Here is a 54,396-nt window from a genome sequence, read left to right as displayed (position 1 = left end):
GGGTCCTCGGGGGTCTGGCCTGCCTGTGCTGGGTGAGCGGTGCCGGACTCCCGCGGGGATCCTAGGGAGGTGATGCCTTGGGCAGCCAGGCGCCAGAACGCGAAGGCGTAGCGGAACGCGAAGTCGTCGTACACGTCGACGATCCGGCCGCCGTCCCACTGGCCTTCCTCCTGCGGCAGCGCGTTGTGCTTCGCGACCTCGTTCAGGGCCTCGTTCACGGTGCGGTGCAACCCGGACAGGGAGGCGTGTTCCTGGCTGTTCGCGGCGGTGAGGGCGCCGTCGGCCCGCATGCCGTAGATCCCGTCGGGGACCAGGGGTGGCAGGGGTGATCCTGTGGCGCGGGCCTGGGTGACCGCCATGCGCCAGGACTCGGGCTGGATGGGTCCGTCGCGGTCCATGAAGCAGGTGAGCTGGATGCCGGGGTACTGGGCGGTGGGCAGGATCTGGTGCTGGGTGATGGGCTGCCAGCCGAAGGCACGTATGTCGGAGAGTGATCCGCCGCGGTTCTCGACGATGACCGGCTCGGGCAGTACCAGCACACCGCTCGGGATGGGTATGTCGCGGTCCCTGTCGAGGGTGGCGACATCGGCGGGCTCCAGGGTGGCGGCCGCGGCCATGACCGCGGCGTGTGCGGCGGGCGAGATGACGAGGACCTCGGCCTGGTCCAGGAGCTGGAGGATCTGCTTGCCCTGCCAGTAAGCCGCTTGGGCGGGTCCGGCCGGCCACGGGGGCTTCCAGCCCTGCTTGCCCAGCATGACGGCGAACGCCCAGTCCTCCCGGTGCTGCTCAGGTACGTCGCTGTGGCTGAGCACGGCGCGCAGCTCCGCCATGCGGTTGTTCATGTTGGAGGCCAGCATCGTCTGCACCCACACGTTGCCACCCCGCAGCAGCCGCAGGGTGTCGGCACGCACTTGATGTGCCGTCCGTGCCGCCTTGGGCGCACTCCACATGCTGCTGGCATCGCGGTCGCGCTGCTTCTTGCCGCGGCTCGCCTTACCCATGCTGGTCTCCTCCTGGACGGGTTGCCATGACGGGGCCTTCCTGGGGCGTCCTGCGCTTCGTGGCCGGCCTGGCAGGGGTCACCACTTGTCGGTGAGTGCTTCGAGAGGGTCCTCGTCGTGGGTCCGGTTGACTCGGTCGGCGGCTGCGATGGCGTCGGTGATCCAGGCACGGGCCCGCAGTCTGCTGCCCAGGTGGGTGGCCAGGACCGCCGTGATGTCCTTGAGCTGCGCGTCACGGTTGAAGACGTCCAGGACGAACTCGGCGAGCGGCTCGAAGTCGCCGTCCTGCGCCTCCTGGACGGCGGCGGACATCGTGGAGCGTATGCGGTACAGGCCGGCGGCCTCCTTGAGGTCCCGCCAGAACCATGCGCTGTCGTGGCCGGGCAGGTCGTTGAGGGGGGCGGCGAGCTGCAGTTCGTCATCAGTCACGGGTCGTTCGTCTCCTTCACATGGTGGTTCGCCGGCCGAAGCCGGTCGTCGCGGCGGGCAGCGGCACGGTGCCGTGCTTGCCGCAGGCAGGACGCAGTGCTCCGGTGCGGTGCATCGCAGTGGGGCGGAGGCAGCCACCGAATACGGCACGCGTCGGCGCCCGTCTGCTCATGAATCGCGCAGTGCCTCGAGTTCGGCCCGGGTCAGGGTGAAGGGCGGGCGGCGGTCCTTCCAGCCGTGCTCGGTGGCATGGTCCAGCCCGGCCGGCGGGCGCTCAGCCTCGTAGCCGGGGGCAGGGTGGGTGATGTCCTTGAGAAGCAGGTCGATGAGCCGTGCCAGGGCGGTCGGCCCTCCGCCGCCGTATCCGTAGGTGTAGCCACTGCCGCGCTGCGGGGCCGGGAACACGGTCCCATCGGCGGTCGTGACCCAGACCGAGGCGTTCGCGATGGTCACAGAGGCGAGCGGGGAGCGCGCCGGCAGCCGCTGCGGGGCCATGGCCTCGATCCGCCCGCCGGAGGTGGGCACGGCGGGCATGTCGGTCACGGGGTCCATGAGGATGCCCTGCTCCCGGTCGTCGCCGAGAAGGGTGGCGAACGCGGTGCGGGGGCCGGGCTGAAGACGTGAGGCCCACCGCGCGGCCTGGGCGCAGGAGGACGGGTCGACGGTCACCCTGCAGGAGCCGGGGAAGTACTCGTTTCCGCCGAGGACCTGCCCGAGTCCGGCGCATTCGGCGGCGAGGGTGTCGGTCCGGTTCAAGATGCTCCTCCAGCCGTCGCGCAGGATCTCCTTCGCGACGGCTGGAGGTTGTTCGGGTACCAGGGGGCGGGCGGCGACAGCGATGTGGGTGAGGTGCTCGCGGTCGACGTAGTCGGCAAGCTGCTTGCGGCAGCTCTCCGCGGTGGACCAGACGGTGTGCCGGGCGGTGTCGAGGGCGGCCGTCGCCGCATGGGAGCCGTCTGCTTCCTCGGCCGCCAGGCGCAGCAGCGGTGCGGGATCCGGCCGGGTGACGACGGGTACGTGGAGGCCGGTGGCGCCGGGCTCCCAAGCCGTCATCAGCTTCGGATGACGCACGCTGGCGTGCCAGTACGGGGCCGGCATCCCCAGTACGCGCTCCAGCCGCTGCCAGTCCGTTCCGTAGCGATGGCCTGCCCGGGCGTCGACAGCCTCCAGGTTCGGCCCATGCCGAAGGTCGTAGTCACCCATCACGACGACCAGGGCAGCCGCGCCCGGCGCGAGCCTGGCCAGCAGGGCCGCGTCCGGGAACACCATGCCGATGTCGTCAACCGAGTAGGCGAGCACGATCTGCCCGAACTCCGTCGCCCACTCGTACAGCACCCATCCGTTCCGGTACACCGCGCCCTGGAAGCGGGACGGCTTCGTCGAGACCAGGTCGCTCAGAATCCGAACAGGCCGATCCTCGGACGTGCCGGAACCGCGAGATCCCACCATTGCTCCCTAACTGGTCAGTGGTTCAGCTGAGGGGAGCCCAGCTGAAGAGGATGTGGCCGGTGCGGGCGTCCCCGAGGAAGTCGTGAGGGCCGGCGGCCGCGACGGGTTCGAAGCCGGTGCAGACGGTCAGCAGTACTCCGCCGTGGTCAAGGTGCCTCGTCAGAGGTCAGCGGCGTCTGCCCAGCCACCGGAACAGCCCCTTGCGCTTTGGAGGAGGCACGGGCTGCGGGGGCACTGTGGGCTTCGGAGGGATGAGCCCTTCGGCGGCTTCCCTGGCTTCCCTCCGATCCGGTGCCGGAACCGGCGCAGGGGGCCGTACCGGCGCGGGGGGCGGAGTCGGGTGCTGATCCCGCGACGGCGCAGGGCCGGGTGCCGCGTCCGCAGGAGCGGGCGCTGCCCGGACGGGCTCGATGACACGGAGGGTGTGGTCAGGGCGGGACACGGCTGGCTGTTTCGGCGGGGCAGGTGCAGCCGGCGGCTGCACCGGTGGCTGTTGCTTGGCCACCGGATTGCGGTTCACGGCCGCTGCTCGCTGGCGGGCTGTGACCGGCGGCGGGCACGTCGGCGCGGTGGGGCGGCCGGCGGGTTCGTCGTCGTTCCAGTAGGCGATCTGCCAGTGGGCTTCGGCGAAGAGGCGGAGCTGGGGGGTGTAGCTGCGGGTGAGGACGGACCAGTTGCCGAGGGCCAGGACGTGGGTGCCGGGGGTGAGCGGGGTGATGAGGGTGTCGTACATGGAGCGCAGGACGACATGGAAGCGTCCCTGCTGGGCGGGGATGTTGGTGGCGAGGTTGACGTACGGGCGGCCGCTGTCGTCGGTACGGACCGCTTGGACGGTGCCGTGGACCGCGACAGGGTAGGAGGCGGGCGCCGCACTGACCTGCCGGGCGTAGAGGGCGGCCAGGGACTCTCCGCCGGGGCCGTAGCAGAAGTCGCCCCAGGGCACCTGCGGGTGGCCCAGTGGCCGGACCTGGAACTTCTTCACAACCTTGGGATCGAAGCCGTGCATCTGCAGGAACCGGGCGATCTTCGCTGCGCTGGTGATCGCAGGAGGCAGGTGAGGGCGGACCGTGGTGATGTTCCGGGTACGGACGATGCCGTCGGCCCCGGTGCCCACCGGACCGTCCGGGCCGGCTGCGCCGGAGAGGTCTGAGGGCAGCTCCAGGCGGAGGATCCCCTCATCGACATGGGCCAGGCCGTGGGAGTCACGCGCAATGGAGTCGATGACCTCAGCCGGATTTAGGTCGCAACCAACCTCGTGCTGGAGTTTCGACCCGAGCCGGAAGAGGCTAGGCACGCTCTTGTAACCGCGGACCGGGAGCACCCCGGTCATACAGAGCGCGCAGATCAGCGGCCGCCGAAACGGCTCCGGATCGGGACCGATCTCCTGCGCGGACACGGTGCGTCCGACCGTTCCATCCGGCAGTAGCTCCCGGGCCGACCTCATGCCTTGCCCCTGCGAGCGGAGTCCGCCGGGAGGGCACCGCAGGGCTGCCATGCGTGCACGTGCCCGCTCAGCTGTCCGCCCCGTTCTCACCGGCATCCAGCGTTGCCCGCATGGCCTGTTTCACGTGCACCGCGTGTTCTGCGCACATGTCGCGCAGTTGCTGCCATCGGGGCAGGAAATCGGGGTGGTCGGCGAAACGGGAGGCGGTGTCGACGAGCCGGTTCCAGGCAGATGCGAGGTCTTGACGCAGGGTCTGCACCAGGCCGGGTTGTCCGGCCTGGCCTTCTGCCAGGGTGATCTCCCAGGCGACGAGCTGGTCGTCGAGGTCTCTGCAGGCGTCATCGGTGACGTCGGCAAGCCGCTGGGCGGCCCACCGGGCGTCGCTACCCTCCGCCTGGGCATCGGCAAGTTCCGTGAGGCGGGCCTGCAGGAAGGCGCGGAGCGGGTCGACGTCGGGGGCGCGCAGGTCGTCGGAGTACTCCAGGACGACGGCTGGGTCGAGCAGGCCGCTCATCGAGGCACCTCCGGCGCCGGCAGCTGCTGCCGATCAGCATCCAGCCCGGCTCGTCGTTTCCGCGCCGCCGCCTCCCGTGAGGCGAGTAGCTGTCGGGCGCCCTCCACCGCAGCGTCGGCATCGACGTGGTGGACCAGCCGCCACTGCCCGGCGTCGTATCCGGAGGTCCCCTCGAACGGCCAGACCAGCCACACCAACCGGTTCCACGCCCGCTTGCGGGCATCCAGCGTCTGGGGCTCCTCGTCGTCGAAGGCCGCGCTGAGCGCGTCGAGGTGGATGCCGACGGCTTCCCGCAAAGTGCGTGCCGCCCGGCCCTCGAAGCTGTCCGCCGCGTGCCTCTCAGCCAGCGTCTTCGCGACCTGCTCCAGGTACGCGTCGAGCGACTTGGCATGCTCCGGCGTCAGATCGTCGGCATTGAACGGGGCGACGCGTGGTTCGTCGCTCGCGAAGTAGTAGGCCAAGGATCGTGTCCCTCCAGTCGGACGCGCTGGGCGAAGGGTCTTCCTACCCCGCCCCCACGCGTCGGATACTCAGGGTCTATCCGACTCCAGACCGCGCGTGGGCCAGCTGCGCACGAATCAGCCATACCCGCCGTGCCCACTTGTCCAGAACACGCGATTCATGCGGTGCGGTCCAAGAGCTCGTCCGCCTCGGTTACGCGGCCAGGCGGCGGCGCTACGCCCGGGTCTGCTCGATCGGAACCGGTGCATCGTCCGTGACGACGGTCGGTCTCCGGGAACACGCGGCGGCTGAGTTCGCGCAGCGCCCGGTTCTGCCGTTCGATCCCTGGACCCAGCGCCCCGGCCGCTGACCGCCCCCGCACAGTGCCGCGGTCCAGGCCGCCGAGGCGGCCTGGACATGCCGGGCCCGCCGACCCCGCTCCGCTACTGGCGGCGGAGCCGGACGCAGTCCGCGGTGAGCTGGAGGACCAGGGCGCTGTCTTCGTCGGGGACGTCCCGTTGGAGCAGGTGGGAGACCTCGCGGTGAAGGCGCAGCGCTTCACCGGTGCCGGCAGCGGCAAGTACGGACGACAGCAGGGGGTTGTCGGGAAGGGTGTTCTTCTCGACCGTCTGCAGAAGGCTCAGTCTGTCCTTGTGGGAGAGGCGGGCCAGTTGCTGCTGGCCGGTCTTCTGCGCGATCTCCTCCCACGTTGTGGTCCGCTCCTCCCGGGCGGCCTTCTTCAGCGCCCCGGAGACGAACAGCGCCAGGTAGGCCAGCTTCTCGCCGTGCGCCTCCAGCTCTGCGGCTTCGGTCTTCCGGCGCCTCTCGGCGATGACCTCCTCAGCCTTGCGGCGGCGCTCCTCTTCCCTCCGCCGCTGCTCAGACTGCCTGTCGCGCTGCTCTTCAGCGAATCGCCGGGCCCTCGCGGCACGCTCTTCGGCCAAGGCCCGCTGACGGGACTCATGCTGCTCGTGCGCCGCGCGGACGGCCGCTCGCTCCTCAGGCGTAGCGTCCGGGTCCTGCACCAGGTCCGTGGCCTTCAGGAGGAGATCAGGCGTCGGCTGCCTCTTCAGCTGGTCGATGACCGCCCGCCGGTGCCCGGCACGCTGCTCCGCCCAGGCCTGTCCGCGGGCCAGGGCGACCCGCAGGCGGGCGATGTTCTCCGGCGTCTGGCTCCTTTCCAGCAGCCGCTTGATAGTGTTCACCGCGCTGTGGATCTGGTCCGTTTCCTCGCGCAGGGCGCGGTCGAGGTGCATCACCGCGCTCTTGACGGGGTCGTTCTGCCGGGCTGCGATGGCCGCATCGACGTGGGACCGGCTGACGGCGACGGACCGCCCCGTTGGCCTACTCGCCTTCGCGACGTCGGCCAGGGGTATGTGAACGCCGTCGGGCCTGTCCGTTGTACTCAGGCCCTGAGGAGTCAGGGTGACCTCGTCCAGGCTCTCCCAGGTGGTGCCCCGGCCCGGGAGCTCGGTGCCGAACCGCATGATGCGGCCGCCGCCGGGCCGGTCCTCGAAGCGGATGCGGTGGACATAGCCTCGCCGCTCCAGGATGTGGGCCACGGTGGGCACGCCGGGTCCCAGGATGAGCTCCCAGGCATCGTCGTCCCAGGCGACGGAGCGGTTGCGGTCGAGGTGGAGCAGGAAGGTACGGCCGTCGTCCAGCTGTGCCCGCACGGCGGAGCCCAGCGGTTCGGGGTAGGTGAACTCGGCGGTCATGTCGTGGGCGGTCAGCCATGAGGCCAGGTGGGCCTTGGCGAAGAGGTGGTCCGCGCTGTCCTTGCCCTTCGCCGTGCGGGTACACCGCTGGCCGGTACCGTCGGCGCCGTAGTGGGCGAAGTGGCAGATCTTGTCGGTGCACCGGCGCGTGGTCAGCCGGCGTCCGCAGCCGCCTTCGAACTTGGTGCCGCACCAGATGGTGGTGTTCTCGTGCTCGCGGCGGAAGGCGTCCAGCTCCTCCACGGTCTCAGGACACAGGGCCGGCTCGTCCGAGTCCGAACTCCCGAAGACCGCAGTCTGGATGAGGCGTCGATCCATCGTGCTCCCGATGCTCCTTGTGGGTGATCTCATCCGATTGTGAACCTCAGTGCCGACAACTCAGCAGGCCTCGCGGGAACTCGCTGAAGGAGAGTGCTGTCGATCGCAGCCGGCTGCGTATCGGCGCTGTCCTCGGGTTCGGGGAACGCGCGACTGCCGAGTTCCCGCATCACCCTGCTCTGACGGTCGACGGCTTTCTTGATGTGCGGGTCGACCCGGGATCGGAGCGCAGCCTGACGGTGGGCCTCGATCGCCCGGCGGTACCCCTCCGACGGCGCCCTGCGCCTCACCGGCGCAGCAGGCGGAGCCGGGTGCCGTGACGGGTCGGTGGCCGTCGAGGCGGGGCTGGCCGTCATGGCCGCGGGCGCCAGGACGTGCAGGGCGCGGACCTCAGCCTTCGGTACCGCCTTGCTGGCCGCTGCGATCAGCTTCGGCGCGCTCCAGCGCAGATGTGCGGCAACGGCCGGAGCGTCGGGGACGACGTCCAGGCGGCCGCTCTCCGCGTCGAACCCCACCGTCTTCACGCGCCCGATGAGCTGGGGCGCGGCCGCGGCGAGAACGGCGTCGAACTCGGCCAGAAGGCTGCCGCCAGCGACCGGGGCGACCATGCCGCGCTTGGTCAGCATCTGATTGATCGCGGTGCCGAGGCAGAGGGGCTCGCGCCCGTCACGCCGCAGGACAGTGCCGCTGCGCCGCTTCACCTTCGTCGTCGGAGTGGCTCCGTTCTTCCTCGCCGCCTCCCGGGCCGCGACCAGCGCTTGGCGGGCGAGGTCGACGCCGCTCAGCTCGCCGGTCATGCGATCACCGCCCCAGTGGCGTCGCCATCCAGAGGGCGCGCGGCGAGGCCGGGCAGCCGCTCAGTCCACGACGCTGGCTTCTCGGTCCGGGCGACGGGCCGCTCACGCAGCTGCTCCAGCCGCGCTGCCAGCAGGTACTCGGCTACGCGCTCCCTCGCCGTATCCGCGGCGTTCGTCGCGGCGGCGACCGCGTCGGCGCCGGCCGGGTTGTGCCGGAACCAGGGGCGGCCCTGCTCCACGCGGTATGCACGCCGGGCCTCGGCTTCGGCCTCCTCGGTGCGGCCCAGCACCGCCAGGGCGGTCTCCTGAAACTCGCCGACGACCTGCTGCGCGGTGTGGAACGCGATGAACGCGTACGCGTCCGTAACCATCTGCGGATCGGCTTCCAGGGTGGCCACGTCGGTGATCTCCAGGAACTCCTGCCACGCGGCGGCCGTGCTGTCGCCGACGGCCGTACGAGCCCCGGCGGCGGCGGCCGAGATGCTGTCCGGGTCGCTCAGGTCTGCGGACCCGGCCGCCGCCAGGAGGCCGGCCTCGTCGATCAGAGCCTCGGTCTGGCGGCGGTGGTCGCACGCCTCGCACAGCCCGGCCGCCCGCCCGCGCCCGCAGTCCTCGCAAGCCAGCGCCCGGCGGAGCACGTCAGCGGCGGCCGCGGCCTGGCGCTCTCGTTCGGCCTGCTCAGCGGCTGCCGTGCGGGCCGCATCGCGCCGAGCCTGCTCCGCGCGGGCCTGCTCCTGGCGCCACGCGAGGTCCTCCGCCTCGATGGCGGCCCGCTCGCGCAGGCGCTCTTCGAGGACCCGCCGACGCTCTGCTTCGGCCAGGCCGGGAAGCTCCCGGTCGATGTCCGCGCCGATCCGGGCACGCCAGGCACGGCGGAGGTGGAGGACGTTGTCGCAGTTCTCGCAGTCCTCGCCGGTGTCGAGCCGGACCCCGTCGTCGCACTTGCGGTGCGAGCAGGCCGACCGCTGGGGCAGGCCACAGCGGATCAGCCACCCGTACGGGCCGGTGACCATCGCCTCGCCGCCAGTCTCCGCCAGGCGGTCGGTGAGCCGGTCAGCCAACAGCCGCGGCGCACCCTCCGGCGCCACACCCAGGCCCACCAGCTGCGCCAGCTCGGTCTTCACGGCGGCCTCCACCTGGTCCTGCTGCCAGCCGCTCAGCCGCTCCCAGAGCCAGGACACCGGCCCCAGGGTCACCCGCAGACGAAGATCGGCCGGGAGGGCCACCCGCTTCTGCTGCCGCGCCAATTCCCACCCCGCGGCCTTCGGCCGGCCACCGGCGCCAGCCCCAGCAGCGCGCTGCCCATCCCGCTCAACGACCGAGGACTCCTCCGGCTTTTCCCCGCGCAGCGGGCCGTCCTCAGCCAGCGGCGACCCGGAGACGGCAACGCCGGTCTCGATGTCGACGGCCTGGTCCTCGCGCACGCACACGCGCTCCGGCCGACGGCCTTCACCCCCACGGCCTTCGCCGGAAAAGCCACAAGAGAGCTGCGGAGGAACTACGGAAGTAACCACAGAAGCGTGGTCTGCGTGGAGCTCTGCACCATCGGGACGCTCCTGCCCCGCCGCATCCTCGGCGCCCTCAGGACCGCCAATCCCAGTCGTACCAAGGGCACCAGCAGCCTCGGCCGGAGCATGATCTCCGACTGCACCAACGGGACGCTGCGAAAACACGGCACCGGACTCCGAAACCGCCTCCACCGGAATCAGGGCGCGGCCGTACGCGCGGGCGACGGGGAGCAACATCACCTTGCCCCGGCCGTTCATCCGCGTCGACGTCGCCTTGCGCTGCCGCGCCACGACACCGTCCTCCGTCAGCCGGGCCAGGACCTTGCGGGCCCCCGCGGGCGAGCAGCCCAGCAGCCGGGCCAGCGTCGTCGCCCCCCCGCCCCTCCTTCGTCTTCACCGAGCCGCCACACAGCTGCAGCCAGCCCGACGCCCTCGTGTTCAGCACCATCAGCAGCAGCCCGAGCCGGTCGGTCGCAGCACCCTTGCCCCGGCGGCCGGCCAACAGCCCCGGCGGCGTCGGCTCCTTGCCCTCCGGCGTCCAGCCGTGCCCGAACAGCGCCTCACACAGGCGCAGCAGCGTCGCCAGCTCCGTCTTCGTCAGCGCCAGCGGGTGCCCCGCTCCCCCGCTCCTACGGGCCTTCCACAGCGGCATGACCAGGCAGTCCAGCCCGGTTGGGTGCCCCTTCACGTTCCTCACCACCTGCGTGTGCAGCGCGTCCGTGCCACGCAGCGGTGGCAGCACCTTGTGGTGGACTGTGGACTCCGTCATGCCCAGCCAGCGGCCCAGCTCCGCGCCCCAGATCGAGGTCTGGTTGTCGTTCTTCTCGCCCTTGGGAGCCCGCGACTTCGCGTACAGCACCACCGCGGCCAGCTTTGGTGCGTCCTTCAGCCCGGAGATCGACGGGTCCGCTAGCAGCGCCTGGACCGCGTTGCGTAGCCGCAGCCGCATTGCGTGACCAAGACGCAGCGGGTCCTCCAGTCCCCCGTCGTCCGGCTGCCTGGAGGCCGGCACCGACTGCAGCGCGGTCCGCTGCCCGGGAAGCCGGAGCCCGCCGACCGAGTTGTCGACGTCGTCCCTGAGCCGGTTGTCCAGCACGGCGGCCGCCGCACCCGCGCTCATCGGCCCACTGGCCCGGCCGCAGCGTAGGCGAGCAGCCCAGTTTCCCGCAGCATGCGCAGGTGGTCCTGCACGGCCCGCTTCGACAAGCCGACACGGCGCATCAGGTACGTGATGCCCGGACGGCACGGCGACAGCTCCGCGAGGACCTGGGCGACGCGCACCGTTGTCAGCCCGAACGAACGCGGCCCGTGCGACCGGTGACGGCGTGGCTCGTCCAGCCCGGACCCGGCGACCCAGTGGACCGCCTGCATCCAGGAGTAGCCGTCCAGCGCGACCCGGCCCGCCGACGTCGATAGCCACTGGGACGCCTCCGGCACGTACAGCGTCGTGGGCCGCACCGAGACCGCGACGTCGTTGACCGACGGGCGCGGGGCAGGAGTCAGCACAGCGACCGCTGCCGCCGTGCCGCTCATCGGCCCACCGTCGCGGCCGGGCTGGTGGAGATCCCGTCGACGGAGTTGTGGACGACCTCCGCAAGCGGGTGCACGAGCCGGACGGCGGGCGCCACGACCGGGCCCGGCGAGACCGCTCCGAAAGCCCCGCGCTTGTAGCTTCCTACCGGAAGACCCTTTTCTTGTACGAAAAGGAAAAAGAGGGGTGAACCGTACGCCGATCCGGTCACACGGGACGACCGCCGCGCCTGAACCGGGGCGAAAAGGACACGGTCAGGCTGACAAGGGGACACCACGTCGTGCACTATGAGAAACGACCTGCTCTCCATATAGCTGGACGACCACGCCCCTCGGGGCTGGCTCACCGGATGTGTGGATGTGACGGGTACGCCCCCCTTCGTGAGAAGCGGGGCAAACACCGACCGGGTGGGGGGAGATTCCTCCGTCCGTCCCGGTACTGCTGAACCGCGAAGCCCCTGTGGTGGGGGCCCGCGGGTGACGCAACTGCTAGCTACAGCTGTGGTGGCCGTGGTTAGTGGCCTGGTGATGGCCCTGGTTAGGGGCCGATGTGAAACGAGCGGCTCGGTGAGCCGCAGCTCAGGACCAGCTAGGAACTGGGATCTGAGCGAGACGGGCCGCGCGAGGCCAGCGGGTGGTTAATCCGCTCCCGGCGCGCGCGGCCGATGGCCGTTAGGTCATCCCGACCCCCTCGATACCGAAGGTGGCGTCGGCGACCCCGAAAACGGCCTGGAACGTGAGGTCACTCCTCATTGAGAGCCCCCTCAGCGGCATCCGGATGCTTCGCGGCCAGCTTCCGAAGAAGATGGGCGTACTTCAGACGGTTGCCGCGATGGGGCTGGGTGAGTCCCGCCTCCCACCGTGCGACGGCGACTCGTTGGACGCCGATGGCGTCCGCGACCTCGGCCTGCGTAAGGCCGGCGGCAAGGCGCAGCTGCTGCCGGACCTGGGGCGCGGGGAGGGTGCCCTCGTCCACCAAGGCGTCAATTCGCCGCAGCGGATCCGACATCACAACCCCCACCCTAGGAAACGTTGCCTGAAAAGATACACATCCCCGGCGATCTTCGGTACCGAGAACGAGCGTGTTGTTGTGTGAGATGCTCACCCCTCCCCCTCCCTTCTCCGAGGACTACTCCGCTCTTGGCGTGAGAACGTGCAGGTAGAAGCGCTGGCGCCCGAAATTCGGAACGGATCCCGGGCCGTTGCCGCCATACGGGTTAGGCGAGGCGGCGACTTGTGACAGCTCCTTGACGGTGGCTACGCCTGCCACTCGCTCTCCAACACGGAGTAGAGGACGCTGTCCCGCCAGTCTCCGTTGGTGTGCACGTGGTCGCGGAGGACGCCCTCCTTCTGAAAGCCGAGGCGCTCTACGAGGGCAATCGAGGCCATGTTGGACGGTCCGATGGCGGCGCTGACACGGTGCATTCTGAGCTCGGAGAACGCGTACGACGTCAGGAGGCGCGCTGCATCCGTGGCGTATCCGCGGCCCCACTCCTGCGCAGCAATCGCATAGCCCAACTTTGCCGCCCGGGTGCCCGCGAACGCGATGCGGGCGAAGCCCACCACGCGGTCCTCGTCCTTGGGCGTCACCGCCAGGTAGTACTCGGTGCGGGGCTGCTCTTGGGCGCGTGCCACTGCGCCTTCGACCATGGCTATGGCTTCGGCCCGGGAGCGGCTGTCGAAGGAGAGCCAGTGGGTGACCTGGTCGTCGCCGATGATGGCTAGGACATCGTCGACGTCTCCGGGAGCGAATTCCCGGAGCGCGACCTGGTAGCCAACGAGGTGGATGGGGTACGTCAACGGAGGCTCCTAGCGGGGCAGCGACTTGAGCGGGGTACGAGTGAACGCCTCGATCTGCTCCTGTAGGTCGGACGCCTCCTCGGCGAGCGGGGAGTCACGCAGAGCGCGGTGGACGCGTTGGGTCGCGTTCACGATTCCGTTGATGCGCTGCTCGGGGGCGAGGTCGAGGACCGGCGAGACGGCTTCGGTGGCGCCTTCCAGCTCGCCCATCTGGATGCGCGTGATGGCAAGCGCGCTTCGTGCTCCTGCCTGGTCGCCGAATGCCCACTCCGGGGAACTGCTGTCCTCGTAGGCTGCAACGGCGCGGGTCGCGTAGTCGTTGGCGACACTGCTCTGTGAGGGCAGCCAGGACAGGGCCTCGGCCGCGTAGTAGATCTGCCGGGTCCGGCCGAAGAGACAGAGACCGCCGAGTTCGTCGACCTCGTCCTCCTGGACGAGGTCCCAGGCACGCTCCGCGCGTTCGATCGCGGCGCGGGCCGCATTCGCGTTTCCGAGCGCCGCATGGGCCCGAGCCTCGTTCATGGGCAGCCAGATGCTCGACGAGTTGACCGCCGCGAACTCAGCGCCGGACTGGGCGTAGCGGATCGACTCTCGGGTCCGTCCGGCCCAGTACGAGACCAGCGACTGGACTCCGCGGATCCAGGCCCGAAGCCCGTTGTGGTCTGCCTGGTCCGCGCACACGAAGGCGGTCCGGGCTTGGGTGAGTGCCGCGTGTGGGTCGGCCAGGTCGTGGCTTGCCTTCGCGAGCAGACCGCCCGTCACCCCAGCGAGGAAGTACAGCTGGCGGGCCTGTGCGGGACGACGCTGCTGCTCCAGCAACGTGTAGATCGTGTCCTGCGTGGTGATGAGGTCCGGCAACAGCTCCGACAGCGGGCGCTGCGGATAGTCCATCGCCAGATTCTGGACATCGGCGTGCACCTGTTCCATCACGTTTGCCGTGAGGTCGGTCTGCCCCGCCGTGAAAGCGAAGCTTTTGGCTCGCCGTGCAGCCATCTCGATCAGCTCCCTGTCCGCAGTGGGCCCTCCTGTTGCCAGGATCAGCCCGGTGGGTTCGTCGACCGCCGGGAGGGACCCCACCCATGGAGCGAGGAGTTCTTCCAGCGGCATGCCGAACATGCTTTGCAGTACACGGCGCATGACGGGGGTGGTACTGGCCCGCTCACCACTGGCCAGCCGGCGTAAGTGCCTGGTGCTGAGAGTGACGTTCTCCCCGAGCCTTGTAGCGTGTTGTCCGAAGTCCCGGACGATCTCGTCGTACGTGCGCGGCTGCTGCCGCAGCAGGTACTCCAGCCTCGTCCGTGGATCCCCCTGACTGGCGCTGCCGGCCACCGGTCCTCCCCGAGTCACGAATATCGTGCTCTGCGCCCTCAGTGTCAGTTGCAAGCGACACCGAGTCAGCAGAGCAAGGGCTCTGGTCCGCTAGCGGTCCGCTTCTTGTCCGGGACTGGTCCAGGACCGGTCCGCCGCCGGACCTCGTGTGGTCATGCTCCCTGATCCCACTCTGGTGATCGACAAGTTCGCACATTCGATTGCAGGGGGGCGGGAATCAATGCGGGCCCTCATAGATGGAAGGAGGTGCACGGCGGATCTCCTCCAGCACGTGCTCCGGGTGACCGTCGTACACGATGTGCGGCTCTGTGTCGGTCGGTGGGGCGAAGCGGGCCGCGTGGCGCAGAAGGTCTTCCTCGCTGAAGTGGATGCTGTTGGGGTCGACCAGCGACTGCTCGTTGCGTTCCCGGATTCGGCTCCAGCGCACCTCGTGCGGGGCCGGCAGGTAGACGAGTACGGGCGCGCCGCCAGCCGCCATCACGGTCGCTGCCCAGTGGGCCCGTTCTTCGTGAGTCCAGAAGCCGTGGTCGACCACGACGTCGTGCCCAGCCGCAAGGAGCTCCTGGAGCTCAAGGGCGACGTCCTTCAGGACGGGGGCCTCCCGGACCTTGAACTCGCCGCGAGGGAAGTCTCGGCCGTAGTGCCCGTACCGGCGGAACATCTCCTCATCCGGGCAGAGGCGCTGGAACCCGGCCTGCTCCAACGTGCGGGCGAGGAAGGTCTTGCCGGATCCCTGCAGACCGGACAGGAGGACTGCGCGTGGCCCCGGTCGGCCGGACAGTGCTGCGGAGATGCGCCGGATCTCGAATCGTCCTTCCAGAGGCAGGGTGTCGGTGCGCTGCGCGTGCAGGAGTACGTCCAGCCGGCGCTCAAGGCAGCCAGCGAGGGTGTCGTCCAAAACCTCGGCCTCGCGTGTAGTCACCGCAGGACCTCTGAGGTCGTCCTGCGCGTCCGGCCTGGGGCGCCAAGGTCCACGCCGTACTCCAGCACCTCGCCATCGGCATCCATGAACCGCGCGGTGAGGACCAGGATCGCCGCAGTCGTGCCGGCCTCCAGCTCCAGGAGCTCGAGGTCGTCCGCGGTGGCGATGCGTGCCGACTCCTCGTCAATCCGCATAGCAACCTGCCGTCCCGTGGCCTTAGCGATCAAGTCGAGCGACAGCCCGCCCTTAAGTCGCGCGCTGCGCGCCAGCTCCGGAAGCAGTTGGGCGAAATCGGCCAGGATCCAGGACGTGGAGTGGGAGACGATGCCGTGATCGTCTCGGTAGACACGGCTGCGGCGAATCACGTCGTCACCAGGCGTAATGCCAAGCGCGTGCGCAACATCCTCGGGAGCTTCGACTATGCCGGCCGTGTGGCCGGACGACTGTTCTCCCACGCCCCAAGAAGACTGAGTCTTGCTGCTGCGGTCGTGACGCTCCGATCCGGAGGACAGCGAGATGGGGCGAGCCATCACCTCCGTGCCCACGCCCGGGATGCCCTGCACGAGCTTCTCTTCGCGGAGCAGCCGCATCGCACGGTCCGCGGTAGCGGTGCTGACGCCCCATTCGGTGGACAGCGTCTTGATGCTGGGCAAGAGGTCGCCGGGCGCGAGGGCCCCGGAGCTGATCAGGTCGCGGTAGTGGCCCGCGATGCGCGCGTACGGCGGCCGATTGTCGGCTCGGGGTGGCCCGGACATGTGCCTTCGCCTCCTTCAGGTTCATCTGGTTGCCTCACTATACCGCTTGACACCTGAGGGTACCTGATGCAACCTGATGTATGTAGGTCGGTGGGACTCACGGAACACCGACTACCGCAAGGCCGTAGGAAGTTGTCCGCCTCGTAAGAGGGGGCCGGGTCGATGGCAACACCAAATCCCCGGGTTCCGACTTCCTGCATGCAGCGCAATGCGCTGTCCGTCCGTCAGGACGCCGGGGTTACTCGTGCGGCCTGGTGGGCGGAGAGAGCACCGCGAAGCACTTACTCCCCTCCCCTTCGCACATGAGGAGATTTGCCATGGTCATCACCGCCGCGATGCCGACAGCCAAGGAACGCCCCCGCCGGACCCGCACGAAGCGGGTCAGCGCCTTACCCGCCCTCAAGCTCTCCAAGCTTCTGCCCTCGCACATCGACCTGCGTGACCCGCTCAAGGCCGTTCTGGTCTGCGGGGACTGCGGCACGTGGGTGCCGATCACCGGCATCAACAGCCGCGTGCAGAAGTTGGTCCCGCACCACACCGGCAAGGCCGGCGTTGCCGACGCAGTCCACTGCAAGAGCAGCAACCGCCGGATCGAGTTCGACATGACGATTCCCCAGTGGCGCCAGGCCCTGACCGACGCCGCCACGGAAGCCTCCAGTCGCCAAGCCACCACGGTGCTGGCCAAGGCATTCAGCCCGGCGACCGACCGGACGTTGCGGGCTCGTGCCGAGCGCACCCCGGCCGGCCGCGTGGCCGACTGGGATGCGGTTCAGGTGCAGGTCGGCGAGGCCGACGCCGCACGGAAGGAGCTCCCGGACGGCGAGCGTCCGGCTGATGGCCCCGAGATTCCGCAGGAGCCGGAGCACCTGGAGCGTCACAACCGGCGGCAGGCGGAGCTGGGCAAGTACACCCGTGACGGTCAGCCGGCAGAGGGGGCCCCTGTGCAGCCCGAGTGCGCGCACTGCGGGACCACCGAGCTGAACTTCGTTCGCGCAGCCGCTGCCGGATGGGGTCAGGTCCTCCGCCGGACCCACTGCGGTCGGTGCGCCGGCCGATTCCCGGTCTGGATGCGCACCCAGTTCTGACTCGCACGCGGAGACGATCGCCCACGGCCCCGGCCGCCCCGTTTCAACTGGGGGCGGCCGGGGCCGTGGCTGCTCGTACGAACAGCCTGAACAGCACGACAGCCCCGGTGACTTGAGACCCTCCGGGGCTGTCCAGGACCCGCTTGGAGACCTGATGCCCACCAGCATCGCACGGAACGACAGCGACTCCGACCCGATCATGGACGAGGCCCTCCGCCGCGTTCGCGAAGGGCGGTGACTGGCATGGACTGGCGACACAACGCGGTCTGCGCCGACGAGGGCGACCCGGAGCTCTTCTTCCCCAACGGCAACACCGGTTCGGCGCTCCTGCAGATTGAGGAGGCCAAGGTCGTCTGCCGCCGCTGCCCGGTGATGGAGCAGTGCCTGCAGTGGGCGCTGGAGTCCGGGGAGGACACCGGCGTCTGGGGCGGGCTGTCCGAGGACGAGCGTCGGGCGATGAAGCGTCGGGCCGCCCGCAACAGGGCGCGGCAGGTGTCGGTATGAGCGACGAGGACCAGAAGCGCCTCGCGGAATCGCGACGCCAGACGGAGAAGGACCACGACTTCGGCCGCCGCGCACACGGCTGAGCAGTCCGTCCCGCAGGACGTCACATCAACTTCCTTCCCGCACCATGCCGCTTCACCAGGTCGGCCGCCCGCACCACGGGCGGCCGGCCTTTCGCACGCCTCCAGCCCGGGAGACTCTCGGGCCCGTACCCCCGCAGGAGAGCCCATGCGTACCAGCACCCCGCTCGACATCGCGACGACCGCCGACACCACCCTGCTGCCGGACTCGCTGTGCACGCACACCCCGGTCTGCCCGGCGGCCGACAGTCCGGACCGGGAGGCCGCTCAGGTCGTGGCCGCCTACCCCGCGCAGGGCTGGAGCCTGCTCTGCAACGCCGTCCTGGTCTTCGAGGACACCGGCGAGCTGCTCCCCGACGGCCAGATCATCGCCCCGCACCGCTCCCGCGCCGCGGCCTGACGGCCTCCTGATCCGCTGGCACCGGCCGCCGAACTCCGGCGGCCGGTGCCAGCGGTGAAGGGCAGCCGGATCCGCAACCAGAAAGGACCCGTAGTGACCACCCGACGCCCGGCCCGCCGGCCCGCCACGAAGAAGACCACCGCCGACCAGCCCGCCGAGACCGCCTCCGCCGTGGCCACCGCACAGAAGCCCACCGCCTCCGCCGGCCCGGCCGAGGACACCGAGGCCCTGGTGACCGCCGCACGCGCCGAAGCCGACCAGCTCCTCGCCGCCGCCCGCACCGAAGCCGCGTCCCTGGTGGACCAGGCCCAGCAGCAGCTCAACGACGCGGACACCGCCGCCCGCCGTGCGCAGAGCGAGGCGGAGGAGATCCTCGCGGCCGCTACCGCGCAGGCCGAAAGGATGCGCAAGCTCACCGACGAGCAGATCACCGCGGCCGAGGAGACCGTGCAGCGCGCCCGCACGATCGCCGACGGCGACCTGGCCGCCGCCGAGCAGACCCTGGCCCGCCGCCGCCAGGCCGCCGAGAAACTCCAGGCCGAAGCCGAGCTGGAGGCCGGCCGGATCGTGGACGCGGCCCGCACCCGGGCGGAGCAGGTCCGCGCCGAGGCCGAGGACGACAAGAACCGCGCCCAGACCGAGGCCGACTCCACCGCCGAGCACGCCGCGCACCTGGTGGCCGAGGCCAAGGAGCGGGCCGCGGACCTCATCGCGGCCGCCGAGGCCGACGCGGAGGCCCGGCGGGAGGCCGCGGCCCAGATGCGCGAGCAGACGGAGAAGGACGCCGAGCAGCTGCGCACGCAGGCCCGCGACGGGCTGGCCGCCGCAGAAGAGGACGCGGCCGGGATCCTGGACGCGGCCCGCGGCCAGGCCCGCGAGGTCCTGCGGGAGGCTGAGGAGGACGCCGACGACCGCCGGACCGAGGCGCAGCAGACGCTGCAGGCTGCGCGGGAGCAGGCCGAGGACGAGGTCCTGAAGGTCCGCTCGCTGGCTGAGGCGAAGGCGGCCGGTGTCATCACCGGCGCGGAGACGGCGGCCGCCGAACGGATCGCGGCCGCCGAGAAGGACGCCGCCCGCCTGGTCGCCGAGGCCCAGGAGCAGGCAGCCGCTGTCCGTACCCGGGCCCGGTCCGAGCAGCAGAGCGCGCAGCAGCAGCTGGCGGCCACCCGGGAGGAAGTCGCCCAGGCGCAGGCGCTCATCGAGCGCCAGGCCCTGCGGAAGAACTTCGTCAACACCTGGGGCCCGCGCGTGGCCCTCGGCGCGACGATCGTCCTGACCGCGTCTGGCGAGTTCGCTCTGGCCAAGCTGGCCGGGTGGCCCGCCGAGGTTGCCTGGGCGCTGCCGCTGGCGATCGACGTGTACGTGGTGCAGGCGTTCCGCCGGCACCGCGACGTGGCCGCCGCGCTGATCCTCATGGTCGCCGCGAACGCCGCCTACCACCTGGCGGCCGCCGGCCTGGTCGGCGTGGAGAGGCCCGTCGGCGACACGCTGAAGCCGCTGTGGTGGCTGATCGTGTCGGTCGCGGCCATCGCCCCGTGGGTGATGTGGCGGATCCACCAGATCACCAAGGAACCCGGTGAGACGGCGTCCGGTGAGACCGGCACGGCCACGACCGGGCAGCCGGTTGAGACCGTACGCCCCCAGCCCACGGGTGAGACCGACACCGCCCTGCCCGTCGGTCTCACCGCCCCCGGTGAGACGGTCCCCCACCCGCGCACCGCTCCGGTGCCCTCTGCTGAGACGGCAGAGGGTGAGACGCGGGGGGCCCTTGAGACGGCCTCCGATGAGACTGGAGCCCCGGTGAGCGCGGCTGAGACGACCTCTCACACGGGTGAGACCCGCAGGTCAGACCGTGAGACGACCGCCAGCCCCGGGGGCGCGGTCGCCCTCCCGCTGCGGTCGGTTGAGACGAACCGCCCCGCCCTCGCCCGGGACGCTGAGATCGAACGACAGGTCACCTCGCTGCTGAGCCTGATGTACCGGCGGCAGGGCCTCGGCACCGTCTCAGTCGACGAGGCCAAGGACGTCCTCGGTGTCTCACGGGCCACCGCCGGCCGCCGTCTTGAGATCGCACGGTCCCGCTACACGGACGTCTCGTGAGACGACGCGGCCAACGCGGCCGCGCCGGTCACCCCATCCGACCGAGAGGAGCTCCTCCTGTGAGCACGTCCCAGTTCGTGATCGGCATGGTCCTCGTCCTGGTGGCTCTGGCCACCCTCGTGGCCACGCCGTTGCTGATCGTCCACTCCCGTACGACGTACGACCACGGGCCCAGCTGCTTCTGGTGCCACCCGCGCATCCCGGGCCTGCGGCGACGCTGAGCCCGCGCCGCCCCAGCATCCGACACCAACAGTGAAGGCCAGCCCATTCGACCTGGGCTGGCCTTCGCTGCGACTGCCGGAAGCAGTCAGCAGCCCCCCGATTACACCAGACCCGACCCCCACGGAGGACCCCCGTGAGCACCGACCACAACGGTCAGCCCTTCTTCGACGACCCCAACGCGGCGCTGCGCGAGATCGCGCAGAACCCGGTTGCCTACGCGCGCTACCTCGCGGACTTCAACCGGGTCGTGCTGGACATGCAGGCCAAGCTGGAGATCCTCCAGCGCGAGGCCCGCCTGCACTGCCGCAAGACCCGCGTGGAGGGCGACAAGTGGGGCCAGGCCCGGCTGCGTTCCTTCCCGGTGGAAAAGTCCCTGAACGACGTTCTCAAGAACCTCAAGAGCGCCGGTTCGGGACTGGAGAAGAGCGCCCACAAGCGCCACGCCCATGACGAAAAGGTGAAAGAGGTCAAGAGGAACCGAAAGGAAAAGGCGCAGATCAAGGCCCGTAAGAACAATCTGCAGCTTCAGGCTGCCCCGGAGCACCCGGGACAGCAGGGTGTGCAGGGCCAGAATTCCGGCTATGGTGGTCCCACGTCGATTTACAACCTGGACCGCAGGGAGTCGGCGTGAGTGCAGGTCGCCCGCTCACGAAAGCCGAGCGGAAGGCGATGAACCGTGCGGAACACGAGCGGAAGATCGCACAGGATCTGGTCGCGCAGCACGGCAGTGACCTCGGCACCTTTTACGCCTGGCTGCGGATTGTGAATATCCGAGGCACCCAGGCGTATCGCGACGGGAACACGGACTTCATCCGTGAGGCCGCGCTCGCCCTGAAGAACGTCTACGGCCGCCACTCCGGCTAGCTCACCGCGCCCCGTGCGAAGGGCCGCCCCCGAACCGTGGGGGCGGCCCTTCGACGACCCCAACGCGTGCCGCGCGTGTCGCGTGCCGCGCGTGGCGTGCGCGCGTGTACGCGAGGCCGATGCCGACTGTCAAGCCCAGGAGGAGGGGCCGTGTCCGACGACACCGAAAGCAACGTCATCAACCTCCCCACTCGGGGTGGCGATTCCGGCGGAATTCCGGAACTCCCGGATGCAGGGAATCTGTTTTTTGCTCAACCGTCCGGCGAAAGTGCGAACAGTTCGGGTTCTCCCGAGTCTCCGGAAGGGGCGGTCAGGGAAATGCCGCCTATTCGCGGCCCTATTTCCCCGGAAGTCGCATTGCGGGAATCAGGAATGCCTGATGCTCCGGATTTCGAGGACGAAGAATGCGAGGAAGGCGAATATGGGCAGCCTCGTTCTCTCGCCGACCGTCTCGGTGACTGGCTGGAACTCCGGCTGGAAGTGGCGCGGGACCGGCACGCCGGTGAGGCGCCGTTCCGTGAAGCGGAAATAGCGCGCAAGACCGCGCTTTTGGAAGCCCGCACCGCTCAGGAAACCGCGATGATGGAGCAGAACGCCAAACTCCACGCCGCGCAGATGAAGGCGAGGGTCGACAAGACGGCGGCGCACGGCAAGGCCGACGCGTCGCGGTCCTCCGGCTCCGGCCTGGGTGCCGACAAGGGCGGCCGTTCGAAGGCCAGCGGCGGGGGCGGCTCACGCGGAGGCGGCGGCAGCTCCAACGGCTCCGGCTCCGGCGGCTCTGGTCGCGGTTCTGGGAGCGGCACCTCCCCCAAGGGCCCCGGGAAGGGCGCTGATCGCTCCGCTGGCGGCGGTAAGGGCGGTCCGAAGGGCACCGAGTCGTCCGGAGGACCGAAAGGCCGCCAGAACGGCGCTGGGGGCTCCGGGGCGGGCAAGTCCGATAAGGGCAGGGGTAGTTCGGGCGGCTCCGGCGGCAAGAACGGCTCGGGCGGCACCGGGACCGGTAAGGGCGGCACGTCGAAGGACTGGCCGGCCACCAGCCCCAGGGCGGAGCGTGCCCGAGGCCGCCAGGAGCGCGCCGCGGCCCGCCAGGCGGCGCGTCAGCAGCGGCGCAGCGCCGATCAGGCCGCGAGCCTCGCCGACCGCAGCCAGGACCGCGCCGCGGTCCTGGCGGCACGTGAGGAACGCCGCAAGGTGAAGGCCGAGCGGGCGGCCGCGGCACGGGCGAAGCGGGAGGCGGCCGAGGCCGCCAGCGGCCGTACGACCCTGGGTTCGGCTCTCGGGCAGGAGGCGAAACGCCGCTGGGACAAGCGGCGTGCGGCGGAGAAGGACAAGGCCGCGAAGGACGACAAGGCCAAGGACGACGCCGAGGACGCCACCGGTGACAAGGAGTCCGAGGCAACGAAGAAGGTGCCCAAGGACGGCCCTGAGAAGCCCTCGGACAGCCCGAAGGACGACTCCAAGGCCAAGGGGCCGGACGAGAGCGAGAAGAGCGAGAAGGCGGCCGGCGGAGCCGAGGCCGAAGACGACAAGGACGGTACCGAGAACGGCGCACCAGACGGTTCCACGGACGCTGAGCCGCAGGACACCGCCGAGTCTGAGGACGACCTGAAGGACGACCCCGACGACGGCCGCACGTTCAAGGAGCGGCTCTCGGACTGGTTCAAGAAGGTCCGCGAGGACGCCGCCCCGCCCCCGGCCGGGCCGTCGACACTGCGGCCGGAGGACCTCAACGTCACCGTGGACCGCCCCGACGGCCCGGCCCGGTCCCCGCAGCCCGAGCCGGCCGGCCAGGACATCTGGGACGCCGTCATCGTCGACGACCCCGCCGACCCCTTCGGCGCCACCCGCACTCCAGTGGCGAGCCTGCCTCGTGCCCCGGAGCCCCATACCCAGCGTCCCGGCACCAGCCGGCCCACCACACAGGAGGACCCCATGGCATCGGAGGTCAACAAGCCCACGGGCCAGACCGGCATGCCCGCCCAGCACCGCACCGACATCACCTTCGGCGAATACCTGGTGGAGATCGTGAACATCGCGATCGCCTCCACGCTCGACAAGGACCGCGCGGAAGAGCTGGCCGACGCGCTCGGCAAGGTCGCCGACGCCCTGCGGGACATGGCCGCCGACCTCGGCGCCGACCACAACATCGCCACCGCAGTCGTCGACCAGGTCACCGACCTGGCCGACGCCGCCACCCGGATGAAGACGCTCGCCGAACGGTGCGCCGGCGAGTGCCAGGTGGCCTCCGAGGCCGCTGTCCTCACCGCCACCTCGGTCAGCCGCGTCTACGGCCAGGACATCAACGCCATGCGCGACGCGGGCCTGGCCCACGCCTCCGCCGCCGCCCACCACGACTAAAGACGACAGGGGGATCCGCCATGAACGACCTCGCACCCACCACCAGCGGCACTGCCGCCCGCACCGACAGCGACAACCGCTACAAGGCCGTCCAGCACAAGCTCAAGACCTTCGCCACCGCCATGGACCTGGCCGCCACCCAACTGGAGGGGCTGCTGCTCGGCATGCGCCGCAACGCCGTTCGCACCGAACGACTGGCCGGCGACATCGCCAACGCGGAACTCGACCGCACGTTCATCGAGATGACCAACCAGGTGGCCCTCGCCCTCGGCGGCGCCGCCGTGGAGGTCCGCAAGCTCCACGAGGCAGCCCAGGAAGTGTCCCACCTGGCCAGGGACGCACGCCGTACCCACGCGCGGCTGTACGAGGGCCTGGACAACGTCCGCTCCAGCCGCAAGGAGCGCACCCCCAAGCCGGGCTTCTTCGCCCACTGACCCCTCCCCGATGGGCGGCCAGCCACCGGCGGCGGGCCGCCCATCGCCATCTCCCGAAAGGAACATCCGTGCCCGTGCCGCGCAGCGTCGTCCTGGAGCGCACCTTCTACACCCTGACCGCCCCGGTCCTCGCCGCGGCCCCGAACCTCTTCCCCGACAGCCCCGTCAACACGGTCGTGCAGCTGGCCGGCGCGGCCGGCATCGGCGGCTGGATCCTGGCCGCCAAGAGCGACGCCGCCGGTGCCGGCCGCAAGATCCTGCGCTGGTCGCCGCTCGTGGCCGCCGCCGCGATCGACATCGCCGCCAAGAACACGATCGGCTGGGGCCCCTACTGCCTGGACGGCTTCCTCGCCGCCGGATGGGCGACGGCCGGCCTGCTGGTGATGCCCTTCTCCCGGCACACCCGCCGCCACCACCGCCCCGCCCTCGCCGCCCCGGCCCCCGCCCCGCAGCTCCAGCCCGCCCCCGAACCGTCCCCCGCGCAGCCGGACGACGGCGCCGACGCCTTCACCCGCCAGGTCCGCTGGCTGTGGGAAGCCCGCGGTCTGCCCGGCCGCACCATCGTCATCACGGCCACCCCACACCCGGGCATGCCCAACGACTTGTCTCTGCTGCTGCGCTCCACCGAGGCCGGACGCCCGATCTCCAGCCTCACCGCGGAAGCCGTCGCCGCCGCGTTCGGCGTCGAGACCTACGACGTGCGGATCGAGGATGTGGTCCGCCAGTACGGCCGCGAGGGCGGCCCCGGCTGGAAGGAAGTCCACGTCACCCCTGACCTGAACGAGCGCCGCCGCAAGGCGCCCACCACCCACGAGTGGTGGGCCGACCGCATCGCCAGCGGGCCCGTGCCCGGCTCGGAGTTCATCAAGAAGATCCGCGACCACGCGCGCAAGGTCACCCACTACATCGCCCAGGTCCCCGACGAGCTGGGCGAACCGTGCGTCCACCAGCACTCGCTGGCCGCTGCGCTGAAAACCAAGTACGACGAGGGCCGGCTGTTCGTCACCGTCGACGGCAGCCAGGTCCTGGTCAGCCTGTGGGACTCCAGCCCGCTCGCCCAGATCTTCCCCGCCACCAAGGAGCTCCTGACCCCGGACAAGGACGGACGGTGGGTGACCGGCTACCTCGGCAACGGCCAGCCAGCCCGCAACCGCGTCTACACCGACCGGGGCGCCGCCCACGGCCTGTTCGTCGCCCCCTCCGGCGGCGGCAAGACCCAGCTCATGGGCCTCCACGTCGCCGCCGACGCCCTGGTCGGCGCGGTGGTCTGGCTGGCCGCGGAAGCCCCGGACGAGAAGGCCGCAAAGCTCGGCGAGTACACCGACCGCTACGGCATCGGCGCGCTCTACATGATCCGCCTCCTGCGCACCCTGGACGCCCTGATGGATATCCGCGGCCAGATGCCATGGGACGACGGACGGGTCTACGACTGGGACCCCAAACTGCCGGGCTGCCCCTACCGGATGCTGTCCGCCTACCTCGACGAGTTCCTCTCCGCCGCCCGCAACGGCGACTACGGCGCGGAGATCATGGACCTCGCAGAAAGGGTCTCGGTCAAGGGCCGCAAGTACGGCATAGGCCTCAAGGTCGCCGGCCAGTCCATCTACGTGCAGGACGGGTTCACGCAGCTGCTGTGCGAGAACCTGCGCGAGAACTGCATCCCCGTCGTGCTCAAGGTCGCGCCGAAGAAGGTCGCCGAGATGTTCAAGACCCTCGGCATCTCCTCCGACAACACCCCCGAGCCCCTCCCCCGCTCCTTCTCCCCCGCGGAGGCGGGCCGGATCGAGCGGGTGATGGCCGGCGAGCCCGAGCCGCCCGCCGACTCCAACACCGGCGGCGCCGGCTGGATCGTCGAAGCCAAGCAGCCCGAAGTCCTGCGCACGCTGTTCATGGACTTCAAGGCCGGCCTGGACGACTACTTCCCCGACACCGTCGCCAGCCTCACCGACTACGAGATCCGCGAGCTCCAGGCACGGGACCTGTGGTTCGACTGGACCGAGCCGCCCCGGCCCGGGGAATTCGGCCCCGAACCGATCGATGACGAGGACGAGGACAACCCGAAGGGCGGCGGCAAGCCCCACGGCGCGGGAAAGCCCGCCGCGCGCCGCGACGCGGTCACCTCGCCCCGCCAGGCCCTGGAGGCCATCAAGAACCTCTCCCGCGCCTGACCCCACCCCGCACATCCCCGCAGGGCCCGGCCACACCGGCCGGGCCCCGCCCACACCTGGAAGGACACACCGCTCGTGCCCATATCGATCTCCGTCATCGTCCTCCTCGCCATCGTCGTCACCGTCCTCATCCGAGGCGACTCCGTACGCCCCTGCCCCGCCCTGGCCTGCACCGCCTTCGGCTTCTTCCTCGCCTCCACCGGTGCCGCCCCCTTCATCACCGACGCGACCAGCGGCATCACCGGCTGGATCTCCACCCTCTGACACCGACCCCCTGCCGGCGTCGACGGGCCCCCGACCCCAGCACCTCCGACGCCTTCAGAGGAGCACCGATGCCCCACCCCACCCCCGCCCCACCCACCCCGGCCCCCACCAACGCACCGCCCGCCGAACCGTCGCTGGAAGCCCGCATGGCCGCCACGGAAGCAGTGATGACCGTCCGGCTGGAGGAAGCCGCCGTCGCCTACGAGGTCAACACCGCACACATCCCCACCGGTCCGCTCGACCTGGACGACGTCATCACCCTCCCGCGCACCCCGGCGCTCCAGCCCACGACTGCGCACCCGACCCCGGTCGCGGCGCTCCTCCAGCGCGCGCACCACCGGCTGCTCACCGGCGGCTGGTGCGCCGGCGTCCTGGTCGACCAGGACGGTGCCCGCTGCCTGTACGGCGCGATCCGCATCGAAGCCCGCGACGACCAGACCCTGGAGTCGCGCGGACTTCAGGTGCTGATGGACGCGATCCGCCGCCAGTTCGGCGACGTCGACTCCGTGCCGTCCTTCAACGACGCCTTCGCCAACGGCCGCATCCCGATGCGGATGCTCGACCAGGCCGCCGACCTCGCCGACGCCCGCGGCCTCTGACCGCCCCGCTCCGGACCACCTGCCTCGCACCCGCCACCGCGCCCGACGACAGTGCCCCCGACAACGTCCGCCCTTTCCAGCGCTGACACCCGGTCGCTCCGCCTGGTCCTCGCCCACCCCGCAGCCGCGGGGCAGGGCGAGGGCCGGACAGGCCGACGCCGTTCTGAACGACCTCCGACCCGGCCACGCAGGCCGGGGCGGAGTCCGCTCACGGGTCGGCCGCAACATCGGCAAGAGGCCGGCCGCCCCGCTCCCTTCACCCGAAAACGAGATCAGGAGAACCCCAGCATGCCCCGTCTGCCCCTGACCACCGAGCGCCTGGCCCTCTTCGGCACCCTGCTCGCCACCTTCGGCGAGCTCCATCCTGCCTGCGACCCACTGGGTCCAGGGATCGAAGACCGCTTCGCGCAAGCGTCTGTACGGCCAGGACCTGGTCCACGCCGACGGCTCCCCCGCCGCGCCGGACTCCACCCGCCCGACCATGACCACCAGCGCCCTCGGCCGGCGCGCGGTCGCCTGCCACGTCGCCTCGTACACCGCCGTGCAGCTCGGGGCGACCATCGCGATCACCCGCGCGTTCGGCTACCGCGTCACCCCGACCGCGCTGCTCGCCGGAGCGGCCATCAACGCCGGAACACACGCTGCGATCGACCGCGGGGCCTTACTGCTGTGGCTGGCGAAGAAGACCGGCAAGACCGGCTACATCGAGCACTGCCAGGCGGTCCGCCTCGCCGACGACGGCACGGTCACCAAGGAGATCACCGGGCCCGGCAGCGCGTGGATGGAGCTGGACGCGGCACTCCACCGCGCCATCGGCATCGGCGCCGCCGCCGTCACCACCTGGCTCACCACCCGCCCCGGCGCCCGCCGGTGACCGGCACCCGTAGCTCCCGAGAGGACAGCTGAGATGGCGAGCCCGAAGGCCACGAACCCGCCCTCCGGCCAGTGCACGCAGTGCTGGTTCCACGCCTACGCCAGCCGCGAAGCGCACGCCGGGCTCGGTCCGCGTGAGGACTGCCCGCAGTGCGTGGACCACATGAAGAACGGCCACCCCTCCCACATGATCGTCCGCTGATGGCCGCCGCCCTGCTCACCGACCACGCGGTCCAGCGCCTGACCGGAGCTGTCCGCACCCCTCACCCGCAAGGAGTCCGCATGAGCTCGCCGACCTTCCCGTACCTGCCGGACAGCTCCCTGGTCGTTCTGATCGGGGCCAGCGGCGCAGGCAAGTCGACGCTTGCGGCCACCTGGCCCGCATCTCAGGTCCTCTCTCTCGATGCGCTGCGCGAGACGGTCAGCGGCGACGCGGGCGACCAGGACGCGACCGGCGACGCCGTCGCCGCCCTGCACCTGCTCCTGGAGGCCCGGATGCGCCGGCGCCGGTTCACCGTCGTGGACGCCACGAACGTCACCCCCGCGTCCAGGGCGCCGCTGGTCGCCGCCGCCAAGCGGCACAACATGCTCGCCATCGCGGTCATGGTCTCCACCCCGGCCTCGGTGTGCGTGGAGCGCCAGGGCCCGCGGCCGGCCAACCGGACCGTGCCCGACGACACCGTCCGCGCGCAGCACACGGCGATGGTCCGCTCCCACCCCAAGCTGCTGGCCGAGGGGTTCAACGAGGTCCACTTCTCCGACAGCCTGTGCCAGCTGCAGCCCTACCTCCAGCGGCTGGGCGATGCCCGCCAGGCCGACCTCGGGCTGGACGGCGGCGACGGCCTGGGCGAGATGCTGCTCGTCCGCCGGGTGTTTGGCGCCGAGGTTCTCCCGCTGTGGCGGTGGAAGCCCGGCTCGAAGGCCGCCGGCGGAGACCGCGTTGCGGAGATCCGCCTCGGCCAGCAGTACCTCACCCTCGCGTTCCGGCCGAACGTCGACGGGCAGGGGGACTACGGCTTCGACGTCGCGCTGCCCTGCCCCCACGACGACGAATGCACCGGCTGGGCCTGGGCGCCGGCGTACAGCGTCACCTGCCTCGCCCGCGCCCTGGCCGGCGAGCTGGACGACAGCGAGGACATCGTCTGCGCCGTCCACGGGCCCAACACCGGCCACGACCAGGACGACGACCACGACGGCCAGGAGCAGCTGCACGCCGAGGCGGTCCGCGCGTGAGCCGGGCCGCCGACGGCCCGCACCCGCACCCCCTCACCCAGGCCGACCTCCCGGCCGGGGACGAGTGGCTGACGGCCTGCGGGGAGTGCCACCTCCCGATCCAAGGCGGCGCCGCGGGCCTCGGCGCGCACCGCCGCACGGTCCACAACCCCCGCCGCGACTACGGCGACCACCGCATCCCCATCACGGTCCGCCTCGACCTCGGCTTCTGACCCGAAGGAGATCCGTCCATGACCATGACCGAGACCGTCCGCGCGTACTACGACGCCCACGCCCAGGCCCTGCGCGAGCACGGCGCGAGGAACGCCGCCCGCCTGTGGCCGCGTCAGGCGCTGCAGTACACCACCGTCAACGGCGCCAAGTTCCAGCCGTTGCCGTCCCGCCTGCCCGCCCGGTCCGTGGCCCCGGCCGTGCGCTCCGCGCTGAAGAAGCACCTGGTGCACGAATACGACGTCGCCGCCCGCGACGGCTCCCCGCTGCACATCGTCTACATCCGCCACGCCCCCGGCACCTGGTCCGGCGGAGAGGACGTCATCGACGTCTACGAGCTCCCGGCCGCGGTTGAGTGATGGTCCTCCGTGCCGCCCCGCCCCCAGCCGAAACCGGTCGGGGCCGGGGCGGTCGCGGTGGTCCCTCACCACCGCGAGCACGAGAGGAGCTGGACGTCATGGCCAAGGACTACTTCGAGGTGGACGTCCCCATACGGAACACCGAATCGCCGGGCCTGCGCGGCGTGCACGTCTTCACCGGCCAGGCCGACAGCGGCACCGCCGCCATCAAGGCCGCGCACGAGGTCTACGACGCGGCCCGTGCCGCGGCGGCGGCCGGCCGTGAGATCCCCCACGGGCGCCCGGACGGATGGGGCGCCTGCGGATACCGGCCCGGCTGGGAGCTCGACTGGCCCGCCGCGAAGGCCGGCCTCTGGAAGAGCCCGTACAGCTGGCTCACCCGCCAGCCCTTCGAGCTGTAGCTCTGCCCCGGGACAGACGCACATCGGCGTCCAAACCAGCGCGCCTGCCCCGGCCTTCCCTCCCGTACAAGACGAGATGGAGACCCCAGTATGTCCTCACACCACGACGTCGACCACGCACTCGCCTACCCCGAACCGCCCGCCTCGCCGCTCTGGCACCGCCACAGCCCCAAGGCCCGGCCGATCACCGCCGGACAGCAGCAGCGCAACTGCGAGCTGCTGCTCCGCGCGCAGTACACCCCCCGACCCCGCACCCCGCGCACCACCAAGGACCGGACGGAGGCCCGATGATGGCCGGCCCCCAGACCCACCTCGCCCTAGACGGCTACGTCGACGCCATCCCGGCGCCGGGCACCAGCGGGGGCACCGCCGTCTTCGACCTCATCCACTCCCCCACCAACGCGGACCAGCTCGACCCCGACGCCCCGGACACCGTGTACGCCTGCACCACCGCCGACCCGCGCATCACCGACGCGCTGCTGCGCGAGATCCAGCCCGGCGACTTCCTCCGTGCCGCTGGCACCCTCATCCAGCCCACCACCGAGGGCACCCCGGCCCGGCTCACCGTCGACGCCCTGGAGGTGTTGAACGCCGCGCCGGCCCCCGTGCTGTACGACCTCGTCCTCGAGCGCTGGGGCAACTACGCGACCGTCTTCAACGCCGACCGCGACAGCGTCCCGGTGTTCACCGTGGACGGGAAGTGGATCGGCGAGGCCCCCACCCCCGACGCCATCCTCGACCTGATCGACGCCTTCGAGAACGGCACCGCGCGATGACGACCACGCTGCCCGCGCACCGTCCTGGAGCGGTTCTCCGCCGGCCACCCCCGCGGCTCCTGGCCCGCCGACGAGTACGCCGCCGCCCAGCGAGCCCAGGGCACCGACGCCCGCGTCGTCATGGACCTCGCCGGCGACCAGTTCCTCGTCATCACCGACACCACCCACTAGCCGAGAGGCGAACATGCCCGAGACCAAGCCCGAGTCCGCCCAGTACACCGCCGACGTGGTCGCCCTGACCCGCAGCGGCCACGTCCTGCTGATCGAGCGGGGCTGGCCGCCCTTCCAAGGCGCCTGGGCGCTGCCCGGCGGCTATGTCGAGCCCGGGGAGGCGCCGTTCGTGGCTGCGGCCCGCGAGCTCGCCGAGGAGACCGGCCTCGACGTGCCGGTCGGCACGCTGCACCAGATCGGCGTGTGGGACCAGCCCGACCGGGACCCGCGCGGCAGCTTCGTCACCTTCGCCTACATGGTCATCGTCGCCGAAGACACCCCGGTCACCGCAGGGGACGACGCCCGCGACGTCCGCTGGTGGCCGCTGACCGACCTGCCGGAGCTGGCATTCGACCACGCCGACATCATCAACGCGGCTGTGACCCCCACGCCCTGACACGGCACCACCCGAAGCGCCGCGCACGACCTTCCCGGCCGCGCGCGGCGCTTCGCCATTCCCGCCCGCTCCTCACCTGTGACCGTCGACCGGACCAAGGAGTCCGCCATGAAGACCTGCGTCTTCTGCGCCATCGCCGCCGGGGAGGCCCCGGCCGTCATCGTCCGAGAGTGGCCCGACGCCCTCGCGATCCGCCCCCGCAGCGGCGGCGTGAACGGCGGGCATGTCTTCGTCCTGCCGCGCGTCCACGTCCAGGACGCCGGCACCGACCCGGAGGTGACCGGTGCCGTGATGCGCCGGGCCGCCGAGCTGCTGGCCGACCTCCCGGCCGCGAACCTGATCACGTCGAAGGGCGAAGCGGCGACTCAGTCCGTTCACCACCTTCACGTCCACGTGGTACCCCGCGAGGCCGGCGACGACCTGCCCCTGCCCTGGACCCCGCAGCACGCCGCCCGCGCCGCCGCTGCGCAGAACGGAGCCACGTCGTGAACGGCCCCACCGCCCTGGTCATGGCCCGTGAGCCCATCCCGGCCCGGCCGTCCGTCTTCCTCGCCGGCCCCACCCCGGACAAGAGCAACCCCGTACCGTCCTGGAGGCCCGACGCCCTGCGCGCGCTCGCCGAGCAGTGGACCGGCCCCCAAACGCTGACCGTTCTGAGCCCCGAGTCCCGCAACGGCGACCGCGCCGACCGCTACGAGACGCAGGTTGATTGGGAGACCGACGCTCGCGCCGTAGCCACGGCGATCCTCTTCTGGATCCCCCGCGACCTGAAGACGCTGCCGGCAATGACCACCAACGTGGAGTTCGGTCTGGACGTGTCGACGGGCCGGGCGGTGCTGGGCTGCCCGCCCGACTGCCCCAACCCCGAGCGCAACCGCTACCTGATCTACGTGGCACGCCGCCACGGCGTACCGGTTCGCACCACCCTCACCGACACGGTGACCGCAGCCCTCGCCCTGGTCACCACCGCCCACTCCGAGCAGGAGAACCTCCGATGATCCGTCGCCTGTTCCGACGCTGCGCCACCGCACCCGGGACCGTCCTCGCCCCCGAGGACCAGGCCGTCGTCGACGCGTTCCACGCGATGCTCGCCGCCCTGCGCACCCCCGAACCCTGGACCCCCGGCTGTGCCCAGGACGTCGCCGTCCGGGTCGGCGCCCACATCGAACGGGCTCACACCCGGCCGGGCGACGACCACGGACCCGACGTGATCGCCGTCGCCCTGGTCCACCCCGGAACCCCGCACGCCGCGGCCTACGCCCACCGCTACACCCGTAAGGGCTGGCTCCGCTGCGAGACCACCGGGATCCTCGGCCTCTGGCAGCCGGCCTACACCGCGCTCTCCCACGCTGCCTCGGGCCTCGACCTCCCCGACAACGTCGGCATGTCCCCGGCCCACTACGGCGTCGACGTCGAAGCACGGCAGGCCGACGGATCCGGCTTCACCCTGCTCCGCCTCGGCCCGTACAGCCAGACCCGGCTCGCCTCCCGCGACGCCGACCGCCTCACCACCGAACTGGATGGCCAGGAGGCCACCGTCGTCCCGGGGCTCACCGTCACCGCGGCCAGTGCGCGTTTCGACTTCGACGACCACGAGAATTACAGCGACCCGTGCCGGAGCGACATCACTGAGCTCCTGGCCGCAGCCCTCGTGGGAGCGAACGTGTAGCTGACAAGGCGACGGCCCCCGCAGCCTGGGCGCCCCGACCGACAGCCCGCCCAAGCCCTGTCCCCGCTACGCGCGGGGGCAGGGCTTTTTTGTCTTTCGGGGGTTTCCTGAGGTTCTGTCCCGTCTGTCGTTTCCAATGGAAACGGCAGACGCGCGACGGACCTGCCGTGCGTGTGGCCTTCCGTCAAACCCCTTACAAGGCAACGGCGTTTCCACTGGAAGCGGCATCCGTGGGCTTGGCAGGACTCCGGCTGTCCCTGCTCGGGCTGCGCGAGGGAGCCAGCGTTTCCATTGGAAGCGGCTAGTCTCTGGGCGTACTTTCTGTCGTCCTGGAGAATCTATGGCTGCCAACCTTCCGAGGCCCAAGCGCTCGAGCACCAAGCAGGCCCCCGCAGCTCCATCCAAGGAAGAGACGTTCTACCGGGGCGGCAAGGACCGCAGCGGCGACACCGTCGAACTCCACCCCAAGGACCTCTGCCCCAACCCGTTCAACCGGCGGGCCATGTCCGGCGTTGAGGAGCTCGCGGCCACGATCGAGGAAGTCGGCCTCCTTCAGAACATCGCCCACATCCCCGCGGACATCTGGATCGCGCACTACCCGGAGACGGCGGAGAAGATCACTGCCGCGAACGTCATCCTCTTCGGGGAGCACCGCTGGCGCGCCATCCAGTCCTTGGGCTGGGAGGTCATCCCCAGCGTCCTGATGGACGACAAGGTCACGGATGCCCGCCTCATCACCCTCATCGAGAACCTCCGGCGCGCACAGCTCACCCCGCTGGAAGAAGCCGAGCACTACGAGGCCCTGCGGAGTAGCGGGCTGTCGTACGAGCAGATCGCGCAGAAGGTCGGCGAGACCGCCAAGGGTGCTATCTCCAAAGGCACCGTGTGGAAGCGCGTGCAGCTCCTCGCGCTGGAGCCGGAAGTCCAGGGAGCGCTCCGGGACGGCACCCTGGCCGTCAGCACCGCGGAGAAACTCCAGAAGATGAGCGCCGAGGACCAGCGGGAAGCAGTGACCCTGGTCCAGGGCGGCATGCGTCCGCTGGAGGCGCAGGCGCAGATCCTCGCACGGCAGCGGCAGGACGAACCCGTGCCCGACACGGAGCTGGCCGAAGGAGAGGCTGCCGTTTCCAATGGAAACGGCACGGCCCTCCAGCCGAGCACCGTTTCCACTGGAAACGCTGCCCCCAAGCCCCGGACGACGGCGAAGAAGGAGCAGCCTAAGCCTTCGGCCGACCAGTACGAGCAGGACCGCAGCACCGCAGCCGCAGCCCGAGACGCCGCCTGCCAGCTCCTCGTGGAGACCGTCGACGTCGGCGACACCGCCGACAGCGAGCTCCTCCTCAAGGCCATGACCGGCGCCCTGCTCGCTCCACAGCAGCAGTCCGCCGCACAGCAGCGCGCCCTGGTCTGGCTCCGCCGAGCCGAACGCCACAGCATCGACGATCAGAACGCCAGCTCGTACTTCAACGCCGTCCAGGACTCCGGTGACGGCGAACTCCAGCGGCTCGCCGCCTTCGCGAGCGCCCTCGCTGCCGCAGAGCTCCGCACCGCCGCCCGCCGGCACTCGTGGGGAACCCGAGAGGTCGGCTACCTCCGCCTCCTCCAGGACCACGCGCAGTACGCCCCGAACACCGCGTGGGAGAAGAAGGAACTGGGCACGGACACCACAGGAGAGAACGAGTGACGCGCACCGTCGAACCCCGCTTCCGCCCCAGGGGGCGGCGCCACCCCAAGATCTATGCCTTCATCCTCGAGTGCGGCGGCTCCACCAAGACCACCAGCGCCACCTCCATGGCGACCGAGGCAGCGCTCCGCGGCTACCAGGGCACCATCTTCGACTTCGACGCCAACCGGTCCACGACCACGATCCTCGGCTACGACGAAGAGGCCATGAAGGGACGCAAGACCGTCCTCGACCTCATCCACGGAACCGCTACCCTGGACGAGGTCGCCCTCCCGGCCCGCTACCGCATCGGCGACGGATACGACGACGAGGCCTTCGCCTACATCCCCGGCCTGCGCGTCGTGCCCAGCTGCAAGGAGATGTCCACCGCGGACACCGCCATCGCCGAGGACGCGGACCGACAGGACTGGTTCGCCGAGATCCTGCTCGGCTACGACGGCGACGAGGACGACGTCTTCTGGCTCGACTTCCCTGCCAGCTACGGGAAGATGGTCTACTCCGTGATCCGGATGCTCGACGAGGACGACTCCGTCATCCCATCGGTCCGCGCCGATCCGAAGGACGTCAAGCTGCTGGTCCCGCTGTTCGAGGAACTCGACCGCGTCCGGGAGAAGAACCGCCTCCGGCGCTCGGTCCCCGGCCGACCGACGGTCAACCACCTGATCCTCACCGGTACCCCGACCGCCAGCTACACCGAAGCATCGGCCAGGAAGGCCACGGCGGTCGCCGAATCCCTGTACGGCGACATCCTCACGCCCTACATCCGGTACTCCGCCGACGCCAAGAAGCTCTACGACGACTGCTGCCCCCTGCCCATCCTCCTGCCCAACTCGGTGCCGGCCGTCGACTACCGGAAGCTGATGACCAGCATCGGATTCCCCGACCGCACCTGACAGCCGTTTCCAATGGAAACGGCACGCGGGGCCCGACCACCCTCTGGGGCGGCCGGGCCCCTCCGCTGTCCACCGGTCAACGCCCTACGTCGATGCCTTTCCAGCCGTGCCCGTGGCGGCGGGGCGGTGGAGACCGAGCGGGTGTTCAACGCGTCGGTCACCTGCTGGGCCGCTGTCGGGGTGAGCCCCGCAGTGACGTGGCCGGAGGCGAGGACCCGGGCGTACGTCCCGGGCCCATAGGCGGCCAGGGCTACCGCGAGCGATGCCGCAGCGGTCTCGGCCGACCCTGCGCCCCACCGGAGTTCGTCCTCGGCAGCCGGTGCCTGGCGGGGGAGCTCACGCCGGGCGGCGAGGAGAACGGCGAGGGCCTGGGCGTGGGGCGCGTCCAGGGTGATGGTCAGCAGGGCGGGACCGAGCTGGTGGACCCGGTGCCCGGCGAGGCTGTGCCCGGCCAGAGCCCGCCGCAGTTCCGTACTCAGCACCGCCGGGTCCTCGCCACAGCCGGCCGGACCGGATGGCGCGGCCGCGGCCGGTGCGCGCTCAACGCGGTCACGCAGCGCGGCGACGGCGGCCGGGACGACCTCCAGGAGCTCGGCGGCCTCCGGGCTGAGATCGGCCAGCGCCCCGGCGAGGACCTCCAGCGCGGTGGCCGCGTGCTCGACCGCGCCGCTGCTCCACCGGTCGGGTCCGGCGGCGTCGGCGAGAGCGCACACGGCGATCACCGCGCTTTCGGCCAGCGGGTCCAGGAGGGGGTTGGAGTGCTTCATGTCCCGCCCAACGAGTCCGACCAGTCCGCGTGATGCGGGCACCTCATGATCGCTGCTGCGCCGGGGCTGTTTCACGCGTGAAAACAGCCGCGAGCCCTCTCGGGTCAGGGGCCGGTGAGGATGTCGTGGGTGCCGATGCGGCGCCAGATCACGTGCGGTGTGCCGGGACGGAGCGCGGCTCCGTACTGCCAGGTGGCGCGCCCCGCCGGGCCGATGCCCGCAGACCAGGTGAGTTCGTAGATGCCGGGGAAGCCGCTGACCTGCTTCACGCGGAGGCCGGCGCGGAAGTGCCCGTCGGCGTCGCGCAGGTCGTGGACGAAGGCGGTCACGGCCCGGCGGAACCGGCGGCGCTGTTCGGGGGTGAGGCGGCGCAGGTCGTTGTCGAAGCGGGTCTTGGTCTCGTAGGTCGGCACGTCGGTCCTCCAGGCAGCAAGAAGCCCCCGGCGTTGTCGGGGGCGGAGAGTCGGTGACGTGGTGCAGGGGACGGCGTTCTTGGCCGTGAGGCGGGGGAGCGGTACGCAGTTGTGCGCTCGATGTGCGCTCGTTGACGGTGGAGTCGTCTACTTGCGGTTTTCGGGGCGTGTGAGGCGTGTGTTACGGGGTGGCCGCGCAGCATTTACATGGCCCCGGTGGTGTCCGCCGGGCGGGCACGGTGTCGCCGGAGATGCCCGCCCGATGGGATCGGCGGTGAAGTTCCGGTGAACTGTCCCGCCCCACGGGATCGCGCTTTTCCACAGGTCAAAGCGGGTGTCCCCTGTGGGGATGCTGAGTTTCGCGAAGATCCAAAGGCGTAACGCCTGGCGCTACTACGTACGCGGAGTCGCCTTCGGGGACGGCCGCCGCCCGGCCAGCCAGGCCCTCAAGGCCCCCCAGGAGGCGGCCGGTCTCCCGCCGGGCCGGTGGCTGGGGCGCGGCCTGGCCGCGCTCGGGCTCACCGAGGGCGCGGAGGTCTCCGAGCGGCAACTGGAGCTGCTGTTCGGCGAAGGCCGGCACCCGGACGCCGACCGCATCGAGCGGCACCTCCTGGACGACGGCGCCGATGCGGCCACCGCACGGCGGGCGAGCGTGCTCGGGCAGCCGATCGAGGAGATCGAGACCCGCAAGCAGACCCCGCACGTGCTGTGGGCGTTGGGAGACCGGAGGACCCGCCGGGTCATCGAACGGGCCCACGAGCGGGCCGTCGCCAGGGCGCTGTGCTGGCTCGAGGATGAGGTCGCCGAGACCCGCTGGTCGTCGGGCCGCGGCCGCGCGAAGACGCCGGCCCTCGTGGTCGCGGCGTTCCGCCACTTCGACAACCGCGACAACTTTCCGCTCCTGCACGAGCACTGCCTGGTCCTCAACCGCGTGCAGCGCCCGGACACCGGCGGCGAGCCGAAGTGGGGCGCCCTGGACACGACCACGAGGTGTGTGAGGAGCTGGGACTGGCGACCGTCCCTCGGGAGGTGACGCCCGGCCTGCGCCCGGTTATGGAGATAGCCGGTGTCGATTCCAAGCTCATCGACTGGTCAGCCACCCGCCGCCAGCAGATCGAGGACGTCCTGGAGGGCCTGACCTACAAGCGCCGTGCGCGGACGCGGCGAGCGCTCGGGCGGAAGCCGACCGCCTCGCACACCGACAGACGGAACGGGCCGCTGCCGTCACGGTGGCGTTCGACGCGATGGCGATGGGGGAGTGGGAGCTCGCGGCCGGGGTGTGGCAGGAGACCGACCTGCTGCTGTGGAAGCCGCCCGCGTCCTGGTTCAGCGTCAACGCCTTCTTCGTCCCCGACGGGGACGGGCGCCGGCTGCGGAACTGGTACGTCAATTTCAAGCACCCCACCCGCCGCACCGACACAGGGTTCGACACCCTCGACCTCACCGTGGACCTGGTCGTCGCGCCGGACCTGACCGGCTGGGAGTGGAAGGACGAAGACGAGTACGCGCACGTGCGGCGCCTCGGCATCGTCTCCGACACCGAGCACCGGGCCGTCGACGACGCCCGCGGCGAGGTCCTGGCGATGCTCACCGGCCGCTCCGGCGTCTTCGCGCAGGCGGAGCGGTGGGCGGCCTGGCGGTGGGAGCCGGCCTGGCCAACCCCGTGCCATTCCCGGCCCACGGCAGCCGCGGAGAGGGTTGCACCGGAAGGGGGCTGAACAGTTGCCTGGAGGGTTGCTTGCGGCGGGGGACCGAAGGTGTGACCGGGAGTGGGAGCCTGGCAAATCGGACACCACCCGTTGTCCCTGGTCAGACCCCGTGGGCAAGCCTGTCCGCGCCGACGACACCTCTTTCCCACGCGATAGCCGTGGGGGAGAGGTCTGCTCCCGCCCCGGGCCGGCGGCCAGGACGCGACGCTAACGAAGTCGGTGTTCTACGTTCCCGCTCGCTCGGTCCCGCGACCGCGTCTCCAACCGGGAGACAAGCGCGGCCGGGCGGAAAGGACCGTCACCATGACCCTCATCGAGCCCGGCCTGTCCGTATGCGACGGCTTCGCCGAAGGGCCGCTAGCCGACGCCGCGCTGTCCCGTGCGGCCCGCGCCGGACAGCTCCTGGGTGAACTGCAGGAGCAGGCGCCCACGATGACCGACGCAGGCGGTCCTGATGACCGATGCCGAAGTCGTTGACTGGCTCACCCAACCGACGGACAAAGAGAGCTGACCCCAAGCCGGACACACCACGGGCCTCGGGAGGCAGCATGACCCAGAGGCCCGGATGGGTGCAGGCGGGTCCCGGCGGTCACGCCTCACCCTCACCGAAGCGGTGGTGTCGGTGGCGGACCATACCCTGTCAGCTATGACGATCGATCAAACCGAGGACGAGATGCAGGCTCACCTCGACGGACCTGTCCAGGCCGCCTGGGAGTGGCTCCAGGCCGTTGTCGACGACCGGGATTTCGAGACTGCCTGGGACCTGACCACCCCCGAATTGCGGCAGGCACGAGCCCGAGCGTGGCTGGAGGGGAACCTCCAGCCGGTGCCAGCGGCAGACCTGGAGCGGACCGTTGAACAACTCGTGCAACGAACCGCTCCGGAGCCCGTGCGATCGAGGTTCACGGCCGCGGAACTGGACGCATACGCGATGTCGTTCGGTCACCTGGACACCACCCAGATGGGGGCGGCGAGCCGGCCCCGCATCATCGGCCCCGATGCGGAGCTCGTCGTCCTGGCGCATCTGGGCCAGGAACGAAAGATTTTCACCGAGCCGACCCTCGTCCACGGGGTGACCTTCCTGATGCACCTCGTCCAGGGCCGCTGGCTGGTCGCTGACCCGGACTATCGACGCTGACCTGACACATAGGCGGGGAGCGAGAGCAACATCATGAGAGAGAAGGATTGATGAGTAGCCGTGGGGACATGAACTTCCCTGTCATCATCAACGGCCTCGATTAGCTGCACAGCTCCGTGAGCTCGCTGGTCGACGAGCCCGAAGGACGCGCGCTGAAGTACGCCGTCCTGCACCTTCAGTTCGCGGCCGAGACGTTGTTCAAGGCGCGCCTGGAGCTCCACGAGCCAGCCCTCGTATGGGCGAATCCAGCGAAGTACGACGAGAGGCTGCACCGCCGAGGCGACTTCAAGAGTGTCTCCACGGAGGACGCCTTGACCCGCCTGCGCGATGACGTGAAGATCCCGAATCCGACGGTGCCGGCCCCGAAAGACGCCAGCCTCAAGGCCCTCGTTGACCTCCGTAACCGCCTGACGCACTTCGGCGCGACTGACACGGCCGTTGCTGTTGAAGCACGAGCGATCCCGGTTCTTGACCTGCTCCTGACGTTCATCGACGAGGAACTTCTGCCCAACCACGACGGCGACTCGGCGACAGAAGCGCACAAGCTGATGGAGACCATCAGACCGCTGATCGGCCGGATCCGCGGTCTGGTCGAACACCGACTCGGCCCGCTCGGAGAGAAGCTGGGTCCGGCCAGCGGGCACACCCTGAGCTGCCTTTCATGTGGCCACTTTGCGGCACTCACCACGGGCGGCGCGGTCCGGCCCGTCGTGTGTCTCCTGTGCGGCAAGACGTACGATGACATCGCGAGCGCCGTGGAGGCCTACGGCGACGGGAGCTTCTACGAAGCGATGACCGAGGGCGCTGAGCCGCCGGCGTACGAGTGCGCCGAGTGCGGCACCGCGGAACCGTGCGTAGTGACGACCTCAACGGCCGACCAGCCTGATGATCAATCCTGGATGTGCCTCTGGGGCGCTCACCCCCTCCAGAGCATCTGCGGACACTGCCAACGCGCGGCAGACTTCGCCCTCCCCGAAGCGGAGATGTGCAGCGACTGCTTCGACATCCGGCTCGCCAAGTTCTGACGGTCCGCTGTCACGACGGCGGCATCCGGGGGCAGCCGCACCGCCAGGCGGTCGCGCCGCCGTCTACGAGGGCCGACCGCACCCCGGCCCTGCTGCCTGGCCAGCTATCGGTATGTGGGAAAGGCGTGTACCGCGATCCGGCGTGTTGACATCATGACCGGATGCTTGTCACACCCGTACCCGGCGCGCACCGGGACAACGTGCTGAAGACCCTGCGGTCCGTCCAAATGGCCGCGGGGAACCTCAACGGGGGCGCGCAGACGAACGCGTACGTGGGGCTGCTCTCCTACCTGGTGTGGGCAAACGACTCGGTACGGCTGCTCACCTCTCAGATCAACGGCCGCGACATCGACCGCCTCGTCCGCACACGGACCCACCAGACGCTCCTGGACGGGGTCGGCCACCTCGCCGGCACCAGCCAGCAGAAGCTCGTGAACGGACTCGTCAGCCTGGAGATCGAGCAGCGCATCACCGCTTTCGAAGACGCCATCAACGCTCTCCAGGACCAGATGGCGAGGTGGTCAAGCGGGATCTCGCTCCTCGTACCGGACACCAGCTTCTACATCCAGCACCCTACAAAGTTCCTGGACGTCGACTTCGCGGCGCTCGCCGGGACCGCCGGCCCGGTCCGCGTGCTGTTCCCCATGGTCGTCGTGGACGAACTGGACCGGCTGAAGGAGAACAAGAGCGGCCACGCACGCTGGCGCGCCGGCTACACCCTCGCTGTCCTCGACAACCTCCTCGACGACAGCGCGGATGCACCGCACGAAGTCGAAGTCCTGCTCGACCCACCTGGCCACACCCGCCTGCCCCTCCCCGACGACGAGATCATCGACCGCGCCCTCGCCGCCCGCGCCGTCGCAGCCGGCCCGGTCCGGCTTGTCACCTACGACACCGGCCAGGCCATGCGGGCCAAGGCGGCAGACATGCCGGTCCTGAAGCTGCGCACCGATGCGGGTACAGGTGAAGAGCCGACCAAGTAGGGGGACAACACCAACGTGCCCCGAACCCTCATGGAATCCGATCTCGGCCACGCCGTAGTCGACAGACGGGGGGCGGCTCACTACAGGGCCTACACGCACTTCAGTGCGATGCCAGGGCGTCGGGCGCACGACATCAAACTGGAGTGCGTATAGGCCCTGGGAGGTGTCCCCGCCGGTCCCGGATAGCGAAGGGTCTCCTGGACGCCCCGTGCACACGCTCTGTATTGGCGGCCTCGACCTGAGCCCGTGCTGACTGCCCTCCCCTCGGCCGGCAGGTGTGGTTCCCCTTTCGGGGCCCGGGTGTCAGCGCTGGGTTCTACGCTTATGTGCTCTGCAACACCGAGCAAGGAGCGGGTCCATGGCCATCGACTTTGTTGCCCTACACGAGCCGCTTGTGGAGTGGGTCCACGAACAGACGGCGGCAGGCTCGGCGGAGTACGTGACGATCACACCCTTCGGCGCGCGGCACGGTCTCGATGAACAACAGTGCTTTCGCCTCCTGCTGACATGCACGGACTGGGGCCTGCTGAGCGATCGTTGGGCCGCGATGGGTGATCCAGCAGCCAATCTGACACCACAGGGACTGCAATGGGTACAGGAACGCCAGCGCCGACGCGCTGATCCCCGAGCGCGCAGTGCCACTGCACGTACGGGCCTGCTGACCTGGTTGTGGGAGCAGAAGAACGATGGTGCGGGCTTTCCCATCGTTGAGGGCGTCCTTCAGTCCCCGCACTCGCTTCACGAGGGAGGGCGACTGACGCCGGAGGAGATTGACCGTGCCAGCGCCTACCTCCTTGCCAAGGCAATGATCAGAGGAACGAAGACGGGGCAGACCGAAGGGCCCGTACGGGCTGAGATCACGGCAGAAGGGGAGGACTGCGTGGACCACTTTGGCAGCGACGTGAGCGCGTACGAGCGGCGGAACAGCACCGGCAACACGACGTTCAACATCGGAGAGAACACGGGCAACATCGCTGCCAACAGCCGTGACTTCACCATGAACGCTACGACCAACAAGGACGGGATCGACGCTGCGGCAGTCGTTATGCTCGCCCGCGCACTGCGTCAGGCTGCACCTGCCCTGGAACTCCCGGAAGAAGACGCCCTCGAGTTCACCCAGCTCGCAACACGTCTTGAAACAGAGGCCGCCAACGGCTCCCCCGACGTCAGCAGGCTCCAGCGCTGGGGCGGATCCATCGTCGGGATTCTCAACTCTCCCGTGGTCAGTGGAGCCTTGGGAAGCGTGCTCGCCGCGTACACCGGGACGGTGCTTCCGGGCCTGGCTCCCGCGTAGGACCACAACCGACTGACCATGGGGCGGGCCGCAAGGGAAAGCTCTTACGGCCCGCCCCACTATGCCGATGCCCATTCCAGCCCGAGGCCGGCCAGCGCGGCGAGCTTGTCGGCCGTCAGCTTGTCGCGGCGGCTCTTGCTGTTACTGAGGAACACCCCGAGCTTCACCTCACTCCCGTCCTCCAAGTGCTCCACGTGGGCCCTGGGGACCTTCACAGGGCCCTCGCGGGCCTTGTACGGCCTTGGGGCACATCGGTACAGCGGTTAACGCTAAGCCGGTGATCACGGACTTGGGGCCCGCCGTATGTGCCGCGGGGCGGACAGCGGCGTCCGCTGAGCGTGCAGAGCGTGTTGATTCTTGGTGCCCAGGTCAGCGTGCCTTGTACCGGCCCCGGAATCGTCAGGCCAGGATGGTGGCCCGCGGGCTCCGACGCCTCCGGAGAGGGAAGGAGACCGTATTGATCACCACGGACGTCCAGCACTGCGGGCGCTCGGTCCTGATCGGCGCCACCGGGGAACTTGCCGGGGACGTCGGGGCTGCGTTCGAGCGGGCGATGGACGACGTCAGAGCCGACGTGCGGGTCCTGATGGTCGACCTGCACGGCGTGGTGTTCATGGATGGCGGGGGGTTGCTCCGGTTCTTGGAGCTGCACCGGCGGGCGGAGAGCCGGGGGCTGCGGGTCCTGGTCGTCGGCTGGCAGCCCCAGCCCCAGCAGCTCATGGCCGAGGTCGCCGGCATCCCCGGGCCCGGCTCGGCCACCGGGGAGCGGTTCGCGCTGGCGGGCTTTCGCCGGCTGATCGAGGAACGTGCACAGGCCGCCCGTGACCTCGCGGACTTCGGTACCGGCTGGCTGCCCCGCGTCTAGCGCGACCGTGAGCGGGCCCTTGTCCTGCTGGCCACGCGTCCCCTGGCCCGCGCTCCGGCAAGGCGACGGACTGCGGCCGGGTCCGGCAGGCCATGGCGCAGGATCCCTGTGGGTGCGCAGCGCGGCTTCCCGTTCGTGTCTATGGGCGGGTGGAGGGCGTTGATGAGGTCCAGGAGGCGGCGTGGCTGGGGCTGCCAGTTGTAGGCGAAGAACGCGATGCCGCGCCCGTCGATGCGTCGGGCGAATTCGAGAAGGCCGCGCAGGCCGGTGACGTCGATGAAGCGCAGGAGTCGCATGTCGCAGGCGACCACGGCGACACCGTGGTCGATGCTGGCCTGCGTCTGGTCGAGAGCGGATCGGGTGTCGAGTTCGAGCTCACCGGCCGGGGTGAGGTGAACGGTCGGCCCGTAGCGGCGCATCGACACACGGAAGTCCATGTCGTCTCACTCCACCCTGATCGGCTGGCTTGGGGCGGCCCGCCCGGAGCCAGGCGCGGGCGCTGCCTCCCTCCGATCATCCCGCTGCTTCGAAACCGTCCGCAAGCCAGGTGCGCTGGCGACGCGGCGCCGGGATGTGACAGGGCCCGGCCGGGTGACTACCGGCCCGGCCGGGCCCTGCGTGCGTGGGGTGCCGCTCGGCTTAGAAGTCGTCCTCGCGCAGGTCACGCTCGTCGCGGAGCAGGTCATCCTCGCGGCGGCGCTCGCGCTCCGGGTCCTCACCGCTCCTGCCGCGGGACGGCTGGTCGGTTTCGGGGTGGACCGGGTCCTGGCCGGGGCGGCGCATACGCTCCTGCTCCTCGCGGCCCTTGCCGGGTTCTTGGCGCTTGTCCTGTATACCGCCCATGACGGGTGACTCCTTCAGTGCGTGGGGTTCCTCCCGTTCACGCTCACATGGTCTGTCACCGATCGCATCATTTCCGTAGCGGATCGTGGCGGGCGAGTGGCATCCGCCCAGGAGCGGTACGTGTCGAAAGGCGCCGCCCGACAGGGACCACGAGGATGGGTGCGACCGTCTGTCCCGCCGTGAGGAGTTCCTTCCATGCTGGAGCGCAAGCCGCGCAAGGACCTCACCGAGGTCACCTTCGTCCTGCCCGCCGACACCCCGCCTGGCCCGGTCAGCGTGGTCGGTGACTTCAACGGCTGGCAGCCTGGCACCCACACCCTCACGCCCCGCAGCGACGGCACCCGCGCGGTGACCCTCGCCCTGCCCGGAGGCGGCGAGCACGCCTTCCGGTACCTGGCCGCAGGTGACTACTGGTTCAACGAGGAGAGCGCGGACGGCCACGACGGCGTCAACAGCCGCCTGCGCACCTGAACGGCCGAGCCCGGCGTGACCGGCGGCCGGGTGCGGCAGTTGGGGGTACCGACACGTGCCCCCGGCCCCCACCATCTGGAGCCGGATCGTGTGACGGCCCCTGCTACCGCGCCCGGCGGCGGGGGCCGTCGTCCCGTTCCACGCCCGCCAGTGGCGAGGCCGGTGTCGAAACGGTGTTCACGCCGAGGATCCCTCCGCCCGGCCGGACGTCTCGTAGAGCATCCGCCACAGGGTCCTCTTTCGCAGGTGGACCTGGCGCCGGGTGATCAGCCGGGTCGACGGCCATCTTCGAGCGGGCCGGAGTCTCGCAGTCCGGCACCGCCAGCCGCTTCGCCCAGGCCGGGACCGTCGGGCCTTCGTACCCGCGCTCGGAGCACCAGCCCATCCAGGACAGCACCACGCCGCTGCGGCCGTTCCAGGTGTTCACCGCCGAGCGGGCCCCCCAGCAGCTCCGGCGCCTCGCCGATCTCTGCTTCCTCCACCGAGGCGCTCGGCGGTCTTCTTGGCGGCGATGCCGTAGTTCCGGACGGTGTTCGGGTTGCCGAGCGAGTCGAGGAACAGGTCGGCCGCCGTCCGGACGGTCACCGTCTTCCCCGGCCTCGGGGAACATATCGGTGCAGGGGTTAGACGCTAAGCCGTTGATCATGGTCTGGTCGTTCTCGCGCGAGGGCTCTGCGTCGGCAGTGCGGCCGGGCGGGCAGGTCAGCTCCCGTCCCCGTGGCAGTCTGCGCCGGCATTTCTGAGGACGGCCCCGTGCACGTCGTGGATGAGGTGCTGTTGTGCGGTGGTGAGGCCGCAGGGCACGGTTGCTCCATGGCCGGGCTGATCGTGGTCGCCGCCGATGACCAGGCTGCCGAGGATGCTCTGCTCAGGGCCTCCCAGCGCGGACACGACAGAGGTGGCGGTGCCATTGAACAGGCTTGCGGCGGCCAGGTCGCGGGCAGGGCCTTTGTCGCCGTGAAGGCCGGGACCGCCCCAGCCGGCACGCTGGATGATGAAGGTGTCGGCGTGCAGCGGGCGGCCGCCCGCGTCCAACGGGTCCGGGGTGCCCTCGCGGAACTCCAGATGCCCGTCGCAATGGATCACCGCGTGAATGCTGGCCATGGGGTCGCCTGGTCTCGTGCGCCCGGTAGGCGTGCGATCCGCGAGCGGCAGGCTTGCCATGACGGTGCCGGGGCGGGATGAGGCAAGGGAGCGCGCCTGTCTGCCCACCGTGGGCTGTTTCCATCCTCCATCGATCTCCCGCCGCAGGCCACCACCACACAACCTGGGCATAGGACTCAGTCCGCCTCCCGGACCCGGAGGACCGGCGGGCGTAGCCGCGTCTGGCCTGCGATTGCACGGTTGTGACGTGATACCGCCAGGTAAGTCATGCATCCGACGAAAATCGCACATATTTCGAACGGCCGGTTGGGTTCGGTCCCTCCGCGGCGGCCTCAGGGCCTCCCCATGCGGTCAGCGCGACCCCGGCCGCTGCGGTCCGGCCAGGGTGCCGGCTGGTTACGGGGCCTTGGCGGATCCGTTCGTACGCAGCGGAACGGCAGGGGCCTTGCCGAGGTCCACCAGGGCGTTGCCCTGTTGTGCGGCGGCGGCCGTTTCGCGGGCGAGGAAGGTGCCGAGTTCGCCGATGGTGCTCATGAGAGGTGCGGGGAAGACGACGGTGCTGTTCTTGTCCACTCCGATTTCCACCAGGCTCTGCAGGTTGCGCAGTTGCAGGGCGAGGGGGTGGGCCATCATGGTGTCGGATGCGTCGCCGAGTGCTGCGGCGGCCATCGATTCGCCCTCGGCGCTGATGATCTTCGCCCTCTTCTCGCGTTCGGCTTCCGCCTGGCGGGCCATGGCGCGCTTCATGCTGTCGGGCAGCTGGATGTCCTTCAGCTCGACCAGGGTGACTTCCACGCCCCAGTCGGTGGTGGTGATGTCGAGGATCTCGCGGATGTCGACGTTGATGCGGTCGGTCTCCGAGAGGGTTTCGTCGAGGGTGTGCTGGCCGACGACCTTGCGCAGGGTGGTCTGGGCGATCTGGTTGATGGCCGCGCTGACGTTCTCGACGGCGATGACCGACTTCACGGCGTCGACGACGCGGAAGTAGGCGACCGCGGAGACGTCGACGCTGACGTTGTCCCGGGTGATGATGCCCTGGGACTGGATGGGCATGGTGACGATCCGCAACGACACCTGGTGCAGGACATCCACGAACGGCACGATCAGCCGCAGACCCGGTTCCCGGGTGCCGATCAGCCGGCCGAACCGGAACAGCACCCCCTTCTCGTACTGCCTGACGATCTTGATGGCCATCGCCAGCCCCACCAGAGCCACCACGGCCACGACGATCAGAACGAAGATCCAAACTCCCACGGTACTGCTCCCAGGATGAGGACCCCGTCACGCCCGCGAGGCCCCTCGGCGGCGGCTGCAAGGACAAGCTCGTCTCCTGCTGCGCCCGGAGGGCTGCACGGGTCCGGCGCAAGCATCGAGCCCTCCACCTCCCCAGCATCGCGCGGGCCCTTAGCGCTGGGCAGGGGCCGAACGGTCCACTGCCCCCGTGGACCCCTCCGTCCCCTGGACTTTCGGCCCAGACGAAACCGGGGTCCAGCGGTCTGACCCGACCGGGCGACAACCTGGCTCTGGCCCTGCTCTCCCGAAGCTGCGACGAAGGCGGATGTCCGCGCTCGGCAGGCAGGTCCGGGTCGGTCGGCGCCGGGGGGGGGCGAGGCGCCGCGGCCGCACGGGGCCGGACCCCCACGTTGGGCCCGCGGCTCCGATTCCTGCGTGGTGTCGGAGCCGTGCCAGTTTCCCCGGCGCCCAAGGTCTCTGATCTTCCCGGGCGGTCGGGGCCTTCCTGGTGTCGCAGCTGTGCCGTGCGGACCCGGAGTGGTGGGGCTGTCGGACCGGGGCCCAACCACGGTGCCGGTCCGACAGCCCGGGGAGCGCGGTGGCGAGCCGCCGCGGAAGTCTTGAGGTGGGGTCAGCGTCTGGGCCAGGGGTAGCAGCGGGCGAGGATCGTCCACTCCTCATCCGCGCGGCCTGGTACCAGGCGGCCGGCACTTTCCCATTGCTCGGCGAGCTCGGTGAAGATCGGCTCCAGCTCGGGGCGCAGAACCGTTTCGCTCTGGGGATGGCCCACGCCGGTGACGGGCGTGAGCCGCATCGTTGTGGCCATGCCGGGTTCAACGGTGCCGGGGCCGTTCGGGTTACCCCCGTGCCATGCCGGGGTTGAGGGAGCGCAGGGCGATGCGGGCCTGGTGGGCATCCAGCAGGATCCCGAACTCCTCGAAGGCGACCGCCATGACCTCCTTGTCGGTGGTGCGCTGTCCTTGGGGGGTGCGGCGGGCAGCGAGCTGGGCGGCGCCGCGGGCCAGGATCGCCTCGCGTTCCGCGGTGTCGAGGCTGTGGTCGTTGAGCGCTGCCAGCACCTGGCGCCACAGCGTCACTGGGCCTCTCCCTGGCCGAGGACCTGCTGTTCCAGGCGGCGCATCAGCTCCGGGTCGGTTTCGCTGCCCGGCCCTGTGATCCGGGCGGGCCTGGGGCGCCGCTGCTCGATCACCCGGGGTTCGGGGCCCGACTCCTGCTGTTCCGCTTCGGCCAGGGCCCGGTAGAGGGAGGCCACGGAGGGGGAGGTGCCGGCGTTCTTCCCGGTCTTGATGGTGAGCTTCCTGGCGATCTCCGGCACGGGGACACCCTTGTCCTTCAGGGCGATGGCGAAGGTGAGCATGTCGTCGTCGATGACCTTGGGCCGTCCCCCGTGGTTGCCCTTCGCCGCTGCGGCGACCTGGCCTTCGAGGGTCTTCTCCCGGATGTAGTTGCGCTCGATCTGCCCGGCGACGGCGAGCACGGCGAAGAACATGGCGCCCATGCCGTTCGGGTCGTAGATCCCGGTGAGAGGGCCGGTGAGGAGTTCGAGCTGGACGCCGCCGGCCTGGAGCTCGGCGGACAGCGTCATCAGCTCGGCCGCGTTCCTGGCGAGGCGCTTGAGCTCGTGCACCGTGAGGATGACCGGGGTCTCGGGCGCGGCCTCCTTGAACTGGTGGGCCAGGGCGAGCGCCTTCTCCAGCTCGGGCCGCACCTTGACGCGGGTGCTGATCTGTTCCTGGAAGACCTTGTGGCACTCCGCCCGGTGTAGGGCTTCGAGCTGGCTCGCCAGCTCCTGCCGTGCGGTCGACGTGCGGGCGTACCCGATACGGACCGGCCGCTCGGTGCGGGGCTCGGACACGATCGCGAGCGCCGGGCTCTGCTTCCACGCGCGGCCCGGGTGGCGGTCGGAGGGGACGAGGACTTCGAGTTCCTCGCGGAGCGCGGGGACGAGGACGAAGCGGGGGGTGTGGTACTTCGCGGCGGTCTTCCCGCCGCGGGTGCGGCAGGCCGAGCCTGCGGGCGCGTCACAGGTCGGGCAGTCGTGGCGTTCTACCGCCGATGCGGCCCGGTCGGGCGTGACCTCCATGGCGGCAGTCTCTCAGAAGTGCCTCGCACAACACGCCGGTTTCGAGAGGACTTCTGCGAACGGCGACCTGCGGAAACGTGATCGCTCCGGGGGCTCTCGCAGCACTCTCACAGATGAACATTTATGAGAATCACCATGCGCGACGATCACCACCCAGAGCTACACGTCACTTCGCGGCAGCCATACGAGAGTCACTCGGCTCCCGCGTCGAGGACGCCTTGGACAGCGTCTCGGATGTCGAGGACCGTCACCCCGTCGATCTTCTCGATGCCGCCCTTGCCGAAGCGCACCCACAGCGGGAACGCGCCCGCGTCCCGGGCGAAGAGGAGCTTCTGGACGGATGCCGGGTTGGGCCGGGAGTCGATCTCGACCACGATGTCGGGTACGCCGGGCAGCCATATGACGACGTCCAGCCGGCCGTACCGGCCCTTGCCGTCCGGGACCACCGGCACCCGCAGTTCGCGGTAGGTGCGGGCGTACTTCGCGATTGGGCCGATCACCGTCTCGTCGCGGAGGGAGATCACCGCCTGGGTCAGGCTCCGGGTGATCTCGGCGGTGGTGGGCGCGCGGCGACCGGCCGCCCGGTCTCGTGCGACCACCTCGGCCGCACTCTGCGACCAGTCGGCCAGGACGTGTCCGAGCATGATGGCCACGCCCTCCAGGTCTTCCTCCGCGACTGGCCGCGGACCGTGGCCGGTGACCAGATGCAGCCAGCCCTCCGCCCAGTGCGTCTGTTCGACCAGCCGCAGCACCCCGTCGGCGGCAGCGGCCCGCCCGGCGTCCTCCTTCGAGGGCAGCAGCCGCATACCTGTGGAGGTCACCCAGTCCAGGACCCCGTTCGCGTTCGCCCTCCTTGTCCAGGACCTCCTCGGCGGCGATGGCCCCCTGGAGGTACTTCGACGCCCACCACCGCCACTCCGTTGCCAGCGGCACGGGCATCTCCTCGGGCAGCGGCACCGCGTCAAGGAGTTCGCCCGCGCGGCCGGCGGCTGCCTTCGCGGCCGCCGACAGCTCCGCCTTGATCCGCGGCTCGTTCTCCCGGTACCACTCCTGGAAGTGGTTCCAGCAGCGCGGCTTCTTCGCCGCCGCCTCCGAGGTGACCATTGCGGTGCACCCGCACTCGGGGGTACGTGTAGTTGACGCGGTAGCCCACGCACTCGCGGCAGGCCGCGACGTCGCCGTTCTTCCACTTCGGCATCGAGGTGCGGTTACCGATGCGCTCCTGCCACTCGTGCCCGGCCGGGCAGCGCCACCAGACGTCCACCGCCATCTTCGGCAGCGCCGTCTCCGGCGTGAGCCCGCCGTTGCGCTCCTGGAACCACGTAGCGGCGACCTGCGGGTACGCCTCGGCCAGCGACATACCCAACGAACGTGCCATACCCGTTCCCCTCCGTCACCCCAGGCCGGACATCACCGGCCGGGCGCTGCTGCTTCCCACTGTTGAGAGCCTTGCCCCAACACGCCAGAGGGCCCGGCGGTGCCCCTAGCCGGAGCCGTCCTCGTCGTCGTCGAGTTCCGAGGCCTCCGGGTCGCGCAGCGGTCGCAGGGCGCCGGCCGCCGGAGTAGAGGCGGTGAAGCTGTAGCGGCCGAGGACGTTGAGGTTCGCGTGCTTGAGCGGGGAGAGCCGGGCGATGTCTTCGTCTCGGATCTCGTGGCCCTCGGCTCGGAGCTGGGCGACGGCGGCGTCGATGTACTTCGTCGTCCACAGCACGATGGCGTTCAGGACCAGGCCGAGAGCGCCGAGCTGGTCCTCCATCCCGTCTCGGTAGGCTTGGTGGATGGTGCCGCACTTGCCGTGGCACACGTCCCGGGCGAGATTGTGGCGGGATTCCTGCACGGTGAGCTGGCGGTTCATCTGCCGGTGGTAGGTGTCGTCGACGGGGTCGACCATCCGCAGCAGGTGCTCGGTCTTGCCGATCCGCCCGTACCCGGCGAATGCCTGCCCCAGCGGGGTGGGGTGACCCTCGCGGCCGAACATCCGCAGCAGGTCGTAGGCACGGACCTGGTTGGTGACCAGGGAGCCTGCCACCCGGAGCATGTCCGGCCACCACGTTTCGATCTTCTTCAGGTTGACCCGGTTGCGTGCGAGCGGCTCCAGCACGCCGTACGTCCCCGTCTCAACCCCGGGCATCGTAGCCCGCCAGAACCGCTGGTCGTCCAGGTCCTTGAAGCGGGGGCTGAAGTTGTAGCCCAGGATCTTGAAGATCCCGAAGACAATGTCGGAGTACGAGGCGTTGTCGGTGGCCACCATCTCCGGCTTGCGCCCGCCGTCCAAGTTCAGCAGCGCGTCCAGGATGTGCAGGGAGTCCCGCGGGGTGCCGGGGACGACCATCTGCCCGATTCCGGCGACCTGGTCGTTGACGGCGTTGAGCCAGGTAATGCCGCGCTTGAACCCGAAGTACTTCGGGGAGGGCGACGCGTTGATGGTCCGCACCGGAACGACGAACCGCAGTCCGTCGACCGAGGCCAGCAGACCATCACCCCAGAACTGGACGATCGGCACCTTCGACTGGGCCTCGATTAGCATCGCGTTCGCCGCGGCGATGGTCTCGCCCCGGAGATAGAACTGGTCGACGTGGACCAGCCGCGAGCGAGTGAGGGCCTCGCGGCCGGGGTTGGTGACCGGGGTCATGCCGATGTTGCACGCCTCGGATACCAGCAGCGCGACCACCGAGGTGGCCAGGTCCTTCATGCGGGTGGTGCCGTCTCCGAGGTGGACGAAGGCGTCGAGGAACCCGGTCCAGGAGTGGACCTCGAACAGCAGGTCCGGCAGGTCGATCTTCGGGAGCATCTTCCCGACCCGCCCCCGCAGCCAGGCCAGGGAATTCGGCTCGCCGAGCATGCCGAGTTTGACCACGTTCAGCTTCACCCGGCCGCTCGGCAGCACGTCCAGCGACACCCTCGCGTCCTTGCCCGCCGACTGAAGGCGCTCCGCCATCTGCTTCCAGCCCGCGTCCAGGGCCCGCACCAGCTCCGCCAGGTGCTCACTCACGGATATGTCCAGGCTCAGCCCGGCCAGCACGTCCTCGCGCACCGCCTCCCACTCCGCCCCGTCCAGGAGCCGGGCCCGCGGGTCGGACCAGCGGTGCGAGGGAGAGGCGAACACGTCCCGGCGCTGAAGGGCCCGGTGCAGCTGCTCCAGCACGCAGACCACATAGGCGTCCCGGTCCACCGCCCCCTGCGGCAGGTCGGTGTTCGCGTACACCGCCTTGCGCCACGCGGCCGGCACCAGCTTGTCGTCGACCTCGCGCGGCAGCAGCGGCTTGTCCTTCACCCGCCGCCGCGCCAGCGCAGGCAGCCGCTTCACCCCGGCAAGCACCCGCGCGCCGCCGGTCGCCGCCGGTCGCCGCCGCGGGCGCCTTCGACTCGCCCAGCAGCGCCAAAAACAGCCGCACCGTGTTGTAGCGGGTGGTCAGAGCCGCCCGCATCGCGACGTCGGCCGAGCCCTCGTCCTCGGGCACCAGCGAGACCACCAGCGCGGCCGCGCTCATCACCGCCGCCCGCGGCGCGACCTCCTCAACCGCCGCCCACAACGCAGCCGTGTCCACGTCGGCGCCGTGCGTCTCGACCAGCTCCAGCTCCTCGAACAGCACCTTCGCCGCCCGCGCGAGGACCCGTGACGCCTTCTCCAGCTGCGGAAGCGTCGACAGACGTTCCTTCTCCGTCTTCCGCTTCGCCGTGCTGATCAGCCTTGTTGCCATCAGCACCTGGAAGAGGTCCAGGGCCTCGTCGATGGCCTTCGCCTCCAGGTGCCGCATCACCGCGGTCAGCATCGCCGTGCGCTTGGGCTCCTCAGCCCGCTCCAGGCTCGACGACTTCGACCCCAGCCCGTACCGCGCCAGCGCGGCCAGCCGGTTCGGCGGGACCTGCGAGAGCCGCACCCGCCCCAGCTGGAACGCCCCGATCTCATCGACCCGCTCCAGCGACCGGGCGAACGCCGTACCCGTCGTCCGCGTCGGCGGCCGGCCCAGCCGCTCCAGCTCCGAGAACCGGGGCCCCACCGGCCTCGCCAGAGTCGACACCAGATCCCCGGGCAACGCAGCGTCCGCGCGGCGCGCGGCCCGTGCCACGGTGGAGTGCAGCCGCTTCTCCGCGACCGCCCGGACCTCCGACACCTTCCGGGCCAGCACCGACACCCCCGGCAGCAGCACCCGGTGCCGGCGCAGCCAGCCCACCGCCTGGTTGAACAGCGCCACCGGCCCCTCCGCGTGCGTCCACGCCCGGCCGTGCAGGAACGTACGGAACTTCCGCCCCCACTCCGCATCCTCGTACTCGTGGTACTCGTACGCGTCCCGGATCTCCCACGCGTGCTCGTACGCCGTCGGTTTGCGCTCCGTGTACTGCTTCACGCACGAGGCGTCCTCGATGCCGAGCTGCTCCGCCAGGTACTCCACCACCACCCACGGCACATCGAGCGGGTCATCGGGAAGGAACCGACCGATGTAGCGCACGGTGCACATCTGGAGAGCGAACCCGAGCCGGCTGTGGTCACCACGGCGCTTCGCGATCAGCTTGCGGTCCTCGTCGTCGAGGAAGAAGAACCGCTCCAGCTCCGGCCGGGTCGGCTCCTCGTTGAACTTCCCGTACGAAGCCGCCTGCTCGTCGGTCAGAAACTTGGGCTTGCTTCGCTTTGACGGACATCGGAGATCAGGGGTTTTGGCCCCGGAAGGATGATGTTCATCATGGAGAGCATGGCGAAGAAGAAGGTG

The 54,396-nt window shown here is 70.3% G+C and carries 64 protein-coding genes and 2 pseudogenes (1 of these 66 only partly in view); 35 read left to right on the top strand and 31 right to left on the bottom strand.

The window, feature by feature from the left end; all coding sequences use genetic code 11:
* The 16 genes from ACZ50K_RS33090 to ACZ50K_RS33015 form a co-directional block, all read right to left on the bottom strand.
* Positions 1–1,001 carry the 5' portion of a hypothetical protein gene (locus ACZ50K_RS33090; protein ID WP_468910087.1) on the bottom strand. The gene continues 226 nt to the left of window position 1, outside the view, so only the first 1,001 of its 1,227 coding nucleotides appear in the window; it begins with the start codon at positions 999–1,001; the stop codon falls past the left edge of the window.
* A gap of 78 nt (positions 1,002–1,079) precedes the next feature.
* On the bottom strand, positions 1,080–1,430 hold the full coding sequence (locus ACZ50K_RS33085) for a hypothetical protein (RefSeq protein ID WP_468910084.1): 351 nt from the start codon (positions 1,428–1,430) through the stop codon (positions 1,080–1,082).
* A gap of 168 nt (positions 1,431–1,598) precedes the next feature.
* Positions 1,599–2,783 carry a hypothetical protein gene (locus tag ACZ50K_RS33080; RefSeq protein WP_468910082.1) on the bottom strand — a complete coding sequence of 395 codons (1,185 nt, stop codon included), beginning with the start codon at positions 2,781–2,783 and terminating at the stop codon, positions 1,599–1,601.
* A gap of 262 nt (positions 2,784–3,045) precedes the next feature.
* Positions 3,046–4,275 carry a hypothetical protein gene (locus ACZ50K_RS33075; protein ID WP_468910080.1) on the bottom strand — a complete coding sequence of 410 codons (1,230 nt, stop codon included), beginning with the start codon at positions 4,273–4,275 and terminating at the stop codon, positions 3,046–3,048.
* Between the two features lie 115 nt (positions 4,276–4,390).
* Entirely contained in the window at positions 4,391–4,837 is a 447-nt protein-coding gene (locus ACZ50K_RS33070) for a hypothetical protein (protein ID WP_468910077.1), read from the bottom strand.
* Complete coding sequence (locus ACZ50K_RS33065; protein WP_468910074.1) at positions 4,834–5,298, bottom strand: hypothetical protein; 465 nt, start codon at positions 5,296–5,298, stop codon at positions 4,834–4,836. Before ACZ50K_RS33065 ends, ACZ50K_RS33070 begins: the two co-directional genes overlap by 4 nt.
* Positions 5,299–5,721: 423 nt before the next feature.
* On the bottom strand, positions 5,722–7,314 hold the full coding sequence (locus ACZ50K_RS33060) for a competence protein CoiA family protein (RefSeq protein ID WP_468910071.1): 1,593 nt from the start codon (positions 7,312–7,314) through the stop codon (positions 5,722–5,724).
* A gap of 29 nt (positions 7,315–7,343) precedes the next feature.
* Positions 7,344–8,111, bottom strand: coding sequence for a DciA family protein (locus ACZ50K_RS33055; protein WP_468910070.1), 768 nt, complete (start codon positions 8,109–8,111; stop codon positions 7,344–7,346).
* The gene (locus tag ACZ50K_RS33050) at positions 8,108–9,535 is read right to left on the bottom strand and encodes a hypothetical protein (protein ID WP_468910067.1); all 1,428 of its coding nucleotides are present in this window, start codon (positions 9,533–9,535) and stop codon (positions 8,108–8,110) included. Before ACZ50K_RS33050 ends, ACZ50K_RS33055 begins: the two co-directional genes overlap by 4 nt.
* A 157-nt stretch (positions 9,536–9,692) precedes the next feature.
* A complete protein-coding gene (locus tag ACZ50K_RS33045; RefSeq protein WP_468910065.1) occupies positions 9,693–10,739 on the bottom strand; it encodes a hypothetical protein in 1,047 nt (348 codons plus the stop codon).
* A complete protein-coding gene (locus tag ACZ50K_RS33040) occupies positions 10,736–11,152 on the bottom strand; it encodes a hypothetical protein (protein WP_468910063.1) in 417 nt (138 codons plus the stop codon). Before ACZ50K_RS33040 ends, ACZ50K_RS33045 begins: the two co-directional genes overlap by 4 nt.
* A gap of 739 nt (positions 11,153–11,891) precedes the next feature.
* Positions 11,892–12,158 (bottom strand): helix-turn-helix transcriptional regulator, encoded by a 267-nt coding sequence (locus ACZ50K_RS33035; protein ID WP_468910060.1) that lies wholly within the window; start codon positions 12,156–12,158, stop codon positions 11,892–11,894.
* A gap of 248 nt (positions 12,159–12,406) precedes the next feature.
* On the bottom strand, positions 12,407–12,949 hold the full coding sequence (locus ACZ50K_RS33030; RefSeq protein WP_468910057.1) for a GNAT family N-acetyltransferase: 543 nt from the start codon (positions 12,947–12,949) through the stop codon (positions 12,407–12,409).
* A gap of 9 nt (positions 12,950–12,958) precedes the next feature.
* Positions 12,959–14,278 carry a hypothetical protein gene (locus tag ACZ50K_RS33025; protein WP_468910055.1) on the bottom strand — a complete coding sequence of 440 codons (1,320 nt, stop codon included), beginning with the start codon at positions 14,276–14,278 and terminating at the stop codon, positions 12,959–12,961.
* Between the two features lie 217 nt (positions 14,279–14,495).
* Positions 14,496–15,200: a P-loop nucleotide/nucleoside kinase family protein gene (locus tag ACZ50K_RS33020; RefSeq protein WP_468910053.1), complete on the bottom strand. Its 705-nt coding sequence runs from the start codon at positions 15,198–15,200 to the stop codon at positions 14,496–14,498.
* Positions 15,197–15,955, bottom strand: a complete 759-nt coding sequence (locus ACZ50K_RS33015) for a GntR family transcriptional regulator (RefSeq protein ID WP_468910050.1) — start codon at positions 15,953–15,955, stop codon at positions 15,197–15,199. Before ACZ50K_RS33015 ends, ACZ50K_RS33020 begins: the two co-directional genes overlap by 4 nt.
* 317 nt (positions 15,956–16,272) lie before the next feature.
* On the opposite strand from ACZ50K_RS33015, the gene ACZ50K_RS33010 reads away from it, so the two are divergent.
* The 7 genes from ACZ50K_RS33010 to ACZ50K_RS32980 all read left to right on the top strand — a co-directional run bounded on the left by ACZ50K_RS33010 (position 16,273) and on the right by ACZ50K_RS32980 (position 21,210).
* Complete coding sequence (locus tag ACZ50K_RS33010) at positions 16,273–17,040, top strand: hypothetical protein (protein WP_468910049.1); 768 nt, start codon at positions 16,273–16,275, stop codon at positions 17,038–17,040.
* 243 nt (positions 17,041–17,283) lie between these two features.
* Positions 17,284–17,544, top strand: a complete 261-nt coding sequence (locus ACZ50K_RS33005; RefSeq protein ID WP_468910046.1) for a WhiB family transcriptional regulator — start codon at positions 17,284–17,286, stop codon at positions 17,542–17,544.
* 291 nt (positions 17,545–17,835) lie between these two features.
* Complete coding sequence (locus ACZ50K_RS33000) at positions 17,836–18,024, top strand: DUF5999 family protein (protein WP_468910147.1); 189 nt, start codon at positions 17,836–17,838, stop codon at positions 18,022–18,024.
* A 93-nt stretch (positions 18,025–18,117) separates the two neighbouring features.
* On the top strand, positions 18,118–20,124 hold the full coding sequence (locus ACZ50K_RS32995) for a hypothetical protein (RefSeq protein WP_468910043.1): 2,007 nt from the start codon (positions 18,118–18,120) through the stop codon (positions 20,122–20,124).
* Between the two features lie 59 nt (positions 20,125–20,183).
* A complete protein-coding gene (locus ACZ50K_RS32990) occupies positions 20,184–20,345 on the top strand; it encodes a hypothetical protein (protein WP_468910041.1) in 162 nt (53 codons plus the stop codon).
* A 134-nt stretch (positions 20,346–20,479) separates the two neighbouring features.
* On the top strand, positions 20,480–20,977 hold the full coding sequence (locus tag ACZ50K_RS32985) for a hypothetical protein (protein WP_468910039.1): 498 nt from the start codon (positions 20,480–20,482) through the stop codon (positions 20,975–20,977).
* On the top strand, positions 20,974–21,210 hold the full coding sequence (locus ACZ50K_RS32980) for a hypothetical protein (RefSeq protein ID WP_468910036.1): 237 nt from the start codon (positions 20,974–20,976) through the stop codon (positions 21,208–21,210). The genes ACZ50K_RS32985 and ACZ50K_RS32980 overlap by 4 nt, the downstream gene beginning before the upstream one ends.
* A gap of 366 nt (positions 21,211–21,576) precedes the next feature.
* Here the strand turns inward: ACZ50K_RS32980 and ACZ50K_RS32975 are convergent, their stop codons facing one another.
* Positions 21,577–21,816, bottom strand: coding sequence for a hypothetical protein (locus ACZ50K_RS32975; RefSeq protein ID WP_468910033.1), 240 nt, complete (start codon positions 21,814–21,816; stop codon positions 21,577–21,579).
* Here ACZ50K_RS32975 and ACZ50K_RS32970 point away from each other — a divergent pair.
* The 19 genes from ACZ50K_RS32970 to ACZ50K_RS32880 all read left to right on the top strand — a co-directional run bounded on the left by ACZ50K_RS32970 (position 21,790) and on the right by ACZ50K_RS32880 (position 35,738).
* On the top strand, positions 21,790–23,568 hold the full coding sequence (locus ACZ50K_RS32970) for an ATP/GTP-binding protein (RefSeq protein WP_468910031.1): 1,779 nt from the start codon (positions 21,790–21,792) through the stop codon (positions 23,566–23,568). The two genes, ACZ50K_RS32975 and ACZ50K_RS32970, sit on opposite strands and share 27 nt — an antisense overlap.
* 20 nt (positions 23,569–23,588) lie before the next feature.
* Positions 23,589–24,002 carry a conjugal transfer protein TraB gene (locus tag ACZ50K_RS32965; protein WP_468910028.1) on the top strand — a complete coding sequence of 138 codons (414 nt, stop codon included), beginning with the start codon at positions 23,589–23,591 and terminating at the stop codon, positions 24,000–24,002.
* A gap of 68 nt (positions 24,003–24,070) precedes the next feature.
* Positions 24,071–26,170, top strand: a complete 2,100-nt coding sequence (locus ACZ50K_RS32960) for a chromosome segregation protein ParM (protein ID WP_468910025.1) — start codon at positions 24,071–24,073, stop codon at positions 26,168–26,170.
* A gap of 75 nt (positions 26,171–26,245) precedes the next feature.
* On the top strand, positions 26,246–26,434 hold the full coding sequence (locus ACZ50K_RS32955; RefSeq protein WP_468910023.1) for a hypothetical protein: 189 nt from the start codon (positions 26,246–26,248) through the stop codon (positions 26,432–26,434).
* A gap of 68 nt (positions 26,435–26,502) precedes the next feature.
* Positions 26,503–27,033: a DUF6197 family protein gene (locus ACZ50K_RS32950; protein WP_468910021.1), complete on the top strand. Its 531-nt coding sequence runs from the start codon at positions 26,503–26,505 to the stop codon at positions 27,031–27,033.
* A 481-nt stretch (positions 27,034–27,514) separates the two neighbouring features.
* The gene (locus tag ACZ50K_RS32945; RefSeq protein WP_468910018.1) at positions 27,515–27,907 is read left to right on the top strand and encodes a hypothetical protein; all 393 of its coding nucleotides are present in this window, start codon (positions 27,515–27,517) and stop codon (positions 27,905–27,907) included.
* A 33-nt stretch (positions 27,908–27,940) separates the two neighbouring features.
* Positions 27,941–28,108 (top strand): pRL2-8, encoded by a 168-nt coding sequence (locus ACZ50K_RS32940; RefSeq protein ID WP_468910015.1) that lies wholly within the window; start codon positions 27,941–27,943, stop codon positions 28,106–28,108.
* Between the two features lie 80 nt (positions 28,109–28,188).
* Positions 28,189–29,139, top strand: coding sequence for an AAA family ATPase (locus ACZ50K_RS32935; RefSeq protein WP_468910013.1), 951 nt, complete (start codon positions 28,189–28,191; stop codon positions 29,137–29,139).
* Positions 29,136–29,351: a hypothetical protein gene (locus tag ACZ50K_RS32930; protein ID WP_468910011.1), complete on the top strand. Its 216-nt coding sequence runs from the start codon at positions 29,136–29,138 to the stop codon at positions 29,349–29,351. The genes ACZ50K_RS32935 and ACZ50K_RS32930 overlap by 4 nt, the downstream gene beginning before the upstream one ends.
* Positions 29,352–29,369: 18 nt before the next feature.
* Complete coding sequence (locus tag ACZ50K_RS32925) at positions 29,370–29,708, top strand: hypothetical protein (protein WP_468910009.1); 339 nt, start codon at positions 29,370–29,372, stop codon at positions 29,706–29,708.
* A gap of 98 nt (positions 29,709–29,806) precedes the next feature.
* Entirely contained in the window at positions 29,807–30,109 is a 303-nt protein-coding gene (locus tag ACZ50K_RS32920; RefSeq protein ID WP_468910006.1) for a hypothetical protein, read from the top strand.
* Between the two features lie 90 nt (positions 30,110–30,199).
* A complete protein-coding gene (locus tag ACZ50K_RS32915) occupies positions 30,200–30,400 on the top strand; it encodes a hypothetical protein (RefSeq protein ID WP_468910005.1) in 201 nt (66 codons plus the stop codon).
* Entirely contained in the window at positions 30,397–30,885 is a 489-nt protein-coding gene (locus ACZ50K_RS32910; protein WP_468910002.1) for a hypothetical protein, read from the top strand. The genes ACZ50K_RS32915 and ACZ50K_RS32910 overlap by 4 nt, the downstream gene beginning before the upstream one ends.
* Positions 30,886–31,069: 184 nt before the next feature.
* Complete coding sequence (locus ACZ50K_RS32905) at positions 31,070–31,492, top strand: NUDIX domain-containing protein (protein ID WP_468909999.1); 423 nt, start codon at positions 31,070–31,072, stop codon at positions 31,490–31,492.
* 108 nt (positions 31,493–31,600) lie between these two features.
* On the top strand, positions 31,601–31,981 hold the full coding sequence (locus ACZ50K_RS32900; protein ID WP_468909996.1) for an HIT domain-containing protein: 381 nt from the start codon (positions 31,601–31,603) through the stop codon (positions 31,979–31,981).
* Positions 31,978–32,490, top strand: a complete 513-nt coding sequence (locus tag ACZ50K_RS32895) for a nucleoside 2-deoxyribosyltransferase domain-containing protein (protein ID WP_468909994.1) — start codon at positions 31,978–31,980, stop codon at positions 32,488–32,490. Before ACZ50K_RS32900 ends, ACZ50K_RS32895 begins: the two co-directional genes overlap by 4 nt.
* Entirely contained in the window at positions 32,487–33,161 is a 675-nt protein-coding gene (locus tag ACZ50K_RS32890) for a hypothetical protein (RefSeq protein ID WP_468909991.1), read from the top strand. The genes ACZ50K_RS32895 and ACZ50K_RS32890 overlap by 4 nt, the downstream gene beginning before the upstream one ends.
* 340 nt (positions 33,162–33,501) lie before the next feature.
* The gene (locus tag ACZ50K_RS32885; RefSeq protein WP_468909988.1) at positions 33,502–34,845 is read left to right on the top strand and encodes a ParB/RepB/Spo0J family partition protein; all 1,344 of its coding nucleotides are present in this window, start codon (positions 33,502–33,504) and stop codon (positions 34,843–34,845) included.
* Positions 34,842–35,738 carry a ParA family protein gene (locus tag ACZ50K_RS32880; protein WP_468909985.1) on the top strand — a complete coding sequence of 299 codons (897 nt, stop codon included), beginning with the start codon at positions 34,842–34,844 and terminating at the stop codon, positions 35,736–35,738. Before ACZ50K_RS32885 ends, ACZ50K_RS32880 begins: the two co-directional genes overlap by 4 nt.
* On the opposite strand, the gene ACZ50K_RS32875 is transcribed toward ACZ50K_RS32880, so the two are convergent.
* Positions 35,693–36,547: a hypothetical protein gene (locus ACZ50K_RS32875; RefSeq protein WP_468909982.1), complete on the bottom strand. Its 855-nt coding sequence runs from the start codon at positions 36,545–36,547 to the stop codon at positions 35,693–35,695. The two genes, ACZ50K_RS32880 and ACZ50K_RS32875, sit on opposite strands and share 46 nt — an antisense overlap.
* Positions 36,548–36,609: 62 nt before the next feature.
* The gene (locus ACZ50K_RS32870) at positions 36,610–36,918 is read right to left on the bottom strand and encodes a hypothetical protein (RefSeq protein WP_468909981.1); all 309 of its coding nucleotides are present in this window, start codon (positions 36,916–36,918) and stop codon (positions 36,610–36,612) included.
* Positions 36,919–37,267: 349 nt separating this feature from the next.
* On the opposite strand from ACZ50K_RS32870, the gene mobF reads away from it, so the two are divergent.
* The 7 genes from mobF (at position 37,268) to ACZ50K_RS32835 (ending at position 43,067) form a co-directional block, all read left to right on the top strand.
* Positions 37,268–37,951 (top strand): MobF family relaxase, encoded by a 684-nt coding sequence (gene mobF / locus ACZ50K_RS32865; protein ID WP_468909979.1) that lies wholly within the window; start codon positions 37,268–37,270, stop codon positions 37,949–37,951.
* Between the two features lie 211 nt (positions 37,952–38,162).
* A complete protein-coding gene (locus ACZ50K_RS32860; RefSeq protein WP_468909977.1) occupies positions 38,163–38,636 on the top strand; it encodes a ribonuclease FAU-1 family protein in 474 nt (157 codons plus the stop codon).
* A gap of 294 nt (positions 38,637–38,930) precedes the next feature.
* Positions 38,931–39,104, top strand: coding sequence for a hypothetical protein (locus ACZ50K_RS32855; protein WP_468909975.1), 174 nt, complete (start codon positions 38,931–38,933; stop codon positions 39,102–39,104).
* 169 nt (positions 39,105–39,273) lie between these two features.
* Positions 39,274–39,765, top strand: a complete 492-nt coding sequence (locus ACZ50K_RS32850; RefSeq protein ID WP_468909973.1) for a hypothetical protein — start codon at positions 39,274–39,276, stop codon at positions 39,763–39,765.
* Between the two features lie 116 nt (positions 39,766–39,881).
* A complete protein-coding gene (locus tag ACZ50K_RS32845; RefSeq protein ID WP_468909970.1) occupies positions 39,882–40,790 on the top strand; it encodes a hypothetical protein in 909 nt (302 codons plus the stop codon).
* A 161-nt stretch (positions 40,791–40,951) separates the two neighbouring features.
* Positions 40,952–41,773 carry a PIN domain-containing protein gene (locus tag ACZ50K_RS32840; RefSeq protein ID WP_468909967.1) on the top strand — a complete coding sequence of 274 codons (822 nt, stop codon included), beginning with the start codon at positions 40,952–40,954 and terminating at the stop codon, positions 41,771–41,773.
* Between the two features lie 358 nt (positions 41,774–42,131).
* The gene (locus ACZ50K_RS32835; protein ID WP_468909965.1) at positions 42,132–43,067 is read left to right on the top strand and encodes a hypothetical protein; all 936 of its coding nucleotides are present in this window, start codon (positions 42,132–42,134) and stop codon (positions 43,065–43,067) included.
* Between the two features lie 59 nt (positions 43,068–43,126).
* Here ACZ50K_RS32835 and ACZ50K_RS32830 read toward each other — a convergent pair whose 3' ends face one another.
* A complete protein-coding gene (locus tag ACZ50K_RS32830) occupies positions 43,127–43,261 on the bottom strand; it encodes a hypothetical protein (RefSeq protein WP_468909963.1) in 135 nt (44 codons plus the stop codon).
* A 263-nt stretch (positions 43,262–43,524) separates the two neighbouring features.
* Here ACZ50K_RS32830 and ACZ50K_RS32825 point away from each other — a divergent pair, with 263 nt between their 5' ends.
* Positions 43,525–43,932, top strand: a complete 408-nt coding sequence (locus tag ACZ50K_RS32825) for an STAS domain-containing protein (protein WP_468909961.1) — start codon at positions 43,525–43,527, stop codon at positions 43,930–43,932.
* Here ACZ50K_RS32825 and ACZ50K_RS32820 read toward each other — a convergent pair.
* Positions 43,929–44,369 carry an STAS domain-containing protein gene (locus tag ACZ50K_RS32820; RefSeq protein ID WP_468909958.1) on the bottom strand — a complete coding sequence of 147 codons (441 nt, stop codon included), beginning with the start codon at positions 44,367–44,369 and terminating at the stop codon, positions 43,929–43,931. The two genes, ACZ50K_RS32825 and ACZ50K_RS32820, sit on opposite strands and share 4 nt — an antisense overlap.
* A gap of 202 nt (positions 44,370–44,571) precedes the next feature.
* Positions 44,572–44,775, bottom strand: a complete 204-nt coding sequence (locus ACZ50K_RS32815) for a hypothetical protein (RefSeq protein WP_468909956.1) — start codon at positions 44,773–44,775, stop codon at positions 44,572–44,574.
* A gap of 195 nt (positions 44,776–44,970) precedes the next feature.
* Between ACZ50K_RS32815 and ACZ50K_RS32810 the strand changes: the two genes are divergently transcribed.
* Positions 44,971–45,246, top strand: coding sequence for an isoamylase early set domain-containing protein (locus tag ACZ50K_RS32810; protein ID WP_468909953.1), 276 nt, complete (start codon positions 44,971–44,973; stop codon positions 45,244–45,246).
* A gap of 106 nt (positions 45,247–45,352) precedes the next feature.
* Here ACZ50K_RS32810 and ACZ50K_RS32805 read toward each other — a convergent pair.
* From ACZ50K_RS32805 to ACZ50K_RS32765, 9 genes and pseudogenes are all read right to left on the bottom strand, one after another.
* Positions 45,353–45,858 (bottom strand): annotated as a pseudogene (locus ACZ50K_RS32805) (site-specific integrase); the annotation flags it as partial.
* Positions 45,859–45,948: 90 nt separating this feature from the next.
* Positions 45,949–46,350, bottom strand: coding sequence for a hypothetical protein (locus tag ACZ50K_RS32800; RefSeq protein WP_468909950.1), 402 nt, complete (start codon positions 46,348–46,350; stop codon positions 45,949–45,951).
* Positions 46,351–46,746: 396 nt separating this feature from the next.
* The gene (locus ACZ50K_RS32795) at positions 46,747–47,604 is read right to left on the bottom strand and encodes a slipin family protein (RefSeq protein ID WP_468909948.1); all 858 of its coding nucleotides are present in this window, start codon (positions 47,602–47,604) and stop codon (positions 46,747–46,749) included.
* Between the two features lie 610 nt (positions 47,605–48,214).
* Positions 48,215–48,409, bottom strand: coding sequence for a hypothetical protein (locus ACZ50K_RS32790; protein WP_468909945.1), 195 nt, complete (start codon positions 48,407–48,409; stop codon positions 48,215–48,217).
* A gap of 31 nt (positions 48,410–48,440) precedes the next feature.
* A complete protein-coding gene (locus tag ACZ50K_RS32785; protein WP_356527627.1) occupies positions 48,441–48,680 on the bottom strand; it encodes a hypothetical protein in 240 nt (79 codons plus the stop codon).
* Positions 48,677–49,687 (bottom strand): recombinase family protein, encoded by a 1,011-nt coding sequence (locus ACZ50K_RS32780; protein WP_468909942.1) that lies wholly within the window; start codon positions 49,685–49,687, stop codon positions 48,677–48,679. The genes ACZ50K_RS32785 and ACZ50K_RS32780 overlap by 4 nt, the downstream gene beginning before the upstream one ends.
* A 191-nt stretch (positions 49,688–49,878) precedes the next feature.
* On the bottom strand, positions 49,879–50,508 hold the full coding sequence (locus ACZ50K_RS32775; RefSeq protein WP_468909939.1) for a hypothetical protein: 630 nt from the start codon (positions 50,506–50,508) through the stop codon (positions 49,879–49,881).
* A gap of 140 nt (positions 50,509–50,648) precedes the next feature.
* Positions 50,649–51,047 (bottom strand): zinc-ribbon domain-containing protein, encoded by a 399-nt coding sequence (locus tag ACZ50K_RS32770; protein ID WP_468909936.1) that lies wholly within the window; start codon positions 51,045–51,047, stop codon positions 50,649–50,651.
* A gap of 123 nt (positions 51,048–51,170) precedes the next feature.
* Positions 51,171–54,297, bottom strand: a pseudogene (locus tag ACZ50K_RS32765) (Tn3 family transposase).
* Positions 54,298–54,396: the final 99 nt, after the last annotated feature.

The sequence above is a fragment of the Streptomyces sp. NPDC033845 genome (assembly GCF_055576225.1).
Note: the sequence above shows the minus strand (reverse complement) of the source record. Positions and strands in the feature narration are given on the sequence as shown.

Coding starts and splice junctions, on each gene's coding strand:
- ACZ50K_RS32915 (WP_468910005.1), top strand. CDS start 30,200: ATGTCCTCACACCACGACGTCGACCACGCACTCGCCTACCCCGAACCG.
- ACZ50K_RS33045 (WP_468910065.1), bottom strand. CDS start 10,739: ATGAGCGCGGGTGCGGCGGCCGCCGTGCTGGACAACCGGCTCAGGGAC.
- ACZ50K_RS32835 (WP_468909965.1), top strand. CDS start 42,132: ATGGCCATCGACTTTGTTGCCCTACACGAGCCGCTTGTGGAGTGGGTC.
- ACZ50K_RS33040 (WP_468910063.1), bottom strand. CDS start 11,152: ATGAGCGGCACGGCGGCAGCGGTCGCTGTGCTGACTCCTGCCCCGCGC.
- ACZ50K_RS32940 (WP_468910015.1), top strand. CDS start 27,941: ATGGCGAGCCCGAAGGCCACGAACCCGCCCTCCGGCCAGTGCACGCAG.
- ACZ50K_RS33010 (WP_468910049.1), top strand. CDS start 16,273: ATGGTCATCACCGCCGCGATGCCGACAGCCAAGGAACGCCCCCGCCGG.
- ACZ50K_RS32815 (WP_468909956.1), bottom strand. CDS start 44,775: ATGGGCGGTATACAGGACAAGCGCCAAGAACCCGGCAAGGGCCGCGAG.
- ACZ50K_RS32920 (WP_468910006.1), top strand. CDS start 29,807: ATGGCCAAGGACTACTTCGAGGTGGACGTCCCCATACGGAACACCGAA.
- ACZ50K_RS32820 (WP_468909958.1), bottom strand. CDS start 44,369: ATGGACTTCCGTGTGTCGATGCGCCGCTACGGGCCGACCGTTCACCTC.
- ACZ50K_RS33005 (WP_468910046.1), top strand. CDS start 17,284: ATGGACTGGCGACACAACGCGGTCTGCGCCGACGAGGGCGACCCGGAG.
- ACZ50K_RS32810 (WP_468909953.1), top strand. CDS start 44,971: ATGCTGGAGCGCAAGCCGCGCAAGGACCTCACCGAGGTCACCTTCGTC.
- ACZ50K_RS32905 (WP_468909999.1), top strand. CDS start 31,070: ATGCCCGAGACCAAGCCCGAGTCCGCCCAGTACACCGCCGACGTGGTC.
- ACZ50K_RS32770 (WP_468909936.1), bottom strand. CDS start 51,047: ATGTCGCTGGCCGAGGCGTACCCGCAGGTCGCCGCTACGTGGTTCCAG.
- ACZ50K_RS32965 (WP_468910028.1), top strand. CDS start 23,589: ATGAACGACCTCGCACCCACCACCAGCGGCACTGCCGCCCGCACCGAC.
- ACZ50K_RS33015 (WP_468910050.1), bottom strand. CDS start 15,955: ATGTCCGGGCCACCCCGAGCCGACAATCGGCCGCCGTACGCGCGCATC.
- ACZ50K_RS33055 (WP_468910070.1), bottom strand. CDS start 8,111: ATGACCGGCGAGCTGAGCGGCGTCGACCTCGCCCGCCAAGCGCTGGTC.
- mobF (WP_468909979.1), top strand. CDS start 37,268: ATGCTGAGTTTCGCGAAGATCCAAAGGCGTAACGCCTGGCGCTACTAC.
- ACZ50K_RS32840 (WP_468909967.1), top strand. CDS start 40,952: ATGCTTGTCACACCCGTACCCGGCGCGCACCGGGACAACGTGCTGAAG.
- ACZ50K_RS32850 (WP_468909973.1), top strand. CDS start 39,274: ATGACGATCGATCAAACCGAGGACGAGATGCAGGCTCACCTCGACGGA.
- ACZ50K_RS32900 (WP_468909996.1), top strand. CDS start 31,601: ATGAAGACCTGCGTCTTCTGCGCCATCGCCGCCGGGGAGGCCCCGGCC.
- ACZ50K_RS33035 (WP_468910060.1), bottom strand. CDS start 12,158: ATGTCGGATCCGCTGCGGCGAATTGACGCCTTGGTGGACGAGGGCACC.
- ACZ50K_RS33060 (WP_468910071.1), bottom strand. CDS start 7,314: ATGGATCGACGCCTCATCCAGACTGCGGTCTTCGGGAGTTCGGACTCG.
- ACZ50K_RS32910 (WP_468910002.1), top strand. CDS start 30,397: ATGATGGCCGGCCCCCAGACCCACCTCGCCCTAGACGGCTACGTCGAC.
- ACZ50K_RS32945 (WP_468910018.1), top strand. CDS start 27,515: ATGACCACCAGCGCCCTCGGCCGGCGCGCGGTCGCCTGCCACGTCGCC.
- ACZ50K_RS32970 (WP_468910031.1), top strand. CDS start 21,790: ATGATGGAGCAGAACGCCAAACTCCACGCCGCGCAGATGAAGGCGAGG.
- ACZ50K_RS32950 (WP_468910021.1), top strand. CDS start 26,503: ATGCCCCACCCCACCCCCGCCCCACCCACCCCGGCCCCCACCAACGCA.
- ACZ50K_RS32935 (WP_468910013.1), top strand. CDS start 28,189: ATGAGCTCGCCGACCTTCCCGTACCTGCCGGACAGCTCCCTGGTCGTT.
- ACZ50K_RS32890 (WP_468909991.1), top strand. CDS start 32,487: ATGATCCGTCGCCTGTTCCGACGCTGCGCCACCGCACCCGGGACCGTC.
- ACZ50K_RS32925 (WP_468910009.1), top strand. CDS start 29,370: ATGACCATGACCGAGACCGTCCGCGCGTACTACGACGCCCACGCCCAG.
- ACZ50K_RS32790 (WP_468909945.1), bottom strand. CDS start 48,409: ATGGCCACAACGATGCGGCTCACGCCCGTCACCGGCGTGGGCCATCCC.
- ACZ50K_RS32780 (WP_468909942.1), bottom strand. CDS start 49,687: ATGGAGGTCACGCCCGACCGGGCCGCATCGGCGGTAGAACGCCACGAC.
- ACZ50K_RS32885 (WP_468909988.1), top strand. CDS start 33,502: ATGGCTGCCAACCTTCCGAGGCCCAAGCGCTCGAGCACCAAGCAGGCC.
- ACZ50K_RS32860 (WP_468909977.1), top strand. CDS start 38,163: ATGGCGATGGGGGAGTGGGAGCTCGCGGCCGGGGTGTGGCAGGAGACC.
- ACZ50K_RS32800 (WP_468909950.1), bottom strand. CDS start 46,350: ATGGCCAGCATTCACGCGGTGATCCATTGCGACGGGCATCTGGAGTTC.
- ACZ50K_RS33070 (WP_468910077.1), bottom strand. CDS start 4,837: ATGAGCGGCCTGCTCGACCCAGCCGTCGTCCTGGAGTACTCCGACGAC.
- ACZ50K_RS32855 (WP_468909975.1), top strand. CDS start 38,931: ATGACCCTCATCGAGCCCGGCCTGTCCGTATGCGACGGCTTCGCCGAA.